We start from the raw sequence: 57,671 nt of genomic DNA on the forward strand, positions 1-57,671 counted from the left end.
TCGAACGCTTGCACCGTCAGGCCGAGTCCGCCAAGAAGTATCAGGAATTCAAAGCCGAGGAACGTCAGCTCAAGGCGCAACTGTCGGCCCTGCGCTGGCAGGATCTGAACGATCAGGTCGGCCAGCGCGAGTCGATCATCGGCACCCAGGAAGTCAGTTTCGAGGCGCTGGTCGCCGAGCAGCGCAATGCCGATGCAGCCATCGAGCGCTTGCGCGACGGGCACCATGAACTGTCCGAACGCTTCAATCTGGTGCAAGGGCGCTTCTATTCGGTCGGCGGCGACATCGCCCGGGTCGAGCAGAGCATCCAGCATGGCCAGCAACGCCTGCGCCAGTTGCAGGACGATCTGAAAGAGGCCGAGCGCGCGCGCCTGGAAACCGAATCGCACCTGGGCCACGACCGCACGCTGCTGCTGACCCTCGGCGAAGAGCTGGACATGCTCACCCCCGAGCAGGAAGTCACCAGCGCCGCCGCCGAAGAAGCCGCCGCGGCGCTGGAAGATTCCGAAAGCGTCATGCACGGCTGGCAGGAGCAGTGGGACACCTTCAACCTGACCGCCGCCGAGCCACGGCGTCAGGCCGAAGTGCAGCAGTCACGCATCCAGCAGCTGGAAACCAGCATGGAGCGCCTGGCCGACCGGCAAAAGCGGCTCGCCGAGGAGCGCGACTTGCTCTCGGCTGATCCGGAAGACGCGGCGATCATGGCGCTCAACGAACAACTCGCCGAGTCCGAAGCGACCCTTGAAGACTTGCAGACCAGCGAAGAAGCTCAGGTCGAAAAGCTTGAGCAACTGCGTCAGGAATTGCAGCAGGCGCTGACCGCGCAGCAGCAGGCGCAGGGTGATCTGCAGCGGCTCAACGGTCGCCTGGCGTCGCTGGAAGCCTTGCAGCAGGCCGCGCTTGATCCGGGCACTGGCACCGCCGAGTGGCTGCGTGAACACAACCTCGCCGAACGCCCGCGTCTGGCCGAAGGCCTGAAGGTCGAGGCGGGTTGGGAGCTCGCGGTGGAAACCGTGCTCGGCGCCGACCTGCAAGCGGTGCTGGTCGACGATTTCAGCGGCTTCGACTTGTCCGGTTTCACTCAGGGTGATCTGCGCTTGCTCAGCCCCGCCAGTGATGGCGTGCGGGTGGCAGGCAGCCTGCTGGATAAAGTCGAAGCGCCAATTGATTTGTCGCCTTGGCTGGGCCAGGTCAAACCGGTCGACAGCCTGGAGCAGGCGCTGGCCCTGCGCGGTCAGTTGACTGCCGGGCAGAGCCTGATCAGCCGCGATGGTTATTGGGTCGGTCGACACTTTTTGCGCGTGCGCCGCGCCAGTGAAGCCGAGAGCGGCATGCTCGCCCGTGGTCAGGAAATCGAGACGCTGCATGCCGAGCGCGAAGAGCGCGAAGCCACGGTCGAAGCCATGGAAACCCGTTTGCAGACCTTGCGTGCGCAGCAGCGCCAGCAGGAAAACGGCCGCGAACATTTGCGTCGCTTGCTGCAAGACGAAGCTCGTTCGCAAGGTGAACTGAAAGCCCAACTGTCCGCCGGTAAGGCCAAGGCCGAACAGTTGACCCTGCGTCGCACGCGCCTCGATGAAGAACTGGTAGAACTCGGCGAACAACGCGAGCTTGAGCACGAACAGGTCGGCGAAGCGCGCATGCAGTTGCAGGAAGCGCTGGATGCCATGGCGCTGGACACCGAGCAGCGCGAGTTGCTGCTGGCCCAGCGCGACAGCCTGCGCGAGCGCCTCGACCGCGTGCGTCAGGAAGCGCGGCAGCACAAGGATCACGCGCATCAACTGGCTGTGCGTCTCGGCTCGTTGCGCGCGCAGCACGACTCCACGCGCCAGGCGCTTGAGCGTCTGGAAATGCAGGCCGAGCGTCTCACTGAAAAACGCGAGCAGTTGAGCCTGAATCTGGAGGAGGGCGAAGCACCGCTGGAAGAGCTGCGCCTGAAACTCGAAGAGTTGCTCGACAAGCGCATGACGGTCGACGAAGAACTCAAGACCGCGCAGATCGCGCTGGAAGATGCCGACCGCGAATTGCGTGAGGCGGAAAAACGCCGGACCCAGGCCGAACAGCAATCGCAACTGATCCGCGGCCAGCTCGAACAGCAGCGCATGGAATGGCAAGCGCTGACCGTGCGCCGCAAGGCGTTGCAGGATCAATTGCTCGAAGACGGCTACGATCTCAATGGCGTGCTCGCGACATTGACCCCTGAAGCCAGTGAGCGCGCCGCAGAGGATGAGCTCGAACGGATCAATGCGCGGATTCAGCGCCTGGGCGCGATCAACCTCGCGGCCATCGACGAGTACACGCAACAATCCGAGCGTAAACGTTATCTGGATGCGCAGGACGCCGATCTGGTCGAAGCGCTGGAAACGCTGGAAAACGTCATTCGCAAGATCGACAAGGAAACCCGTAACCGTTTCAAAGATACCTTTGATCAGATCAATGGCGGTTTACAGGCACTTTTTCCAAAAGTTTTCGGTGGCGGGCGCGCGTATTTGGAACTGACGGGCGAAGATCTACTCGATACAGGGGTAACGATCATGGCGCAGCCGCCAGGGAAGAAGAACAGCACCATCCATTTGCTCTCCGGCGGGGAAAAAGCCCTGACCGCGCTGGCACTGGTTTTTGCCATCTTCAAGTTGAACCCGGCGCCGTTCTGCATGCTCGATGAAGTTGACGCGCCACTGGATGACGCTAACGTTGGACGCTACGCACGATTGGTTAAAGAGATGTCGCAGACCGTGCAGTTCATCTATATCACCCACAACAAGATCGCCATGGAAATGGCCGATCAACTGATGGGTGTGACGATGCACGAACCGGGTTGTTCGCGTCTGGTAGCCGTGGATGTCGAGGAGGCGATGGCGATGGTGGACGCCTGAGCCAGCGTGGTGTCGGAAGGGTATTGATGTTCTGTAGGACTTTTTTACCGACTTCGACTTGCTGGCCAATCGACATATTCGCGCGAGCCAATGTGACAGACGGTGTAAAGTTGTCTTTGGTCGTGCTAGTTTAATGTCAATTTTTCGTATGCGTGGGCAAAACGCCTGTCAGAACATAGAGTTGGCGCCACGTTTTAAAGCGGTTTGCACAGTGTAAACCCCTTATTTTTCAGCATTTTTTATAGAGGCACGGGATTACATGGAAATCGGTCTGCGCGAGTGGCTGATCGTCATCGGCATCATTGTGATAGCCGGTATTCTTTTCGATGGCTGGCGCCGTATGCGCGGCGGCAAGGGAAAACTGAAATTCCGTCTTGACCGAAGTCTGTCCAACCTGCCGGACGAGGACACCAGCGCTGAGCTGTTGGGCCCGGCCCGCGTATTGGACACACATAAAGAGCCGCAACTGGACGAACACGATCTGCCGTCGGTGAGCATGCCGGCCCGCGAAGCACGCGAGCCTCGCGAATCCGGCTCCAAACGTGGCAAGCGTGGCAGCAATGGTCCGGCCCAGGGCGACCTGAACCTTGACCTGGATCTGGACGGCGGCCCGAGCTTCAGCAGCCGTGACGATGATTTTGTCGAGGACATCAAGCCGTCGCCGGCGGTGGCCGACAAGGATCAACCGCAAGCTGAAGAAGTGCTGGTGATCAGCGTGATCTGCCGCGACGCCGCCGGTTTCAAAGGCCCGGCCCTGCTGCAGAACATTCTGGAAAGCGGTCTGCGTTTTGGCGAGATGGATATTTTCCACCGTCACGAAAGCATGGCCGGCAACGGTGAAGTGCTGTTCTCCATGGCCAATGCGGTCAAGCCGGGCATCTTTGATCTGGACGACATCGACCATTTCAGCACCCCGGCGGTGAGCTTCTTCCTCGGCCTGCCAGGCCCGCGTCATCCGAAGCAGGCTTTCGATGTGATGGTGGCCGCCGCTCGCAAGCTGTCGCAGGAACTGAACGGCGAGCTGAAAGATGACCAGCGCAGCGTTCTGACCGCGCAAACGATCGAGCACTACCGTCAGCGCATCGTCGAGTTCGAACGTCGCGCCCTGACCCAGAAGCGCTGATTGATAAGATTGCCTCGTGATCAGAGGCAATCGGCAATATGGATTGAGCAGCCTCGGCTGCTCTTTTGCTTTATGAGAGAACACCCATGACCGCCGCCAAAAACCGCATTCTAGAGCTGCGCGCTGAACTCGATCAGCACAACTACCGTTACCACGTCCTCGACGAGCCGAGCATTCCGGACGCGGAGTACGACCGGTTGTTCCACGAGCTCAAGGCGCTGGAAGCGGCCAACCCGGAACTGATTACCAGCGATTCGCCGACCCAGCGGGTCGGCAGCGTGGCCCTGACCGCGTTCACCCAGGTGCGTCATGAAGTGCCGATGCTCAGCCTTGGCAACGCCTTCGAAGAAACCGACATGCGCGAGTTCGATCGCCGGGTGACCGAAGGGCTGGATCTGCCGGCCGGTGATCTGTTCGGTGGCGGCGCGGCGGTGGAATACAGCTGCGAACCGAAACTCGATGGCCTGGCGGTCAGCCTGCTGTATCAGGACGGCGTGCTGGTGCGCGGCGCCACGCGTGGCGATGGCACCACCGGCGAAGACATCAGCGTCAACGTGCGCACTGTGCGCAACATCCCGCTCAAGCTGCATGGCGAAGGCTGGCCTGCGACCCTGGAAGTGCGCGGTGAAGTGTTCATGTCCAAGGCCGGTTTCGAGCGCCTCAACGCCTCGCAACTGGAAGTCGGCGGCAAGACCTTCGCCAACCCGCGCAACGCCGCGGCTGGCAGCCTGCGTCAGCTGGATTCGAAGATCACCGCCAACCGCCCACTGGAATTCTGCTGCTACGGCATTGGTCAGGTATCTCACGATATCGCCGATACGCACATCGGCAACCTCAAGCAATTGCAGGCGTGGGGCATGCCGATCAGCCATGAGCTGAAACTGGCCAAAGGCATCGGTGAATGCCTGGATTACTACCGCGACATCGGCGAGCGACGTAACGCGCTGGCCTACGAAATCGACGGCGTGGTGTTCAAGGTCAACAGCATCGCCGATCAGCGCGAGCTGGGCTTCCGCGCCCGCGAACCGCGCTGGGCGATCGCGCACAAGTTCCCGGCGATGGAAGAGCTCACCGAGCTGCTCGATGTGGAATTCCAGGTTGGCCGCACCGGCGCCGTCACCCCGGTGGCGCGTCTGAAGCCGGTCAAGGTCGCCGGCGTCACCGTGGCCAATGCCACGCTGCACAATATGGATGAAGTGGCGCGTCTGGGGCTGATGATTGGCGACACCGTGATTATCCGCCGTGCCGGTGACGTGATCCCGCAAGTGGTGCAAGTGGTCATGGATCGTCGTCCCGAGAATGCACGCGCCGTGCAGATTCCCGAGCGTTGCCCGGTCTGCGGCTCCCACGTCGAGCGCACGCAACTGGTCAAGCGCAGCAAAGGCAAGGAAACCATCAGCGAAGGCGCGGTGTATCGCTGCGTCGGCCGACTGGCCTGTGGCGCGCAGTTGAAGCAGGCGATCATCCACTTCGTCTCGCGCCGCGCCATGGACATCGAAGGTCTCGGCGACAAGAGCGTCGAGCAACTGGTTGACGAAGGTCTGGTCAGTTCGCCGGCCGATCTGTTTGCGCTGAAATTCGACGATATTGTCGATCTGGAAGGCTTCGCCGAGGTCTCCAGCAACAAGCTGCTGGCCGCGATCGAAGACAGCAAGAAGCCAGGGCTGGCGCGCTTCATCTACGCCCTCGGCATTCCCGATGTCGGCGAAGAGACGGCCAAGGTGTTGGCGCGCTCGCTGGGTTCGCTGGAGCGCGTTCAGCAAGCGTTGCCGCAAGTGCTGACCTACCTGCCGGACGTCGGGCTGGAAGTGGCTCACGAGATTCACAGCTTCTTTGAGGATGCGCACAACCAGCAGGTGATCACCGAACTGCTGGGGCACGGTCTGCAGATTCAGGATCAGGGCGAGCTGGGCGCCGAGTTTGCGGCCAGCACCACGCTGGGTGGCTTCCTCGACAAGCTGCACATTCCTTCGGTCGGCCCGGGCGGCGCGCAAAAACTGGCGGACAAGTTCGGTTCGCTGGAAGCGGTGATGGACGCCGACTGGCTGGACATGCGACAGGCGCTGCCGGAGAAGCAGGCGAATTCGGTTCGCGATTTCTTTAAGTCGAAAGACAATCAACAGCTTGCCAAAGATTCCGAAAAGCAACTGCGCGATTTCGGCATGCACTGGCAGAGCGAGAAGAAAGTCGTCGAAGGTTTGCCGCTGTCCGGCGAGACCTGGGTGCTGACCGGCAAGGTTGAGCTGATGAGCCGTGATGTGGCCAAGGAACATCTCGAAAGTCTGGGCGCGAAAGTGGCCGGCTCGGTGTCGGCGAAAACTCATTGCGTGGTCGCAGGTCCCGGTGCTGGCTCGAAACTCACCAAAGCCAATGAGCTGGGTGTGAAAGTGATGGACGAAGAAGCGTTTATCGCATTCCTCAAAACCCACGGCCTTCAGGTTTAACGCAAAACCCTGTGGCGAGGGGGCTTACCCCCTCACCACAATGATTGCCTCGTGGTACTCGTGGGAACGATGTTGTCCTGGCAATGATCTAGTCTTGGCAAGCCCCAGGGAGAGATCGCCATGTACCGCTTTTTCGAGCAGCTCAGTTCTCGCATCGTCGCGCCGTTCATGGGCGAGTCTTCACGCAACAGCAAAATCTGGCCGTGCCGCTGCGGCCAGTCACTGTTCTTTCGCAACAGCCAGTGCCTGGCCTGCAATGCGGCGCTGGGCTACCAGCCTGAAGAAAGTCGCATCACGTCATTGTCGCCCGGTGTGGAGAATGGCACCTGGACGCTGGATGCCGATCCCGATGCCGGCCTCTTTCGCCGCTGCGCCAACCTCGATACCCCCGCCGCATGCAATTGGCTGCTTCCCGCCAATGTCGATGATGCCTTGTGCGTCGCCTGCAGCCTCAACCGCACCATTCCCGATCTGTCCGCCCCGGAAAATCCCGAGCGCTGGCGCAAAGTCGAAATCGCCAAGCGGCGCCTCGTTGCGCAGTTGATCACCCTCGGCCTGCCGGTCATTGCGAAGAGCGTGGATGAAGACACCGGCCTGGCCTTCGACTTCATCGGCGTCGATCTTGAGGGCAATGCGCCAATGACCGGCCACGCCAACGGCCTGATCACCCTCGACATCAAAGAAGCCGACGACGCTCACCGCGAGCAGGTGCGGGCGGCGATGCATGAACCCTACCGCACGCTGCTCGGGCATTTCCGGCATGAAGTCGGGCATTACTATTGGGATCGGCTGATTGCCAACGGCCCGTGGCTTGAAGCCTTTCGCAACCTTTTTGGCGATGAGCGCGCCAGCTACGCCGAAGCGCTCGACCGTCACTATCAGCAGGGCGCACCGCTGGACTGGCCGCAACATTACGTCAGCGCCTACGCGACCATGCACCCGTGGGAAGACTGGGCCGAAACCTGGGCGCACTACCTGCACATGATGGACGCGGTGGACACCGCGCTGGGCTTCGGCATGAGTGCGCGGGAAATGGATTTCGACTACCAGCCGTTTCCACCCAGCACCCTGTACGACCCGCAGCACCCTGGCGGCGCGGCATTCCTCTCGTTCGTCAATGCGTGGATCGAACTGGCCGGTATGCTCAACGAGCTGTCCCGCAGCATGGGTCAGCCGGATTTCTACCCGTTCGTGCTGCCGGCGGCAGCGATTGCCAAGCTGCACTTTATTCATCTGGTGATCCAGCAGGCGGGCGGCAGGGCGGACGAGGTGCTCCAGGCGCAATAGCAAGTGCTTGAAGCCCTTCATATTTTTAATCTGAAACCAACGGTTGTAACTTCGCTTCAGATAGGTACAATGGCGCGGCTCGCCGACAGGTGAGTGTCGTTATGGTGACCCTATCGGTCCCCCCGCAACGATTACCCGTGAACCTGGTCAGAGCCGGAAGGCAGCAGCCACAGCGGGAACATTGTGTGCCGGGGTGTGGCTGGTAGGGTTACCACCTTAACGAACATCGAACGAATCAACACCGAACTGCATGGGTTTCGCCCACTGCGGTTTTTTTATGCCTGCGATTTGAGTCTTCACCCCAATCCTGGTGGCAGCGAGCCTGCTCGCGAAGGCAATATCCCCAATGCCTGTTCAGCCACTGAGGTTGAACAGTGGCATACTCCACCGTCTTGCTGCGCGCGTCGTTGACAAGTTCGCGCCCTGGCTACGAGGTTGTATGCACCCGGAACATCACGATTTATCCACCGCCGTTTACTTGCCCGTGACGGATGAAACCTGCACAAGCCTGTTGCAGCCCGAGGGCGCGAAAATCCTCGGCGAGCTGACGGATGCGCAACTGGCCGCGGTGCTGGTCATCCAGAATCTGGCCCAGGCGGCTGAAAAGGATCTCAACGCCGCAGCGGCGGAGAAGGTCCTGGCCAGGCTCATCGCATGGGCGGTCGACGGCCGGGCAGGGTTATTGTCGGAAGCGCAGCGACTGTTCGATCCGCGTCAGTTGTATTTCGGGCTGAATGCCATCCGGCGACTGAACCTGCGGTTGCTGTTGGCTGAGGAAGTGTCGGCGCAGGATTACCTGCTGCCCGACGGCAAATGGGATGACGAGTTCAAGACTCGGCATCACGCCGTGAATAATCCGTTCAGCCAACAGATGATCAGCCCGATCCATCGCGAGCGTTGGCTGAGCACGGCGCAAGACAAACTGGTCAGGACTTTCCGCGCCAATCTGGACGAAGACCTGCACGTGCAAGGCTATGCCGGGATTGGCAAGAGCCATTTGCTCGGGGCCTTGACCGAATGCCTGCCACCTCAGAAAACCCTGCTGCTGGCGCGCACGCCGGAGAAACTCGCGACGCTCTGCCAGCGCATGGGCGTGACCGTTGACCGCAAGCCCGGCATCACCTTCGAAGCCTTCGCGCGCGGGCTGATTCACGGCCGCAAACCGCAGCCGGCAGGGGCGGTTGCCAGGTTGGCGAGCAAGCAGAAGGTGGCGCAGGAGCTGAATATCCTCGGCTTTCGCGGCCATGACGGGCAACGCACCTTCAACGTTTGCCTGGAAACCCTCGAGCGCTACTGTCAGTCCCGGGACTACAGCCTGAGCGCCCAGCATCTGCCGTATTTCCAGCTGTCGTTGTCCAGTCTCGAATCCAAGGTGCTGCTGGAGTATTCCAGTCGAGTCTGGACTTACCTCGAGGCCAACCCGGCATGGGGCCGACAGACCGGCTTCGAAGCATTGTTGTTGATCAAACGCGCGAGTCTGGCCGGCTGCGTGGTGCCGCCTCGCTATACTCACGTGCTGATCGACGAGAGTCAGGACATTCCCGCCTCGCTGCTGCAGATCATCGAACGCGGCCGCCAGGTGCTGATTACCCTGGGCGATGAGTACCAGCACGCCAGCCGCGATCTGGTCAGAAGAAAGCGCGAAGTACGCCAGAGCGATATCACCTATTCGGTCCGCTCGGGGCGTAGCGTCGAGCGTCTGGTCAATCCGCTGATTTCCCGGCACTCGGAAAAGAGCAAGGTGCCTTTCGAAGGCGCGCGCGAGGCGGACGTCGGCATCGAGTTTTATCCACAGGGCTTTGTGCCGCCTGAAGGTTGCGTGGTGCTGACGGCTTCAGCGTGGGACACGATGAAGTGGGCCATGCAATTGCACGATGCCAATTGCCTGTTCAGCTTTGCCGACATGAAAGCGCAGCGCGACCTCGAACACTTCATGACCACCGCCATCGAGCTGTTCAGGGTCGACTTCTACAGTGCCGAGCACAGCGAAAAGGGGCCGCATCGGTATTTCAGCGACTTGCCCGACTGGCAGCAGGTACGCGATGCCAATCAGTTCGACGAGGCGTTTCTGTGGGTCGAGGCCGAGTTGCAAAAGGGCTTCAAGGTGGCGGATCTGACCCGCCTGAACCGGATGATCGGTGGCCCCGGCAAAAGCTGCCTGCTGATGCAGGCGCAGGAGGCGGGCGGCATGGAGTTCGACCGGGTGCTGCTGACGCCCGAGCTGCTGACCAACGTCAAGTTCAAGGACGCCTATGCGTTCGATGAGCGGATCTGCGCCGTGTACATCGCCATTTCCCGCGCCCGGCAGCAGCTGTATCTGCCGTACGACGTGGTCGAATGGATCGAGTTTCACGACTACCAGAAATTCCGCGAGTCGCACGGTTACTGAGCACCTGACAACACTCCCACAAGGGGTTATGGGGTGTTTTCAGAGGACCCGGTATACAACCGGATAATATCGTCGATCTCCCCCGACATTTTCATCCGCAGCAACGTACGCAAGATCCGCTGCACCGGCACCCGCGGATCATTCCTCACGTAATAGCCGACATGTTGTTCCTGCAGCACCGCCACCCCTTGCAGTTGCTGCTCGGGCAGCAGGCGCTGATTGAACCAGTCCAGCGTCCATTGATTGCTCACGGCGAAGTGGTAGCGGCCGGCCAGCAGTTTTTCCAGCACTTGCTCCTGATTGCGCGCATCGTCGCGTTGCAGGCGGTTGGCGTCGAACAGTGGTTGCAGGGTCGGGTAGCTGTAGCCGAGTACGGTGCCGATCGATTGGCGGGGGAGGCGGGCGGGATCGACATGGGGCGGTTGATCCCGGCGGCTGATCAGCAGGTCGCGCTGGAACAGCAGCGGAATACTCCAGATGTAATCCCCGGACTGATTCGGCAGCCACGATTGTGCGGCATAGCAGCGCACGTCGACTTCGCCGCGTTCCATGGCGTTCTGCACCCGGGTACGCGGCAGGACGTGAAATTCGGCCGGCACACCGACCTGCGTTGCCAGGCTGAGCATGATGTCGTGGAGGATGCCCTGGGTCGGCCGGCCACGTTCCAGTTGCACCATTGGCATTGCCCAGCTGTCAGCCACGACGAAACGCAACGGGGGCTCGGCCGCCGCCGCGCTCAGGCAGATTCCCAGCAACGCTCCCACGGCCCAACGCATAAACGCTCCGGTAATTCTCGATCCCGGGCCGATAAAAGCCTCTGGTCATGCAGCTTAGCCATATTAGACGAGGACACCGGATGCAATTTTGCCCTTGCTCCGCTAGCATTAGCCGCTTCAGCTTCCTTCGTTGCGACGGTTTTCGATGAGTTATCAGGTTCTTGCACGTAAATGGCGTCCGCGCTCGTTCCGCGAAATGGTCGGCCAGACCCATGTGCTCAAGGCTCTGATCAATGCCTTGGACAGCCAGCGGCTGCACCACGCGTACCTGTTCACCGGTACGCGCGGGGTCGGTAAGACCACCATTGCGCGGATCATTGCCAAATGCCTGAACTGTGAAACAGGTATCACTTCCAGCCCGTGCGGCGAGTGTTCGGTGTGCCGTGAAATCGACGAGGGCCGCTTCGTCGACCTGATCGAGATCGACGCCGCAAGCCGGACCAAGGTCGAAGACACCCGCGAACTGCTCGACAACGTGCAGTACGCCCCAAGCCGTGGGCGCTTCAAGGTCTACCTGATCGACGAAGTGCACATGCTCTCCAGCCATTCCTTCAATGCGCTGCTGAAAACCCTTGAAGAGCCGCCGCCGTACGTCAAGTTCATCCTGGCGACCACCGACCCGCAGAAACTTCCGGCAACGATTTTGTCGCGCTGCCTGCAGTTCTCCCTGAAGAACATGACGCCGGAACGCGTCGTCGAGCATTTGACCCACGTGCTGACGGCCGAAAACGTGCCGTTCGAAGACGATGCACTGTGGCTGCTCGGTCGCGCCGCTGACGGTTCGATGCGTGACGCCATGAGCCTGACCGATCAGGCCATCGCTTTCGGTGAGGGCAAGGTACTGGCCACTGACGTGCGGGCGATGCTCGGCACGCTGGATCACGGTCAGGTCTACGACGTGCTGCATGCGTTGATCGAAGGTGACGCCAAGGCGTTGCTCGAAGCCGTGCGTCACCTGGCCGAGCAAGGCCCGGACTGGAACGGCGTGCTCTCGGAAATTCTCAACGTGCTGCACCGTGTCGCCATCGCCCAGGCGTTGCCGGAAGGCGTCGACAACGGCCATGGTGACCGTGATCGTGTGTTGGCGCTGGCTCAGGCGCTGCCGGCCGAAGATGTGCAGTTCTATTACCAGATGGGCCTGATCGGCCGCCGCGACTTGCCGCTGGCGCCGGATCCCCGTGGCGGTTTCGAAATGGTCCTGCTGCGGATGCTGGCCTTCCGGCCAGCCGACACGGCGGACGCCCCGAGGCAACCGCTAAAGCCAGTGGGGATCAGCCAGGCCACAGTTGATTCCGCAAACTCAGTGGCTGTCGCGCCGAAACCTGCACCGGTAGTCGCTGCGGCGGTTGCGCCGACGCCCGTACCTGCAGCGGCTGCTGCCCCGGCGCCAGTTCCGGCGCCTGAGCCTGCGCCTGTGGTGGTCGCCGAGCCCGCGCCTGCGCCAGAACCGCAGCCAGAGCCCGAAGCGATCGTCGCCGAAGAGGTTGTCGATCTGCCGTGGAACGACCCGGTCGAGCCCGAGCCCGAACCTGCGCAACAACCCGCCGTCGAGCCCGTACTGGAAACCACCGCCGAGCAACCCGAGTTGCCGCCGATGCCACTGCCGACCCCGGACAGCGTCGTCCCGCAGGCTCCGGAATGGGCCGCTGCGCCGATTCCCGAGCCGTCGGTCGCCGACGTCGATGCCGCCACGCCGGGCATGGATCTGGACGACGAGCCGCCGCTGGACGAAGACTACATCGAGCCGGACATGGATTCGGCTTACAGCTACCTTGACGATCTGGCCAGCGAACACACCGCCGAGCCAGTCCCGGAACCTGAGCCTGAGCCTGCCGCCGCGCCGGCCACCGGTCTGGCGCTGCAATGGCTGGAGCTGTTCCCGCAACTGCCGATCTCCGGCATGACCGGCAGCATCGCAGCCAACTGCACGCTGATCGCGGTTGATGGCGACCATTGGTTGATGCACCTGGACCCGGCGCACAGTGCGCTGTTCAACGCCACGCAACAACGGCGCCTGAACGATGCGTTGAACCAGTTCCACGGTCGCCCGCTGACCCTGACCATCGAGCTGATCAAGCCCGAACAGGAAACCCCGGCGCAGGCCGCGTCCCGCCGTCGGGCCAACCGTCAGCGCGAGGCGGAGGACTCGATCCACGGTGATCCGTTCATCCAGCAGATGGTCCAGCAGTTCGGTGCGGTCGTCCGACACGATACTATTGAACCTGTCGACGCCCTGGTCACTCAGGGCTAATAACTGAAGGTGCTCGGCGAGCAATCGCCGGGCGCTGTTTTGATCCAAGTACGTTTGAGGTGATTCCCATGATGAAAGGTGGCATGGCCGGCCTGATGAAGCAGGCGCAGCAGATGCAGGAAAAAATGGCCAAGATGCAGGAAGAACTGGCCAACGCCGAAGTCATCGGCAAGGCCGGTGGCGATATGGTCACCGTGGTGATGACCGGTCGTCACGACGTGAAAAGCGTCAGCATCGACCCAAGCCTGGTTGAAGGCATGAGCGAAGACGACAAAGAGATGCTGGAAGCCGTGGTGGCTTCCGCCGTCAACGACGCCGTGCGCAAGATCGAAGCCAACAGCCAGGAAAAAATGGGCAGCATGACTGCCGGCATGAACCTGCCTGCGGGTATGAAGCTGCCATTCTGATTCGCCATTGCGCGGCAGATGAGCTACACAAAATGCCAGGCATCGCGCCTGGCATTTTTGTTTCTGCCGGATCGTCATGTGTTGGCAGGGCTGACGCCTTCGCGAGCAGGCTCGCTCCCACAGGGGAATGCATTTCAATTGTGGGAGCAGGCTCGCTCTCACAGGGGAATGCATTTCAATTGTGGGAGCGAGCCTGCTCGCGAAGGCGTCGACTCGGTTGATCTGATAAACATCGAACCCGCTACCGCCACAAAGGTCTGCTCCCTATACCCCTGAATTCCCCCATTCACAGGAGACGCTGACATGTCCGACCCTCTGACGCTCAACCAACGCTTCGTCCTCGCTTCGCGCCCGGTCGGCGCGCCGACCCCGGAAAATTTCCGACTGGAACGCGAAGCGCTGCCGGACCTCGAAGACGGCCAGGTGCTGCTGAAAACCCTGTACCTGTCGCTCGACCCTTACATGCGCGGGCGCATGAGTGACGCACCGTCCTACGCCGCGCCGGTACAAATCGGCGAAGTGATGACCGGTGGTGCTGTCAGTCGTGTCGAGGATTCGCGCCATCCGAAATTCCACCAGGGCGATCTGGTGGTCGGTCTCACCGGTTGGCAGAGTCACAGCATCAGCGACGGACGCAACATCATCCCGATCCCGTCCGGCCTGCCGAGCCCGTCGATGGCCCTCGGTGTGCTGGGCATGCCGGGGATGACCGCGTACATGGGGCTGATGGACATCGGTCAGCCCAAGGAAGGCGAAACCCTGGTGGTGGCGGCTGCGTCCGGGGCGGTCGGTTCGGTGGTCGGCCAGGTTGCGAAAATCAAGGGCCTGCGCGCCGTCGGCGTAGCCGGTGGGGCCGAAAAGTGCAGGTACGTGGTCGAGGCGCTGGGTTTTGATGCGTGCATCGATCACAAGGCGCCGGACTTTGCCGAACAACTGGCCAAGGCTTGTCCGAAAGGCATCGACATCTATTACGAGAACGTCGGCGGGCATGTGTTCGATGCCGTGGTGCCGCTGCTCAACCCCAAGGCGCGGATTCCACTGTGCGGGCTGATCGCCGGCTACAACGCCTCCGAGGCCCCGAAAGGCCCTGATCGTCTGCCAATGCTGCAACGCACGCTGCTGACCAAGCGTGTGCGTATTCAGGGCTTTATCGTGTTTGACGACTATGGCGACCGCCAGCCGGAATTCATCAGTCACATGGTGCCGTGGGTGCGCGATGGCAAGGTGAAGTTCCGTGAGGATGTGGTGGAAGGCCTGGAGCAGGCGCCCGAGGCGTTTATCGGTCTGCTGGAGGGGCGCAACTTCGGCAAACTGGTGGTGAAGGTCGCCCAGGACTGAGCATTTGACGCTGGCCGGAGGCGCGGGTATAAACCGCGTCTCGTTGTTTTGTCGGACTTTTTACCCATGAGCTTCAGCCCTTTGATTCGCCAACTGATCGACGCCCTGCGAACCTTGCCGGGCGTGGGTCAGAAAACCGCCCAGCGCATGGCGTTGCAATTGCTCGAGCGTGATCGCAGCGGCGGCACGCGCCTGGCCCAGGCCTTGAGCCAGGCCATGGAGGGGGTTGGTCACTGCCGTCAGTGCCGCACGCTGACCGAAGACGATCTGTGCCCGCAATGCGCCGATACCCGCCGCGACGACACGCTGCTGTGCGTGGTGGAAGGGCCGATGGACGTTTACGCGGTGGAGCAGACCGGTTTCCGTGGCCGCTACTTCGTGCTCAAGGGCCATCTGTCGCCGCTCGACGGTCTGGGGCCTGAGGCGATCGGGATTCCGCAGTTGATGGCGCGCATCGAAGAGGCGGGCACCTTTACCGAGGTTATCCTCGCCACCAACCCGACGGTGGAAGGTGAGGCCACGGCGCATTACATCGCTCAGCTCCTGAGTAACAAGGGTCTGATTGCCTCGCGCATTGCTCACGGTGTGCCGCTGGGTGGCGAACTGGAACTGGTGGATGGCGGGACGCTGGCGCATTCGTTTGCCGGGCGTAAACCGATCTCTCTCTGAGTTACAGGGCGTCTGAACAGACGCCTTCGCGAGCAAGCCCGCTCCCACATTGGACCGCATTCAATCTGAATGAACGTGATCGAATGTGGGAGCGAGCCTGCTCGCGAAGGGCGCACTCGGTTCATCTGATTCGCACAATTGTATTGAAAACCAAGCAAGCGCTCGGTTAACGTCGGCCAACCCTTCGATGGAGTTCGCCGATGCCTGCCTTCCAGGAATACTTCGACCCCAGCCACCAAATGGTCCGCGACAGCGTCAGGCGCTTCGTCGAGCGCGAGATTTTGCCGGACATCGATGCGTGGGAAGAAGCCGAAAGCTTTCCCCGCGAGCTGTACCTGAAGGCGGGCGCTGCGGGGATTCTTGGCATCGGTTATCCCGAAGCGCTGGGCGGCAGCCACGAAGGTGATCTGTTCGCCAAGGTCGCCGCCAGTGAAGAACTCATGCGCTGCGGTTCCGGCGGCCTGGTCGCCGGGCTGGGTTCGCTGGATATCGGGCTGCCACCGGTCGTCAAATGGGCGCGGCCCGAGGTGCGCGAGCGGGTCGTCCCGCAGGTGCTCAGCGGCGAGAGAATCAGTGCACTGGCGGTCACCGAGCCCGGCGGCGGCTCGGACGTCGCCAACCTGCAAACCCGCGCTGTGCGTGACGGCGAGTTCTATCGAGTCAGCGGCAGCAAGACCTTCATCACCAGCGGCGTCCGCGCCGACTTCTACACTGTCGCGGTGCGCACTGGTGCGCCGGGTTTCGGCGGCATCAGCCTGTTGTTGATCGAAAAGGGCACCCCAGGCTTCACCGTAGGCCGCCAGCTGAAGAAAATGGGTTGGTGGGCCTCGGACACCGCTGAACTGTTCTTCGATGATTGTCGGGTGCCTGTGGCCAATCTGATCGGTGCCGAGAACATGGGATTCGCCTGCATCATGGGCAATTTCCAGAGCGAGCGACTGGCGCTGGCACTGATGGCCAACATGACCTCACAGCTGGCGCTGGAGGAGGCTTTGAAGTGGGCGCGCGAGCGAGAGGCGTTCGGCAAACCGATCGGCAAGTTTCAGGTGATCAAGCATCGGCTGGCCGAAATGGCCACGGCGCTGGAAGTGTCGCGCGAGTTCACCTATCGGCAGGCGGCGAAGATGGCGGCGGGGCAGAGTGTGATCAAGGAAATTTCCATGGCCAAGAACGTTGCCACGGACACCTCGGACCGGATCACCCGCGAAGCGGTGCAGATACTCGGTGGGCTGGGTTACATGCGCGAGAGTCTGGTGGAACGGCTGTATCGCGATAATCGCATTCTGTCGATTGGCGGCGGGACGCGGGAAGTGATGAACGAGATCATCAGCAAGCAGATGGGGCTTTAGATTTTGCGGTGGGTCTGCAGGCCTCATCGCGGCCAGGCTCACTCCTACAGAGGAACGCGTTCCAGATTGTAGGCGTGAGCCTGCTCGCGATGGCGACCGGATGGGCGCTGCTTACTTGTCAGTCAAAGCAAACTGCGTCAGGCAGAACGTCGGAATCCCCATGTCTTCCAGACGCTGCGAGCCACCCAGCTCCGGCAGATCAATGATTGCCGCTGCCTCATGCACCCGCGCACCCATGCGGCGGATCAGGTTGGCGGCTGCGATCAGCGTGCCACCGGTGGCAATCAGGTCATCGAACATCACCACCGAGTCGCCCTCGCAAAGGCTGTCGGCGTGCACTTCCAGGAACGCTTCGCCGTACTCGGTCGCGTAACCTTCGGCCAATACGTCCGCCGGCAATTTGCCCTGCTTGCGGAACAGCACCAGCGGCTTGTTCAACTGATAAGCCAACACCGAACCGATCAGGAAACCACGCGCATCCATCGCGCCGATGTGGGTGAAGTCGGCTTCCACATAGCGGTGGGCGAAGCTGTCCATCACCAGGCGCAGGGCCTTGGGCGACTGGAACAGCGGAGTGATGTCGCGAAAGATCACGCCCGGTTTCGGGAAGTCGATCACGGGGCGGATCAGGGATTTGATGTCGAAGGAGTCGAAGGCCATCGTCGAGGTGTCCTGGCAGGGCTGCAAACGGCGCAGTATACCCGCGGCTGAAACGCTTCGCTCAACCGCGGATCGAGATCAGCCTTCGAGCGAGCCGCCGGCCAGGGCGCAGAGCTGGATCGGGTCGAGGATGTGGATCTCCTTGCCCTCGGCGGCGATCAGTTCGTTCTGCTGGAAGCGGGTGAACACCCGGGACACGGTTTCCACCGCGAGGCCCAGGTAGTTGCCGATTTCGTTACGCGACATGCTCAGGCGGAACTGGTTGGCCGAGAACCCGCGAGCGCGGAAGCGGGCCGACAGGTTGACGAGGAACGTGGCGATGCGCTCGTCGGCGGTTTTCTTCGACAACAGCAGCATCATTTGCTGGTCATCACGAATTTCGCGGCTCATCACACGCATCAACTGGCGGCGCAGTTGCGGCAGTTGCAGGGCCAGTTCGTCGAGGCGTTCGAACGGAATTTCGCAGACCGAAGTGGTTTCCAGCGCCTGAGCCGATACCGGGTGCTTTTCGGTGTCCATGCCGGACAGGCCGACCAGTTCGCTCGGCAGGTGGAACCCGGTGAGCTGCTCTTCGCCGGTATCGCTCAGGCTGAAGGTCTTGAGGGCGCCGGAGCGTACTGCATAAACGGAATCGAAGGTGTCGCCCTGGCGGAACAAGAACTCGCCCTTTTTCAGTGGGCGACCACGTTTGACGATTTCGTCCAGCGCATCCATGTCTTCCAGATTCAGAGAAAGTGGCAGGCAGAGAGGGGCCAGGCTGCAATCCTTGCAATGGGCCTGGTTGTGAGCGCGCAGTTTAACTGGCTCGGACATTTCTTGAATCCTTGTGGGAAAACACACATAAGCCGTAAGGGTAACCCACGGGAGGACATTCAGGCCAGTCCATGGCGACTTTGTCCCACGGGCGTAAAGCCGCGGGGCAAGTGGCCGATAAAGGGGTATCACCACGTATGCAAGGAACCGCTTCGATGGCCGCCATTGACACGCTGAACCCCGGTAACAGCGGCGTTGCGCCTGTGCCGAACACCGCCAGGGCTGGCGTCGGGGCTGAGCAGAATGCCGACACGTCGCTGTTGGCAACCCCGACCTTGGTCGAGGGCGTCAAAGTGTCGCTGTCCAATGCCTCCATCGAAAAAGCCTTCAGCGCCGGGGGCGAGAACAGCGACATCGAAGACAGCGGCTTGCCCGAGAACGTCCAGCAATTGCTGAAGATGATCCGCAAACTGCAAAAAGAGATCGCCGAGAAGAAAGCCCGGATGGCCGCGGTCATGGCCGACAAGCGGCTGTCCAACGAGCAAAAGGTCAACATGCTCGCCGCGCTGCGCGGTGCCATCGCCGCGTTGAACACAGGCCTGATCAGCGCCAATCTTGCCCTGTCCAAAGTCATGGACCAGTCCGGTCTTTCCGCCGAGCAAAACCTCAAGCTTGGCTCACTGCTGACAAAGAACTAGATCACCCGTGAGAAGCGCTGACGGTTCTGTTGTTCCAGATACGCGTCAAACACCATGCATACCGAACGTACCAGCAGGCGTCCGGCCGGCAGTACTTCGATCCTTTCGCGATCCAGCGTGATCAGGCCATCGTTGGCCATGCCTTGCAGTTGTGGCCACAGCGCGCCGAAATAACCCTGAAAATCGATGTTGAACGCTTGCTCGATCGCAGCGAACTCCAGGCTGAAATTGCAGATCAGCTGCTGGATCACCGCGCGGCGCAGGCGGTCGTCGGCGTTGCACACCAGGCCCCGACTGGTCGCCAGTTGCGCGGCGGCGAGGGTGTTCTGGTACTGGTTCAGGTCGCTGCTGTTCTGGCAGTACAGGTCGCCGATCTGGCTGATCGCCGACACCCCCAGGCCAATCAGGTCGCAATGCCCGTGGGTGGTGTAGCCCTGGAAATTGCGCTGCAGGGTCTGTTCTTCCTGGGCGATCGCCAGTTCATCGTCGGGCAGGGCGAAGTGATCCATGCCGATGTAGCGGTAACCGGCGGCGGTCAGTTGTTCGATGGTGCGCTGGAGCATTTCCAGTTTTTGCGCCGGGCTCGGCAGCTCGTTGCTGTTGATCCGCCGCTGCGGCATGAAGCGCTCCGGCAGGTGCGCATAGTTGAACACCGAGAGCCGGTCTGGTTGCAGGCTGATGACTTCTTCGACGGTGCGCGCGAAGTTCTCCGGCGTCTGCTTGGGCAGGCCGTAGATCAGGTCGATATTGATCGAACGAAATTGCAGGGTGCGCGCGGCGTCGATCACTGCGCGGGTTTCTTCCAGACTCTGCAGGCGATTGACCGCCCGTTGCACCGCCGGGTCAAGGTCTTGCAGGCCGATGCTGACCCGGTTGAAGCCGAGTTCGCGCAGCAGGCCCATGGTCGACCAGTCGGCCTCGCGTGGGTCGATCTCGATACCGTAGTCACCGGAATCGTCATCCAGCAGATTGAAGTGTTTGCGCAAATGCGCCATCAACTGCCGCAGCTCGTCGTGGCTGAGGAATGTCGGGGTGCCGCCACCGAAATGCAGCTGCTCGACTTTCTGCGCAGGTTCCAGGTGGCAGGCGATCAGCTGGATTTCCTGCTCCAGACGTTGCAGATAAGGTTGTGCACGACCGCGATCCTTGGTGATGACCTTGTTACAGGCGCAGTAGTAGCAAATGTTCGCGCAAAACGGTACGTGCACGTACAGCGACAAGGGACGCAGCGCCTTGCGGCTGTCGCGCAGGGCGTGGAACAGGTCGAAGGTGCCGACCTGACTGTTGAATTGCACGGCTGTCGGGTACGAGGTGTAGCGCGGCCCCGCCAGGTCGTAGCGGCGGATCAGATCAGTGTCCCAACGAATGGCGTCGAGCATGCGGGCATTCCCCGGATAGGCTGGCAGTGTGGCGAGTCTATCGGGGCGCAGCGTGGGGGCTCTTGATTTGCATCAACGGGTAGGAGGAGTGTTGGTCAGACGGGTCTCTTCGCGAGCAGGCTCGCTCACACAGGGGATGTGTGGGCTACACACGATCAGTGTGGGAGCGAGCCTGCTCGCGAAGGCCGCACCGCCAATCTAATGCCCCATCAGCCAATGCTGATGCGGCCCGGGCAAGGTCCAGACCCCGAACAGAATCACCAGCAAGCCACCGGCCATGCGCACGCTGCGCTTGCGCAGCAGCGCGGTTACACGTTCGGCGGCAAGCCCGGTGGCGAGCAGCACCGGCCATGTCCCGAGGCCGAACGCGAGCATCAACAACGCACTGTCCAGCGCATTGCCCTGACTTGCCGACCACAGCAGCGTGCTGTAAACCAGTCCGCACGGCAGCCAGCCCCACAACGCGCCAAGCAGCAGGGCGCGAGGCAGTGTCGACACCGGCAGCAAACGGTTGGCCACCGGTTGGATGTAGCGCCACAAGCCACGACCGAGGCTTTCGATACGGGTCAGGCCGCTCCACCAACCGGCCAGATACAGGCCCATGGCGATCAGCAGCAATCCGGCGAGGATACGCATGAACATCGCTGCCGGGCTGTTCGCCACCGCCCAGCCGGCCAGGCCGATCAGCAGGCCGGCAGTGGCGTAACTGAGGATGCGTCCGAGGTTGTACGCCAGCAGCAAGCGAAAACGCCGACTGCGCTGTTCCTTGGGTATCGCCAGGGTCAGCGCGCCCATCAGGCCGCCGCACATGCCCAGACAATGACCGCCGCCGAGCAGGCCGAGGATCAGTGCCGAAACCAGCAGGGGCGCCAGCTCAAGCATGGGGTGGCGCCTTGTCCTGCGGTTTGTCGGACTTGGCTTCGTCCACGGCAGCGGTGTGGTTCGGGTCCTGATCATCGAACAGGATGCTGTGGGCCGGGCCGTCGAGGTCGTCGTACTGACCGCTGTCCACCGCCCAGAAAAAGATGTACACGGCGATGGCCACGATCAGCAGGGCGGCGGGGATCATCACGTAAAGGGCTGGCATCGGTACTCCAGGCTCGCGCGGCTCAAGCCGGCAACGGGCGGGTTTCTGAGCGGGTGCCGACGACCGGCGCGCTCGGCAGGCGAGTCAGGCGCAGGGCGTTGAGCACCACGGTCAACGAACTGATCGACATGCCGACCGCGGCCCACACCGGGGTGATCCAGCCGAGGGCAGCGAACGGCAACATGAGGCCATTGTACAGCGCCGCCCACAGCAGATTCTCGATGATTACCCGGCGGGTGCGCCGTGCCAGTGTGAAGGCCTGCACCAGCGCGTCGAGGCGATTGGACAGCAGCACCGCATCGGCACTGGTTTTCGCCAGGTCGGTGGCCGAACCCATGGCCACGCTGATGTCGGCAGCGGCCAGCACCGGCACGTCATTCACGCCGTCGCCGAGCATCAGCACTTTGCGACCTTGTGCGTGCAGTTGTTGCAGCACTTGCAGTTTGTCATCCGGACGCAGACCGCCACGGGCCTCATCAATGCCCAGATCGGCGGCAACACTGGCAACCATCGGTGAGCTGTCGCCCGACAGCAGCAACGTGCGCCAACCACGCGCCTTGCACGCGGCGAGCAGGGCGGGCGCATCGTCGCGCAGGCGGTCGTCGAGTACGAACCAGGCCAACGGTCCGTGATCGTTGCCGAGCAGCAGCCATTGCCCCGGCTCATGCGGCATCGCTGGCACAGGCGCGCCGCTGAGCTCGCAGACGAATTCTGCCTGACCGATGCGCAAGCGCTGCGCGCCGACCCGTCCTTCGAGACCAAGCCCCGGTGTGCTGTGCACCTCTTCGGCGGCCAGCGGTGCGCGGCCGAAGGCGCGGGCAATCGGGTGTTCCGAGCGGTTTTCCAGCGCCGCGGCAAGGCTCAGGCATTGATCGCTGTTCAGCGTGCCCAGCGGGCGAATCGAACGCAGCACCAGGCGGCCTTCGGTCAGGGTGCCGGTCTTGTCGAAAATCACCGTGTCGATCTGGTTCAGGCCCTCCAGCACATGGCCGCGTGTCAGCAGCAGGCCGAGTTTGTGCAGGGTGCCGGTGGCGGCAGTGAGCGCGGTCGGCGTGGCGAGCGACAGTGCGCAGGGGCAGGTCGCCACCAGCATCGCCAGGACAATCCAGAACGCGCGTGACGAATCCAGCTCCCACCACAGCAGGCCAATGGCTGCCGCCGCAATCAGCGACAGCAGCAAAAACCACTGCGCGGCACGGTCGGCAATTTCCGCCAGCCGGGGTTTTTCGGCCTGGGCGCGATCGAGCAGGCGGACGATGGCCGACAGCCGTGTGTCCTGGCCCAGCGCCAGCACTTCGACGGTCAATGCGCCTTCGACATTCAGTGTGCCGGCGGTCACGGCGTCGCCCTGCGTGCGCGGTTGAGGCAGGTATTCGCCGGTGAGCAACGATTCGTCGATGCTCGACTGGCCATCGAGGATCTTGCCATCGGCCGGCAGAATCGCACCGGGCTGCACCAGTACCCGGTCGCCCAGGCGCAATTCGCTGAGCAGAATACGTTCGCTCTGGCTGTCGGCGTCGAGGCGCAGGCACGAGGCCGGCAGCAGATTGACCAGTTGCGCCGTCGCGGCGGCGGTGCGCTCGCGGGCGCGGCGTTCCAGATAGCGCCCGGCGAGCAGGAACAGCGCAAACATGCCGACCGCATCGAAATACAGCTCTCCGACCCCGGTGATCGAGGTCCAGATCCCGGCGATGTAGGCGCTGCCGATCGCCAGCGACACTGAAACGTCCATGGTCAGGTGGCGTGTGCGCAGATCGCGCATCGCGCCTTTGAAGAACGGCGCGCAGCTGTAGAACACGATCGGCGTGGTGAGGAACAGCGCGACCCAGCGCAGGATCGTGTGCAGCTCGGGGCTGAGGTCGATGTTGAATTCCGGCCAGGTGGCCATGGTCGCCATCATCGCCTGGAACCACAGCAGTCCGGCGACGCCGAGCTGGCGCAGGGCCAGACGGTTTTCGCTGGCCAGTTGTTCGCTGGCGCGGTCGGCCTGGTATGGGTGCGCGGCGTAACCGATGTGGCGCAGTTCGGCAAGGATCTGGCTCAGCGGCAATTGCGCGTCGGCCCAGCGTACATGCAGGCGATGGTTGGACAGGTTCAAGCGCGCCTCGGCCACCGCTGGCAGGGTGCGCAGGTGTTTCTCGATCAGCCAGCCGCAGGCAGCGCAGCTGATGCCTTCCATCAGCAGGGTGGTTTCGGCGAGATCGCCTTCGTGTCGCACGAACGGCTTTTGCACATCGGCGCGGTCGTACAGTGCCAGTTCATCGGTCAGTTGCACCGGCAGTGCTTCGGGGTTGGCCGAGGCTTCGCTGCGATGCTGGTAATAGCTTTCCAGACCACCGGCGACAATGGCTTCGGCCACGGCCTGGCAACCGGGACAGCAGAACTCGCGGGACTCCCCGAGCACGACGGCGGTGAAGCGACTGCCGGACGGGACGGGCAGGGCGCAGTGGTAGCAGGGGAGTGGGGTGGTCATCAGAGACATCTATGTTGTCGGCAAGGGCCTCTTCGCGAGCAGGCTCGCTCCCACATTTGATTTGCGTTGTTCACACAACCTGTGGGAGCGAGCCTGCTCGCGAATGCGCGAAGCGCAGGTTTTATTTATCCAGGTCTTCCGCGCCCTGCAGCGGTTCATCACCCAGCAGCAGATCCTTGTCATGGCTGACCTGTTCTTCTTCGAACATGCGCCATACGTGGTCATCCTGAGTGCCCAGCAGCTCGACAAAGCGGCGCCCTTCAACCTTGTCGCCCAACTGGCCGATGTAGCGGCCGGTTTCGGTTTCGCTGCGGGTCAGGACGATCTTGCGATCCTTCTCCGGCTGGGTCGGCGAGATCAGGTTCAGCTCCAGGGTTTTCGGCTGGCTGTCGCCACTGAGGCGCAGGTCGACTTCGCCGGTGACGCTATCCAGGTGCACGTTGGCGCGCATCTTCAGGTTCTGCGCCAGCAGCTCGCGATCCAGTGAGCGGTTGATGCCCTTGCCGGCTTCGTAGTAGTTGTCGTTGACCAGGTTGTCCGGATTGTTCACCGCGATAGTCACCATGGACAGCGTCAGGGTCACCGAGCAGGCCAGAATCCCGATGATGATCCACGGCCAAAGGTGCTTGTACCAAGGACTTGCGGCGTTTGCTGCGGGCATGTTCAGTTCTCTCAACGGTTTTGTGGGCCGATGAATCGGCTCTTGGCTTCAACGTGGACGCTGTCATCGTCGGCATCCTTGAGGAGGAATTTCACCTCGTTGGTGCTCGACGGCAATTGTTCCGGTGCGCTCGACAATTCCACCGGCATGCTGAAGATTTCGCCGGCCGGGACCTTGATCTCGCGTTTGCCCTGCAAGCGCAGGTCCGGCAGGCCGGTGGCTTCCAGCACGTAGGTGTGGTCGCGCTGATCCTTGTTCATGATCTTCAGGCTGTAGACGTTTTCGATTCGGCCTTCGGCATTCTCGCGGTACAGCACGCGGTCCTTGCTGACGTCGAAGCCGACCAGCGAGCGCATGAAAAATGCGGTCACCAACAGACTGATCATCGCCAGCAGCACCACCGCGTAGCCGATCAGGCGTGGCCGAAGTTTATGGGTTTTCTGGCCCGACAGGTTGTGTTCGGTGGTGTAGCTGATCAGCCCGCGCGGGTAGTCCATTTTGTCCATGATCGCGTCGCAGGCGTCGATGCACGCCGCGCAGCCGATGCACTCGATCTGCAGGCCATCACGGATGTCGATGCCGGTCGGACACACCTGAACGCACATAGTGCAGTCGATGCAGTCGCCCAGGCCCTGGGCCTTGTAGTCGACGCCTTTCTTGCGCGGGCCACGGCTTTCGCCGCGCCGCGGATCGTAGGAAACGATCAGGGTGTCCTTGTCGAACATCACGCTCTGGAAGCGTGCGTACGGGCACATGTAGATGCACACCTGTTCGCGCAGCCAGCCGGCGTTGCCGTAGGTGGCGAGGGTGAAGAAACCGACCCAGAAATACGACCAGCCATCGGCCTGGCCGGTGAAGAACTCGAACACCAGTTCGCGGATCGGCGAGAAATAGCCAACGAACGTCATGCCGGTGACGAAACCGATCAGCAGCCACAGTGAATGCTTGGCGGCTTTGCGCAGGAACTTGTTGGCGCTCATCGGCGCCTTGTCGAGTTTGATGCGCTGGTTGCGGTCGCCTTCGGTGACCTTTTCGCACCACATGAAAATCCATGTCCACACGCTTTGCGGACAGGTATAGCCGCACCAGACGCGGCCGGCGTACACGGTGATGAAGAACAGGCCGAACGCGGCGATGATCAGCAGGCCCGACAGCAGGATGAAGTCCTGCGGCCAGAAGGTTGCGCCGAAGATGAAGAATTTGCGTTCCGGCAAGTTCCACCATACCGCCTGATGGCCGCCCCAGTTCAGCCAGACCGTGCCGAAATACAACAGGAACAGGGCGGCGCCGCCCATCATCCGCAGATTGCGGAACAGGCCAGTGAAAGCGCGGGTGTAGATTTTTTCTCGAGAGGCGTAAAGGTCGACGCTGTTGTTGGCGTTCTTGCTGGGTGGTGTGACGTCGTGTACCGGAATCTGGTTGCTCATCATTGCATCCCACGGCAGTGGAAAAATGCCTCGGTCGATACGTGCCGACCGCGGTCAGAAAGAGGTGTTGCAGTGGCGCAATGATACGCCGGTCGCTCTGGCTCAAGGGTGCGACCTTTGGTCGCGTTGGGGAAAAAACGTGAATGGTGTAGCGAATGCAGCAAAGCCTGATGCAGGTCAATTGACTTGTTGAGTATGGACAGTTTTGGCGCGGTCGCTAATTCATTGTTCCCAGGGGTTGATCAGGGCAACGCCACTCGCCTGGAAATCACCGACATTGCGGGTGACCACCGTGAGTCCGTGTACCAACGCTGTGGCGGCGATCAACGCATCGCTTTGATTGGCCTGATCAGGCACATGCAGGCTGGCGCAACGCAGTGCCACGGCGGCATCGACCGGCAGGATTCGCGCTTCGAAGGCCGGCATGACGTGGCGCGTCAGCCAGCTGCGCAGCAGTTTTCCCTGAGCGGGATCGCGCCGTTCCATTCGCAGTACCCCGGTTTCCAGTTCTTTCAAGGTGATGGCGGAAATATACAGGCGAGGGGCGATGACGCTTTTGGCCCAACTGACGACATTGGCGTCTGCCTGCGGCTTGCGAAGTTCGGATATCACATTGGTGTCGAGTAAATACATCAGGACAGATCCACAGGGCGATGGGTGATGACTGCACGCTCGGTTTCGAACTCGATGTCGGCGGCCTCTGGCATGACCAGCAAATCGACGATGTTTGCGTGTGCGCCGCTCAGTTTCTGAAATTCCTCGATGCTCAACAGTACATGAGAGGCCTTGCCACGGTCGGTGATGATCACAGGACCCAGACGCGCAGCCTTTTTGGCGCTGCTGGTGTCCTGATTGAATTCACGGCTGGAGATGGTGGTGATTGCCATCAGGGTTGACCTCTTGCTATACAGATGTAGCAACGTTACTACTTTGCCTTCGGCGCGGCAATCGAGGGGGACGGGGCTCAGCCGTCCGTTAGTCGGTTCATGGCTGGTGTGAGACGAAACGGCCTCGTAAAGAGCGCAAGCCGTTTCGGGTTTATACAGACCGGGTTTCAAGATTCAAGGCAGCCTGCCGCCGCCCAGGCTGTCGAGGCTGCCGGTATTTCGGTGGGGTTTTGTGGTGTTTCTGGAGTCAGGGGATACCGGTTTGCCCAGTGGCGCGGCAACGGTTTTCACGGAGTGATCCACTGCTTCGGTCTCGTGAACGGTTTCAGTGGGTGGCTGATCAATCAGGAGTTGGGAGTTGTCATCATTCAGCATGGCGGCTTCATCCTTGAAGTTTCTCCGATGCGGATCATCGGGCTGTGAAGGACGCTACAGACCTTGCTGAATCGCGTCCATCCGGGATATGTCTCAAGGTATGAAATACAGGGATGTCGCCCATGAAAAAGCCCCCGCCAGATCACTGGCGGGGGCTTTTTCATGCATCAGACGTTGGCTTTACTGGGCCTCGGCTTCCGCTGGTTTATCACCGTGGGACAGGCTGTAAACATACGCTGCCAGCAGGTGCACCTTGTCGTTGCCTTGCAGTTGTTCCTGCGCAGGCATCTGGCCCTGACGGCCGTAACGGATGGTCTGCTGCAGTTGCGCAAAGCTCGAACCGTAGATGAACGCGGCCGGGTGGGTCAGGTTCGGTGCACCCATGGCTGGGGTGCCTTTGCCTTCCGGACCGTGGCAGGCCACGCAGTTGGCGGCGAACAGTTTCTGGCCGTTGGCAACGTCAGCCTTGGTGCCTTCCGGCAGCTTGCGGCCATCGAGGTTGCTCACCACGAACGCAGCCACGTCCGCCACGCCTTGTTCGCCGATCACGTCGGCCCAGGCCGGCATCACCGCGTGACGACCGCCCATGATGGTAGTCTTGATGGTTTCCGGTTCGCCGCCCCAGCGCCAGTCGGCGTCGGTCAGGTTCGGGAAGCCATAGGCGCCCTTGGCGTCGGAGCCGTGGCAGACCGAGCAGTTGGAGGCGAACAGGCGGCCACCCATCTTCAGTGCTTGCGGATCCTTGGCGACTTCTTCGATCGGCATGGCCGCGAACTTGGCGAAGATCGGACCGAACCTGGCGTCCGAGCGAGCCATTTCCTTTTCCCACTCGTGAACGCCGGTCCAGCCGGTCTTGCCGTTGGCGAACGCGGTCTGCTTGTCGTTATCGAGGTAGTTGTAGCCAGGCAGCAGGCCTTTCCAGTTGCCCAGGCCTGGGTACAGCACCAGATAGCCCAGCGCAAACACGATGGTGCCCACGAACAGCATGAACCACCATTTCGGCAGCGGGTTGTCGTACTCCTCGATCCCGTCGAAGGAGTGGCCCACGGTCTCTTCCGTCTGTTCACTGCGCTGGCCCTTGCGGGTCGACAGCAGCAGCCAGGTCAGGGCGAAGATCGTACCGAGACTGAGGACTGTGACGTACAGACTCCAGAATGTAGTCATTCTTTGTTACTCCTAGAAGCTTGCTCGACGTGCTTGATGGCTTCGGGATCATCCGCGAAAGGCAGCAAGGTCGCGTCTTCAAACTCCGACTTGCGCTTGGGGCTGAACACCCACAGCGCCAGACCGATGAAGGCCACCATCACGACAACGGTGCCCAGGCCACGAATCATCCCGATATCCATCTAGATCACCGTTTGCTTTTGATGATGGTGCCCAGGCCTTGCAGATAGGCCACCAGCGCGTCCATTTCGGTTTTACCCTTCACAGCGTCTTTTGCACCGGCAATGTCTTCGTCGGTGTAAGGGACGCCGAGCGTGCGCAACACTTCCATTTTCTTGGCCGTGTCTTTGCCGTCGAGCTTGTTTTCCACGAGGAACGGGTAAGCCGGCATTTTCGACTCAGGCACCACGTTGCGCGGGTTGTACAAGTGCGCACGGTGCCAGTCATCGGAGTAACGACCACCGACACGGGCCAGGTCCGGACCGGTACGCTTGGAACCCCACAGGAACGGGTGATCCCAGACGCTTTCACCGGCGACCGAGTAGTGGCCGTAGCGTTCGGTTTCAGCACGGAACGGGCGGATCATCTGCGAGTGGCAGCCGACACAGCCGTTGGCGATGTAAATGTCGCGGCCTTCCAGTTCCAGCGCCGAACGCGGCTTCATGCCTTCGACCGGCTTGTTGGTGACGTCCTGGAAAAACAGCGGAACGATCTGGGTCAGGCCGCCAATACTGACGGCGATGACCATGAAGAAGGCCAGCAGGCCAATGTTCTTCTCGACAGCTTCATGCTTCATCAGTGAGCTCCAACGACAGCGATCTGGGCGGCGGCTTCGGCTTCAGCCGGGTTCGAGGCGCGCACGGTGCGCCAGACGTTGTAAGCCATCAGGAGCATGCCGCTGGCGAAGAATGCACCGCCCAGGGCACGGACGATGTAGCCCGGGTGGCTGGCTTGCAGCGCTTCGACGAACGAGTAGGTGAGGGTGCCGTCATCGTTGATCGCACGCCACATCAGGCCCTGGGTGATGCCGTTGACCCACATCGAGGCGATGTACAGCACGGTGCCGATGGTCGCGAGCCAGAAGTGCGCGTTGATCAGGCCGACGCTGTGCATCTGCGCACGACCGAACAGTTTCGGGATCATGTGGTAGATCGCGCCGATCGAGATCATCGCTACCCAACCGAGTGCGCCGGCGTGTACGTGGCCGATGGTCCAGTCGGTGTAGTGCGACAGCGAGTTGACGGTCTTGATTGCCATCATCGGACCTTCGAAGGTCGACATGCCATAGAACGCCAGCGAGACCACGAGGAAACGCAGGATCGGGTCGGTGCGCAGCTTATGCCAGGCGCCCGACAGGGTCATCATGCCGTTGATCATGCCGCCCCAGCTTGGCGCCAGAAGGATGATCGACATCGCCATGCCCAGCGACTGCGCCCAGTCCGGCAGCGCGGTGTAGTGCAAGTGGTGCGGGCCGGCCCAGATGTACAGGGTGATCAGCGCCCAGAAGTGCACGATCGACAGGCGATAGGAGTAGATCGGACGTTCGGCCTGTTTCGGTACGAAGTAGTACATCATCCCGAGGAAGCCGGTGGTCAGGAAGAAGCCCACGGCGTTGTGGCCGTACCACCACTGGATCATCGCGTCGGTCGCACCGGCGTAAGCCGAGTAGGACTTGAAGAAGCTGACCGGCAAGGAGGCGTGGTTGACGATGTGCAGCATCGCGGTAACGACGATGAACGCGCCGTAGAACCAGTTACCGACGTAGATGTGCTTGGTTTTGCGTTTGGTGATGGTGCCGAAGAACACCAGTCCGTAGGAGACCCAGACAATCGCCAGCAGAATGGCGAGCGGCCATTCCAGTTCCGCGTATTCCTTGGTGGTGGTGTAACCCAGCGGCAAGGTAATGATCGCGCCGACGATGACTGCTTGCCAGCCCCAGAAGGTGAAGGCCGCGAGGCTGTCGGAGATCAGTCGCGTCTGGCAGGTTCGCTGCACGACATAGTAGGAAGTGGCAAACAGTGCACAGCCACCAAAGGCAAAAATCACCAGGTTTGTGTGCAACGGGCGCAGGCGTCCAAAGCTCGTCCACGGCAGACCGAAGTTCAATTCCGGCCAGACCAGTTGCGAGGCGATGAAGACACCGAGCCCCATGCCAAGGATCCCCCAGACCACCGTCATGATGGCGAACTGGCGGACTACCTTATAGTTATAAGCAGTCGGACTGATTGCTGTGCTCATTCTAAGGTTCCACGGTTTGGGTGTTTTATTAGGATTAAAATCGGCCGCAAGTATGCAGAGAGCAGGGGGTCATTGCAACGCGCCATGACCTGGGTCAATGCTTTCCAACGCTGATTCTGCGGCCTTTCCATGCGCCGCGTAAGGACAAAATTGGCCTCGGACAAAATGTCGCAGCGGACGAAAAAAGCGAGGGGTTCAGGTCAGTTGTAACGAGGTGTGTTCGAACGCAGTGATCGGGTGACGGACGGTCATTGGCGCGACAGCCGGTATCTACCGGGCTTTGCGCTGTGTCAGTCAGGCGATTTGTCGAACACATCGCTCAAGGTCGACCTGGAACCGGCACGGGCCAGTCCGCATCGAGCAAGCGTAGACCCGAATCGGGGGATCCGAAAGGAGAGGGTACGAAGGGGTGCGACAATGCGTCGCAAAGGGGCTGGGTGCTGCCGCACCGAGAATGGTGCGGCAGAGTTGTTCGCAATGCTTACTGCTTGTTGTCTTCAGTAATCAGTTTTTCTGTATTCAATCCGTGCGACAGGCTGTACACATAAGCCGCCAGCAATTGCACTTTGTCGTTGCCCAACAGCTCGTTCTGCGCCGGCATGTGGCCTTGGCGGCCATGGCGGATGGTCTGCTCGAGTTGGGTCAGGCCAGTGCCATAGATAAATCCGGCCGGGTGCGTCAGATTCGGCGCACCCATGGCTTCAGTGCCGTGGCCGGTTGCCCCATGACAGGCTACGCAAGTGGTGCTGAACGCTTGCTGTCCGGCTTGCAGGTCAGCCTTGCTGTCGGCAGGCAATGGCAGGCCGGCCAGTTCATGACGCACATACGCCGCGACGTTCTTCACCCCGGTTTCACCGAGCACTTCGCCCCAGGCCGGCATCGCCGCCATCCGACCACCCATGATGGTGGTCTTGATGGTCTCGGCATCGCCGCCCCAACGCCAGTCCTTGTCAGCCAGGTTAGGGAAGCCGAAGGCACCCTTGGCATCCGAACCGTGGCACACCGAGCAGTTGGACGCGAACAGACGGCCGCCCATTTTCAGCGCCTGCGGATCCTTCGCCACTTCTTCCACCGGCATAGCGGCGAATTTGGCGAAGATCGGCCCGAACTTGGCGTCAGCCTTGCTCATTTCCTTTTCCCACTCGTGCACGCCCGTCCAGCCGTCCTCGTAACCCGGCAGAATGCCTTTCCAGTTGCCCAGGCCCGGATAGAGGATCAGATAGCCCACGGAAAACACCAGCGTGCCGGCGAACAGCATGAACCACCACTGCGGCAGCGGGTTGTCGTACTCCTCGATGCCGTCGAAGCTGTGGCCCATGGTCTGGTCGACGCTGCCCTTGGTTTCGCCCCGGCGGGTGCCGACCAGCAGCCAGGTCAGGCCGATCAGGCTGCCGATGGTCAGTACGCAGATCCACGTACTCCAGAAGGTGGTCATGGCCGGGTACTCCTTGTTTCAGTTGCAGGGGTTGGGTCGGGTTGCGGTTCGTCGGCAAACGGCAGCAGGCGCGCTTCGGCGAATTCCGGCGTGCGCTTGCGGTTGAACACCCAGAGGGTCAGGCCGATAAAAGCTACAAATACGACCACGGTGCCTAAGCCGCGAATCAGCCCCGCGCTCATTTCGCTTATTCCAAAGAAGATCGGCATGGCTCACCTCTTGCTCTTGATCGCAGTGCCAAGCACTTGCAGGTAGGAGACGAGGGCGTCCATCTCGGTCTTGCCCTTGAGGCTGGCCACCGCGCCGCTGATGTCGTCGTCGGTGTACGGCACGCCCAGGGTACGCATGACCTTGAGCTTGGTTTCGGTGTGGCTGCTGTCGACCGCTTGTGTGACCAGCCATGGGTAGGCTGGCATCTTCGATTCCGGTACGACGTTGCGTGGGTTGTACAAATGCGCGCGGTGCCAGTCATCCGAGTAACGCGCGCCGACCCGGGCCAGGTCCGGACCGGTACGTTTCGAGCCCCAGAGGAACGGGTGATCCCAGACGCTTTCACCGGCCACCGAATAGTGTCCGTAGCGTTCGGTTTCGGCGCGGAACGGGCGGATCATCTGCGAGTGGCAACCGACGCAGCCTTCGCGGATGTAGATGTCGCGGCCTTCCAGTTGCAGCGCGGTGTAGGGCTTCATGCCTTCCACCGGTTTGTTGGTGACGTCCTGGAAGAACAGCGGGACGATCTGGGTCAGGCCGCCGATGCTCACGGCGAACACCATCAGCAGCATCAGCAGGCCGACGTTCTTTTCAATCGTTTCGTGTTTCATGGCGGACTCCTCAGGCCATCTGCGCGGCAGCAACGACGTCAGCAGGCTGCGAGGCCCGCACGGTGCGCCAGGTGTTGTAAGCCATCAGGAACATGCCGCTGAGGAAGATCGCCCCACCAATCAGCCGCACGACGAAGCCTGGGTGGCTGGCCACCAGGGTTTCGACGAAGGAATAGGTCAGCGTGCCGTCCTCGTTCACTGCGCGCCACATCAGGCCCTGGGCGATGCCGTTGACCCACATCGAAGCGATGTAGAGCACGGTGCCGATGGTCGCGAGCCAGAAGTGCGCGTTGATCAGGCCGACGCTGTGCATCTGCTCTTTGCCGAAGATTTTCGGGATCATGTGGTACAGCGCGCCGATGGAAATCATCGCCACCCAGCCGAGTGCGCCGGCGTGTACGTGGCCAATGGTCCAGTCGGTGTAGTGGGAGAGGGCGTTGACCGTCTTGATCGCCATCATCGGACCTTCGAAGGTCGACATGCCGTAGAACGCCAGGGATACCACGAGGAAGCGCAGGATCGGGTCGCTGCGCAACTTATGCCAGGCGCCCGACAGGGTCATCATGCCGTTGATCATGCCGCCCCAGCTCGGGGCCAGCAGTACCAGCGACATCACCATGCCCAGCGACTGCGCCCAGTCCGGCAGCGCGGTGTAGTGCAAGTGGTGCGGGCCGGCCCAGATGTACAGGGTGATCAGCGCCCAGAAGTGCACGATCGACAGGCGATACGAATACACCGGACGCTCGGCCTGTTTCGGCACGAAGTAGTACATCATCCCGAGGAAACCGGCGGTGAGGAAAAAGCCTACGGCGTTGTGGCCGTACCACCATTGCACCATCGCGTCGGTCGCACCGGCGTACACCGAGTACGACTTGGTGAAACTCACCGGCAACTCAAGGTTGTTGACGATGTGCAGGATCGCCACGGTGATGATGAACGCGCCGAAGAACCAGTTGCCCACATAAATGTGCTTGGTCTTGCGCTGCATGATCGTGCCGAAGAACACGATGGCGTAGGCGACCCAGACGATGGTGATCAGGATGTCGATCGGCCACTCAAGCTCCGCGTATTCCTTGGAACTGGTGTAGCCCAGCGGCAGGCTGATGGCTGCCAGCAGGATCACAAGCTGCCAGCCCCAGAAGCAGAACGCGGCGATTTTCGGCGCGAACAATTGCGTCTGGCAGGTGCGTTGCACCGAGTAGAACGAACTGGCGAACAGCGCACAGCCACCGAACGCGAAGATCACCGCGTTGGTGTGCAGCGGGCGCAGACGGCCGAAACTGGTCCAGGGCAAATTGAAGTTGAGTTCAGGCCAGACCAATTGGGCGGCGAGAAAAACCCCGAGCCCCATGCCGACGATGCCCCACACCACCGTCATAATGGCGAATTGGCGGACCACCTTGTAGTTGTAGGCGGTACTGATAGAAGTGTTCATGGTTCCCCATCCACGGTTCAGCCGAAGTGAGCGCGCGCAGAAAACGCCGCGAATCCTTCGTCTGGAGTTATAGGCAGACTAAAAGCGAGGCAAGCATGGACAAACAGCACAAGGCCAGTATTGACGGGGATCAATGGGCGCAGTGCGTGCGGGATCGTGGGTGGCTTTGGGATGCCGCTGATGATGAGGCTGAGGCGACGTTGATCCTGGCACATGGGGCAGGGGCGCCTATGGACAGTGACTGGATGAACGATATGGCTGGGCGCCTTGCCGGGCTTGGTATCAACGTGTTGCGGTTTGAGTTTCCTTATATGGCGCAGCGGCGGGTTGATGGGGTTAAACGACCGCCGAATCCTGCGGGGAAATTGCAGGAGTGCTGGCGTGAGGTTTTCGCTGAAGTGCGACGTCATGTCGCTGGAGTTTTGGCGGTTGGCGGGAAGTCGATGGGGGGGCGGATGGCCAGTCTCTTGGCCGACGAGTTGGGCGCTGATGCGTTGGTTTGTTTGGGGTATCCGTTTTATGCGGTTGGGAAACCGGAGAAGCCTCGGGTTGAGCATTTGGCTTCTTTGCGGACTCGGACATTGATTGTTCAGGGGGAGCGGGATGCTCTTGGCAATCGGGACGCTGTCGGGGCTTACGATCTATCGCCGAGTATTGAGGTGTTTTGGTTGGCCTCTGGGGATCATGATTTGAAGCCGCTCAAGGTTTCCGGGTTTACGCATGAGCAGCATTTGGCTGCCGCCGCGCAGAAGGTGGCTGCGTTTCTTCATTGAGGTTTGGGTGTTTATCCGTTGCTGCGGTTATGGCTGCTTAGGGTTTCGCCCTTACGGCGACTCACTTTTTTGACAAACGCCTCAAAAAAGTAAGCAAAAAAACGCTTGCTCCTACGTGCGGCCCGCTCGCTAAAGCTCGGGGTTCCTTCGCTCCGGGATTGATCCGGGAGCATCGCCTACGGTTTGCTGCGCTGCACCTCCTCTCGATGTGTTTGGCTTCGCCAAACGGTCGCTGCGCTCCCACCCCCGGATCAATCCCTCCACTCAGCCTTCCGACGTCGCCCGTGGATCAAGATCAAAAGCTGCAGCCGAGCTAACGCTCATCCTGTTGAGTGGGGCGGCTTTGCCGCGTGGGGGATACACAAATCAAAGCCGTAGGCCTTCGCCTGCTCGCGATGGCGGCCTACGAGCCGATCAATCTCCACCTGAATACACCCATTCCAACTGTGGGAGCTGGCCTGCCAGCGAAGGCGGCCTAAGAGCCGACCAATCGCCACCTGAATACACCCATTCCAACTGTGGGAGCTGGCCTGCCAGCGAAGGCGCCCCACGAGCTGACCAATCTCCACCTGAATACACCCATTCCAACTGTGGGAGCTGGCCTGCCAGCGAAGGCGGCCTAAGAGCCGACCAATCGCCACCTGAATACACCCATTCCAACTGTGGGAGCTGGCCTGCCAGCGAAGGCGCCCCACGAGCCGACCAATCTCCACCTGAGTCCACCCAATCCAACTGTGGGAGCGGGCTTGCTCGCGAAAGTGGCGGCCCAGTCACCGCCCAAATCGAGGACAATTTCCGGCTCTTCATGCCCCGTTTAAATTACACGAAGCGTTACGTGATAAGGGCTACAACACCTTGCGCCGTTACCTACACGTACGCCAGAATCCGCCGGCTTACGCGGCTATGAAGTGGTTGTATCGTTTCCCTGTCACTGAAAAACAGTGATCGGGTTTGGTAGCCCGATTCGGTACCGCCGTATGGCGCCACCTTGTTCAGCCTTATTTTTGCGGCTGCGTTTTATATGGTGGACATGCGTGGGGCTCATTCGTGAGCGCCGGGTTTCCGTATCGACCGGTCTACCAACCCGCGCATGGCCGCCACCCATCGTTTGGTAGCGAGGGTGATGGCTCTTATTTATTTCGATACGAGACTTCATCCATGTTCAAAATCACACCAAACCCACCGCACACAGATCCAATCCCCCACGCCCCCGCGCTTGATCCGCAAAAGGTCAAAGAGGCCACCGATCGCGCCCTCGACTATTACCTCAAACCCGAAGACCTGGGCGCTCCCCAAAACTCGTCCAGATTTCGCCCCGTCTATCTCGTCGACCCCACGCTGTATGACGAAACCCTGCTGGTCGAAGCGAGCGAGTCGCTTTCATACGCCCACGCCGTGGCCGGCAACATCGCCAACTCAATCGGCGGCCCGGAGCGCAAACCGCTGCTGGCGCTGCAACAGCTGATCATGTTGAACGAGCTGCTGGTAAATCGACTTCTGGACCGGCTGCGCTTGCCGCAGTAATCGCGGGTAACCGCGTGTAACGCCAAATCAAAAACAAAAAACCGGATAGCTCTCACTATCCGGTTTTTTGTTATCACCAACTCAATACATTTTCCGAGGAACCGGCCAGCCAGTTAATCAAAAGTCGTCGAGGTCGGAATAGATGACTTTTCCCACAACCCATGGCTCAACAATCTCGCAATGCACCGTGCGCAGAAATGAACCCCACTCACTCCGGTTATGGGCATCGGGGCCAGTGATTGTCAGCAAAAGGTATTCATCCCGGAAAGCATCGTAGGCGTAGATAAGCCAGAAGTCGTTGTCAGGATCGTCAATCAGGGCAGTTCGATAATACTGGCGGTCTATTTTCGCCCACCGCGACTGGTTCGCTTGGGTGCTGGCCAGGTGGATGTGGTGCATATCGCTGAGGTCGAGTCGTTCGTCTCGCCCGAAAAGAACGGGCAGTTCACCGCACACTTTGTAGTTATAAAAATGAGCGGCGAAGTTTTTCCAGTTGTTGATTTGTTCGAAAAGCGCAGAGATTTTGACTGCTGGCATCTATGGCTACTTTGTTATGGGTAGCTTGCCAGTGATCACATATTTATCGAACGCTTTCTGCCCATCACGCGCGGCTTGCCGGACATCAAGAAAAGTCAGTTCATCGCGAATGACTTTTTTAACCGGCTTGTCGATCTTTCTGGTGGTGGCCATCGGAGCCTCCAAAGGAGATGTATTCATACTGACCAGCTTAAGGGATTGGGTATCTACCGGCAAACGATAGAGCCCTCCCAAAAAACGCACCAGTCAGCGGATTCTGGCGTGTTTGTAGGGCATGACGCCCCAATGTGTAGTCACGCGTGAGCCACAATAAAAAAACCCGGAAGCTCTCGCTATCCGGGTTTTTCGTATCACCCATCCAATCAGCGGTTAAACCGCTCCACCAACGAATACTGCGTATTAGCCGTCTTGGTCAGCTCTTCACTCAGCAACGCCGAGTTATGCGCCTGTTCCGACGTCTGATCCGCCAGTTCCGAAATATTGCTGATGTTGCGGCTGATTTCTTCAGCCACCGCACTTTGCTCTTCCGTCGCCGCAGCAATCTGCGTGGTCATGTCGGTGATGTTGGCCACTGCTTCGCTGATGCCGACCAACGCCTGATCCGCTTCCAGCACCCGCGCCACACCTTCTTCGGCCTGACGATGCCCGGCTTCCATGGTTTGCACGGCGCTTGACGCGGTCTGCTGCAACTTCGCGATCAAGGCATGGATCTGCCCGGTCGATTCGCTGGTGCGTTGCGCCAATTGGCGGACTTCGTCGGCTACCACGGCAAAACCACGGCCCATCTCGCCGGCACGCGCTGCTTCAATCGCAGCGTTCAGAGCCAGCAGGTTGGTCTGGTCAGCGATGCCTTTGATCACGTCGACCACGCCGCCGATTTCGTCGCTGTCCTTGGCCAGTTGCGTCACGGTCAGGCCGGTTTCACCCACGACCACGGACAAACGCTGAATGGCTTCGCGGGTTTCCCCGGCGATGTCGCGGCCGCGACCGGTCAGGCGATTGGCTTCCTGAGTCGCGTCGGCGGTGCGCTGTACGTGGCTCGCCACTTCTTGCGTGGTGGCGGCCATCTGGTTGACGGCGGTGGCGACCTGTTCGGTTTCCACGCGCTGACGTTCCAGGCCGCTGGAGCTGTTGTGCGCCAGCGCGTCGGATTGCTTGGCCTGATCGGTCAGGTGTTCGGCGGTGTCCTGCAGACGGGTCAGGCAGGTTTTCAGACGCGCTTCCTGGCTGAGGATCGACATTTCCAGACGCGCCTGCGCGCCTCGGCTGTCGGTGTACATCTGTGCGATCAGCGGGTCTGAGGTGGTTTGCTCGGCCAGACGCAGCAGGCGCTTGAGCCCGCGTTGCTGCCATTGCAGGCCCATCAGGCCCAGCGGCACCGACAGACCGGCGGCGAGGGCGAAGCCCCAGTGCGAGTTCAGGGTCGCGCCGATCACGAAGCTCAGTTGGCTGACCAGAATGAACGGCAGCCAGTCCTGCAGCACCGGCAGCCATTTATCGCTGGAAGGGATCGCCGACTTGCCTTGGTTGATGCGTTGGTAGAGCGCTTCGGCTCGGCGGATCTGTTCGGCGGTGGGTTTGATCCGCACCGACTCGTAACCGACCACCTGATTGCCGTCGAACACCGGTGTTACATAGGCGTTAACCCAGTAATGGTCACCGGTCTTGCAGCGATTCTTGACAATGCCCATCCATGGCAAGCCTTGTTTCAGTGTGCCCCACATGTGCGAGAACACCGCAGCCGGGACGTCGGGGTGACGGACCAGGTTGTGCGGCGCACGGATCAGCTCTTCACGCGAAAACCCGCTGATCTCGACGAAAGCGTCGTTGCAGTAGGTGATCACGCCCTTGGCGTCGGTTGTGGAAATCAACCGCTGCTGAGCCGGGAAAGTCCGTTCGCGTTGTGTAATGGGCTGGTTATTACGCATGGTTTTTCAATCCGCAAGGCTTTGAAAGGTTGTCGGCGGTGACAGCTTTTTATTGAAATTTTTTTTCAATATTCAGCACGGCGTCGCAAAACGGCACTTGTCTCAGCCGGCGAGCATCGGATAAGTGAACAGGCCAAAATGCAGCAGATTCAGCCCAAAGTGCGTGGCGATCGCCGCACCGAGGCCGCCAAAACGGTAGGCCAGACCATAGCCAACCCCCGCCAGGCCCGCCAGCAGCACCCAGTGCCACCCGGCGCCAAAGTGCGCCAGGGCAAAGACCAGCGAAGCCAGCAGCAGGGCGAGGTTGTCGCCATGGGGCAAGTGCTTGAAGAGCCGGCTCAGGCCTCCCTGTATATAGCCGCGAAACAGTGCTTCCTCGACCAGTGTCACCAGCAGCAGATTGTTCAGCAGCCACAGCCATGCCTGATCGGGCCATTTCGGCGCCCAGGCAATCATCCCGAGCAATAGCGCGCCGCCCAGCGCGAGGATTGCGCTTAATGTCAGGGCGAAGACGCTGGCGTACGCCGTCTGACGCAGTGAGCGTGCCGCGACAATCCATGGGCAGGCCAGCAACAGCCAGAAGCCGATCAAGGGCTTGTCCAGATTCAGGTACATCACGAATGGCACGGCGTCGTCGGTGAACCGCAGCCGGGCAATGGCCCGACCGTTGTCGAACCCCGGCAACCAGTGCAGCGCCAGCGACAGGGCGAGGAAGATGAACACCGCATGCCCCAGCAGACGCGCCACCGGCACCTGCTGTTGGCGCACGGCAAAAGCGGTTATCAACAACAGACCCAGAGTAATCAGTGCGAGCCAGCCGAGGTGGCCAATACTCAGCGCCCATCCGTAACCGAGGCTGAGAAGTGCCAGATAGAGCCAAGGCAACGCCTTCATCGAAAGTCCATGTGCAGAATTGGGTGGAAGGGCTTTCTACACGGACGGAGGCGTGGGGACAAGTAAAGGTGCGGCGGGATGCGGGGACAACACACAAACCTGTGACCAGACGCAAAACTCATGGTGGGAGCGGGCTTGCTCGCGAATGCGGTGCGTCAGTCGACACATCCACTGGCTGTGACACCGCATTCGCGAGCAAGCCCGCTCCCACAGGGGGGCTGTGTGTGAATGAGGCATCAGCGCAAGTTGAGTTTCGCCGCCGCGCGCTCGGTGATTTCCGTGCGCAGTTTCAACGATGGCGCTGCGCGCAGGCAGGCTTCCTCGACGATAGCGCGCGGCGCTGTTTGCGGGCTGCCCGACTCGAATGGCGGCGCCGGTGCATATTCCAGTTGCAGTTGAATCAACTGTGCGGCCTCGGTCCCCACCAGTTCTTCGGCCAGCACCAATGCAAAGTCGATCCCCGCCGTAATCCCTCCACCGGTAAACAGATTGCCGTCGCGCACCACCCGATCCTGCACTGCAATCGCGCCGAGTTTCGGCAACAGTTCGTGATAGGCCCAGTGCGTGGTGGCGCGTTTACTTTGCAGCAGACCCGCGGCGCCCAGCACCAGCGAACCGGTGCACACCGAGGTCACATACTGTGCCTGCGCCGCCTGGCGCTTGATGAAATTCAGCGTGCGCTGGTCCTCCATCAACGCGCCGACTCCCGCGCCGCCGGGCACGCAGATCACATCCAGGTCCGGACAGTCGTCGAAGCTGATGGTCGGTTTCAGCAGCAGGCCGGTGCTCGCGGTGACCGGCACCAGATCCTTCCAGATCAGGTGCATCTTTACGTCCGGCAGCGAGGCCAGCACGTCATAAGGGCCGGTCAGGTCCAGTTGCTGCACCTGTGGAAACAACAGAAAACCGATCTGCAACGTCATGGGGTATTTCTCCATTAGGGGGTGGACGGCTTCACTGTAGGCGCGTAGGTTCTGGCGTATACGCCAATAACCCCACCAATTACGCCAAAATGCCCAAAGCCATTCATGTACTCGCGTTTGCCAACATGCAAATCCTCGACGTCACCGGGCCATTGCAAGTGTTCGCCTCCGCCAACGACATCGCCCGCCAGCGCGGTTTGCCCGTGCCGTATGCGCAGTCGGTGATTGCCCGCGAGGGCGGGGCAGTGATGTCATCGGCTGGGTTGGCGGTGCTGGCCGAGCCGTTGCCGCAAGAGGCCAGCGATACCTTGATCATTGCCGGCGGCTGGGGCATTTACCCGGCGGCCGAAGATGTGGCGCTGGTGGACTGGGTGCGCGAACACGCCGCCACCTGCCGACGCGTGGCCTCGGTGTGTACGGGCGCTTTTCTGTTGGCGGCCAGCGGCTGGCTCGACGGCCGCCGCGTGGTTACCCACTGGACCCGCTGCGAGCAACTGGCGCAGCAGCATCCGAAGCTGCAGGTCGAAGCCAATCCGATTTTCATCAACGACGGCCCGGTCTGGACCTCGGCGGGTGTCACCGCCGGCATCGATCTGGCGCTGGCGATGGTCGAACAGGACCTCGGTCGCGACATCGCCCTCGACGTCGCCCGGCATCTGGTGGTGTTCCTCAAACGCCCCGGCGGGCAGTCACAGTTCAGCGTGACCCTGGCGCTGCAAAATCAGGGCAACCGTTTTGACGAGCTGCACGCCTGGATCGCCGAAAACCTCACCTGCGACCTCGGCGTGCCGACCCTGGCCGAACAGGCCGGCATGAGCGAGCGCAGCTTCGTGCGCCACTACCGCGCCGACACCGGCCAGACCCCGGCCCGCGCCATCGAACTGATCCGCGTCGAGACGGCGCGGCGCTTGCTCAGTGACACCGGGCTGCCGGTCAAACGCATCGCCGCCAATTGCGGATTTGGCAGCGAGGAGACATTGCGCCGCAGTTTCCTGCGGGCGATTGGCGTGACGCCGCAGGCGTATCGGGAGCGGTTTTCGGTCAGTGCTGTTGCAGATCAAGCCTCGGCTTCCGCCACCTGATTGAAATATTTCGCCCGATCCGGGGTAAACGTCACCCGCATCTTCGTCCGCGAACAGGTCAGTGCGCGTTCTTCACCCAGATCAATATCCAGATCCTCGCCACGCAACCCTTGCCATTGCGCCAGATACTTCAGCGAGCCGTATTTCTCGTTTTTCTTCAGGCTGCGGCTCACGCCACCTTTCCAGCCGAGCACCGGCAGTTCGCCAGCGAGGCATTGTTGTGCGAGGTCGGGAAAGCGGGCGGCGCGCTGGCGGCCGATTTCCCAGCATTTGATCAGGCCTTTGTCGGCGGCTTCCCAGAGTTGGGTGCGGGTCAGGCCGGTGCGCAGGGGCGTGGTGATGGGACGGTGGACGTGCTGGGTCATTCTGGTTCCTTGAATTCGGGTTTTATTGGACAGCTCCGCTGTGCCCGTTGCGGTGGATGGTAGGGGGGGATGTAACCGCTGGCAACAAGGTATTTCAGGGTGTAATTGCAAGTTGCGGGGGGAGGGATTGGGTGGGATTTGTTTAATAAATGCGGGCATCCAGTCACGCCATTTGTGGCGAGGGGATTCATGTCCGAGCGCCTGCGCAGCCGTTGCAAAGCCCGGCAACGCGGTGTTTCCGGAGAAATCGGAAGGCCAGAAGCGGGGCCGCTTGGCAGCCCGACCGGGATAAATCCCCTCACTACAGGGATCTGATTCTGTTTATTTCTGTGTAGGGATTAGCCAGTTAAAGAGCCGCGATGCGGCAGATTTCCTACACACGCTGACGAAATTACGGCTGCCACTCACTCTTTTCCCCACTCAAACGCCGGTCCAGAAAGCTTGCCGCACTGATCAGCGCCAGATGCGTCAGAGCCTGCGGTGTATTGCCCAGATGCCGGCCATGGCTGTCGAACTCTTCGGCGTACAGCCCCAGTGGGTTGGCATAGCGCAGCAGTTGTTCGAACTCCAGATGGGCCTTTTCAACCTGACCGGCGCGGGCCAGGCACTCGACGTACCAGAACGAACACGCCGCAAACGCGCCCTCGGTGCCAGCCAGGCCGTCAATGTTGCTGTCATCGTTGCGGTACCGGTAAACCATGCCGTCGCGCACCAGGTGCTTTTCGATGGCTTCGAGGGTCGACAGCCAGCGCGGGTCCTTGGCGCTGACGAAACGCACCAGCGGCATCAACAGCATCGAGCCGTCGAGCGCGGTGCCGCCCTTGTACTGGACGAAATGCCCGTGCTCCTCGTTCCAGAAGTTGTCCCAGATGTCGGCGTAGATCGCCTGTCGGGTCTGGTCCCACTGGGCGAACGGTGCTGGCAGCGAGCGTTTCGAGGCCAGGCGAATAGCCCGGTCCAGCGCCACCCAGCACATCAGTCGCGAATGCAGGAAGTGATGCTGCTCACCGCGCATTTCCCAAATGCCTACGTCGGTGGTCTGCCAGGTCTCACACACTTGATCGACCACTTCACGCACGTGTTTCCAGCCCTCGTGGGAAATCGCATCGCCGTATTTGTTGACCAGATACACCGCGTCCATCAGCTCGCCGAAGATATCCAGCTGAATCTGCTCATACGCGCCGTTGCCGATGCGCACCGGTTGCGCGCCGCCGTGGCCGGACAAGTTCGAAAGCTCGGTTTCCGGCAACTCCTGGCGTCCGTCCACCGCATACAGAATGTTGAGCTTCATCGGCTGGCCACGGCAATCGCTGACCCGCCCGCGCAACCAGGTCATGTAGGCGTTGGCCTCACCGACAAAGCCCAGGCGCATGAACGCATAGACGGTAAACGAGGCGTCGCGGATCCAGGTATAGCGGTAGTCCCAATTGCGTTCGCCGCCGGGGGTTTCCGGCAAGCCGAAGGTGGCGGCGGCGAGGATTGCGCCGTGCTTGCGTGAGGTCAGCAGCTTCAGCGCCAGCGCCGAGCGATTGACCATTTCCCGCCAGCGCCCGCGATAGTTGGATTGGCCGATCCAGTCGCGCCAGAACTTCAGCGTGCGCTCCAGACACAGTTTGGCGGTGTCATTGCGAAAGCGTGGGTCATCGGCTCCACCGAGCATGAATTCGGCGGTTTGGTTCTGCTTCAAGCTGAACGAGGCGACGGCTGCTGCGTCATCGATGTGCAGCGCCTGATCCGCTACCAGACGCAGCGACGGCTGGCCTTGGGCGCTGAAAATCACCGCTTGCTGGTCCATCTGCGCAGTGGTACTGGCGCGTGCGTAGTCATGGCGCACCGCGCAGCGCATGTGAAAGGTCGCTTCGCCGCTGACCACTCGCACCCGACGCATGAGCATCGGCAGGTCATCCTCGCTGTCGCCCACCGGCAGCAGGTCGGTGATTTCCACCACGGCGTATTCGCTGAGCCAGCGGGTCTGCAGAACATTGGTGTCCGGCAGGTAGATCTGCTCGCGGCGGGCATCGGGCAGGTCCGGTGCGAGCTGGAATATCCCCGCGTCAGGCGTGTCCAGCAGCGAACAGAAAATCGACGGGCTGTCGAACTCCGGCCAGCAGAAAAAATCCACGCTGCCCTTGTCGTTGACCAGTGCCGCACTGCGCATGTCGCCGATGATGCCGTGGGCGTCGATCGGGCTTTGTCGTTCGAGATGATGCTCAGCCATTGCCGCGAAACTCCGGATAAAGACTCATGCCGCCGTCGATGAACAGGGTGGTGCCGACGATGTAGTCGGCGGCGTCGGAGGCAAGGAACACCACCGCGTTGGCCACGTCCTCGACATCGCCGATACGCCCATAGGGGATTAGCTCCAGCAGCTTTTCACCTGCCGCGCCTTCAGTGGCCTCTTTATTGATTGCTGTGCGAATCGCTCCCGGCGCGATGCCGTTGATGCGAATGCGCTGATGACTGACTTCTTGGGCCAGGGTCTGCATCAACTGATCGACACCGCCCTTGGACGCGGCATAGTTGACGTGTCCGGCCCACGGGATGCGTTGATGCACCGAGCTCATGTGAATGATCTTGCCGGCCGCCCGGGAAACGCCTTCGCGCACCCCTTGCCGATTGAAAATCCGCAGCGCGGCGCGGGCGCAGAGGAACTGGCCGGTGAGGTTGACGCCAATCACCGTGTTCCAGTCTTCCAGTGTCATGTCCACCGCTGCGGCGTCCTTTTGCAGACCGGAATTGGCCACCAGAATGTCCAGCGAACCAAAGGCTTCGAGGGTCTGGGCGAACAGCCGTTCGACCTCGTCTTCCTTCGACACATCCGCGCCAATCGCGAGGGCCTGACCACCGTCGGCAACGATCTGTCGAGCCAGCGCTTCGGCCGGTTCGGCCTGACGGTTGTAATTGATGACGACTGCGGCGCCGGCTGCGGCCAGTGCTTTGGCGGCGGCGTGACCGATGCCGGAGCTGGCACCGGTGATCAGGGCCACTTGTCGGGCGAGGGATATTTGCATGCTCGAAGTGCCTGGGGTAAGGGCTTAGTCAGCTGACCCATGGCGAGCTGCGAGAGTTCATCCGCATGCATGAAAAGATCGACACGTTCAGACGTGATAGCGGCCGCTGTGCCGGTGCCATTCAAGACTGCCGGCGACCCAGCTTTTTATGCCGGTCAGAAAACGCTGCAGCAGCGGTGATGCATCCGGCAGCACCGCTTGTTCCGCCGCTTCATACAGGTGCACGATTTCGTCATGAACGTGCGCGCACTTGATCATCGCTTGTCGGGGCGAGCAATTGTGTTCACGAGCCAGTAACAGCGGCAGATTGAAATCGCCGATGGCGGCCTGATTTTCCTTGTGTGCCGAATACAGATCGTTGGCGATGATCGTGGCGCTGGCGGCCAGCGTGGTCACGCGCCGCACGGCAGGGGCGCTGTAGAGGTGTGCGGGCAGTTCGTATCCGCCGATCACGTCGATCAATGACATGCAGGGTAGAAAACTGTTGGTCTGGCGTTGCGCGAGGTATTCCCAGATGGCTGGGGTCAGTCCTTCCAGACGCCAGGCCGCTTCGGCAGTCATGGTGACAAACATGGCGATGATTTCGTGGCGTACCCTGGCTACTTGTGCCGAAGATGCGAATGCCTGAACGCGGTTCATGTAGGCGCGAAGCGCAACCAGTACCGGGTCACTGTTCAGTGCCTGGTCAAGGGCGCAGCGAAACCGAGAGGGCAGGTGCGCCGGTTCCAGTGCGGCCAGTGCCAGCGAGAGTCGGGGACCTACCAGGCGCGGTTCGGAGCCGGTTCGTTCGTCATCGCAATAGTAGTCATCCACGGCAAACAGGGCGGCGATGCATTGTGCCGAAAGCAGCAGGCGATCGGGATCGTGAGTGTCGGTATGGCAAAGCATGGCGAAGCGACCGAATCCCATGGCGCGGACCTTTTCCAGTTGTCCCGGAAATATCCCGACCTCCTCGATCCATGGCATAAGCCGTTCATCGACAGCCTCGGCCAGCGCCCCATCGACTCGAAACGGCGCCGGACAATACAGCGGCGGGACGGCCCAAGGTGATCTTGCCCTTTTTTCAGAAGCATCAGGCATTGATCGTGCCGCTGACGCGTCGCGGGCGGCCTCGAACCATTGCCTTACACCGCCTATCCCGAACTGCTCGAACATCCGGCGAAACCAGATCGTGAACTGGTCGGGTGCCTGTTCGATCCGTTGGGTGATCTCCTCTGGCGACAGCCACTCCCAACTTTCGACTTCCTCGGGATTGGCTACCGGATCGAGCTGGCTGAGGCCCGCAAACACGTGGTCAAATTCATGTTCTATCAGTTGATTGGACACTTGCTCGTAATAGAGCATCGAGGCGACCTTCTGCAGTTTGCACGTCGTGCCCATTTCCTCCTGCAGTCGACGGAGGGCAGCGGCGGCCGTGCGTTCGCCGGGGCGAGGATGCCCACAGCACGTGTTGGTCCACAATCCGCCGGAATGATATTTGCCCAACGCGCGTTGCTGCATCAGCAACCGACCTTGGGAGTCAAAGAGCAGGATCGAGAATGCGCGATGGCGCAGTCCCTGGTGATGCACTTTCAGCTTTGGGGCTACACCGGTCTGGCGATCCTTGGGTGATACCAGAATAAGCTGTTCTTCCATGGCAAGGCTCCTTGGCGCATGCGCCACGGGATAGTGCTCAAGAGCAGGTGCTCGTTCATTGATGAGCTGTACGCCATTGAGCAAGGACTCATGAGAACCGCAATCGCACAAAAAGGCACCTGTAAAACCTGACAGGTTTGCGCGAATTTCGACTGTCGGTCATGTGATTCCAGAAGTGGGCGGCAATGCCATTGGTCTTGGGGAGTGATCCTCAGCGAGTACCTGGAATCGCAAGGTGTCGAGTTTCGCGCCTTCACATTCCACCAACAATTGCGCGCTTCCCCGCCACCCGACCCTATGGCAACTTGGCGGCCCTTGATGAGGCTGCAACCCATGGCAAATCCCTACCGCGAACTGTTCACCGCCCCCGGTGCGCGAAATTTTGTACTGGCCGGGATGATCGCGCGCATGCCGATTTCCATGACCGGCATCGGCGTGATCACCATGCTCTCGCAACTCAAGGGCGGCTACGCACTGGCGGGTGCGGTGGCGGCGACGTTTGCCCTGGCCACGGCGTTTTGCGCGCCGCAGGTGTCGCGTCTGGTCGACCGCTTCGGTCAGGGCAAGGTGCTGCCGCTGTCGGCGTTGATTGGTGGCGGGGCGCTGCTGATGTTGTTGCTGTGCACGCGCTTGCAGGCACCGACCTGGACGCTGTTCATCTTCGCCGCACTGGCCGGCTGCATGCCGAGCATGTCGGCGATGGTGCGGGCGCGCTGGACTGAAATCTATCGCGGTCAGCCGCAATTGCAGACCGCCTATGCGCTGGAGTCGGTGCTTGATGAAGTCTGTTTCATTGTTGGCCCGCCGCTGTCGGTGGGGTTGTGCGTGGTGGCATTTCCCGAGGCCGGGCCATTGGCGGCGCTAATGGCGCTGGCGGTCGGGGTGACGGCGTTTGTCGCCCAGCGCAGTACCGAACCGGCGATACACCCGCAGGCGTTGCAGCATCAAGGTTCGATTATTGGTTCGACCGATATTCAATGGCTGTTGGCGTTAATGATCGCCATGGGCGTCATTGTCGGCGTGATTGATGTGGTCAGCGTCGCGTTCGCCCAGCAACAGGGGCAGCCGGCGGCGGCGAGTATTGTCCTGTCGGTGTACGCCATTGGCTCCTGCCTGGCCGGTATCGCCTTTGGTGCGATGCGCTCGAAACTGCCGTTGCCGCGTCTGTTTCTGTATGGCGGCATCGCGACCGCCGTGACCACGCTGCCGCTGTTGCTGGCGAGCAATATTTTCGGGTTGTCGCTGGCGGTGTTCGTCGCGGGGCTGTTCTTTTCGCCGACGCTGATTGTCGCCATGGCGCTGGTCGAACGTATCGTGCCACCGGCCAAACTCACCGAAGGGCTGACCTGGCTGGTGACCGGTCTGAGTATCGGTGTGGCGCTGGGAGCGGCGGGCGCCGGCGCACTGGTGGATGCTTTTGATGCGCGCAGCGGGTTCTGGCTGGCGATTGTCGCCGGTGCGGTGGTGCTGGGCGCGGCGGTGCAGAGTTTCCGCCATCTGAAATGAGTCATGCCGAGGCGCAGGGCTAATTTGCGCCAGGTTGTCTTCGTTCTTCTATACAGACAACTTTTCGAGGTAACCCGGGTGACTCAGCTGACCTTGCTGTGCCTTCCTTATTCGGGCGCCAGTGCCATGGTCTACAGCCGCTGGCGGCGCAAACTGCCACAGTGGCTGACTCTGCAACCGGTGGAGTTGCCGGGGCGCGGCGCGCGGTTCAGCGAACCGCTGCAAACCGACATGCGCGGCCTGGCCCGGCAACTGGCCGCCGAGTTGCAACCGGCCTTGCGTGCACCGTACGCGATTTTTGGCCACAGCCTGGGCGCCTTGCTGGCCTGTGAGCTGGCGCATGCGTTGCGCGCGCTGGGCCTGCCGGAGCCGGTGGCGCTGTTCGCCTCGGGCACTGCGGCGCCAACGATGCGCAGCGACTATGACCGGGGTTTCGCCGAGCCGAAAACCGATGCAGAACTGATCGAACAATTGCGCACCCTCAACGGCACCAGCGAAGAGGTGCTGGCCAGCGCCGAGCTGATGAGCCTGACGCTGCCGATCCTGCGCGCCGATTTTCTGTTATGCGGGACCTTCCGCCCGGTCCAGCGTGCGCTGCTCAAATGCCCGGTGCATGTGTTGGGCGGCACCACCGACCGCGCGACCACCGAACAGTTGATCGGCTGGAGCAAGGAAACCCTTGGCAGCTTCTCCGTGGACATGCTCGCCGGCGGGCACTTTTTCATTCATGAGCATGAAGCCAAGGTGCTGAAGGTGATCAAGGATCAGCTGGATGTGCACCATCGCCGGCACAGTCAGATTGCCGCAACCGCCTGACTCCCTGCCAAACCTGTGGGAGTGGGCTTGCTCGCGAAAGCGGAGGGTCAGTCACTATCTCCGTCGACTGACACTACCTCTTCGCGAGCAAGCCCACTCCCACAAGGGTTTGTGCGAGTTCGCACGCTTCATTTTCTCCCCCGCCTGATAGTTGTTCTCATTCGCTAATTTTTCCGGTCTGCATTCGTTTTATAGGGACGACGTGCCTTTGTGCTTCCTGCCTACTGATCCGGATGCTGAGAAATGAATGCTGAAGACTCCTTGAAACTTGCTCGCCGGTTTATCGGGTTGCCCCTGGAAAAGCGCCAGATGTTCCTCGCGGCCTTGCACAAGGAGGGCGTGGATTTCGCCCGCTTTCCGATCCCGCAGGGGGTCGAGGCCGATGACCGGCAGGCGCTGTCCTACGCACAGCAGCGCATGTGGTTTCTCTGGCAGCTCGACCCGCACAGCGGCGCCTACAACCTGCCGGGCGCGGTGCGCCTGACCGGGCACTTGAACCTGACGGCACTGGAGCAGGCCTTCGCCCATCTGGTCGAGCGTCACGAAACCCTGCGCACGGTGTTCCAGCGCCAGGCCGACGACAGCCTGCTGCAAGTGCCGGCGACGGCACCACTGCTGATCGAACAGGTGGATTTCACCGGCTTGACCCCGGCCGAACGTGAGCTTGCGGTCGCCGACGCTGCCCAGCAGCAGTCACTGCTGCCGTTCGATCTGGGCGAGGGCCCGCTGCTGCGGATCAAGCTGCTCAAGCTCGACGCGCAGGAACATGTGCTGCTGTTGACCCTGCACCACATCGTTTCCGACGGTTGGTCGATGAACGTGCTGATCGACGAATTCATTCGTTGCTACGACGCGTTCGATGCTGGCCAGCCGGTGCAACTGGCGCCGCTCCCGATCCAGTACAGCGACTACGCCCTGTGGCAGCGCCGCTGGCTGGAAGCCGGCGAACAGGCGCGGCAGCTCGATTACTGGCAGGCGCAACTGGGTGCTGAGCATCCGGTACTGGAATTGCCCACCGATCACCCGCGCCCGGCGATGCCGAGCTATCGCGGCACGCGCTACGAATTCGCCATCGATGGCGCGTTGGCCGAACAACTGCGCGGCACCGCCCAGCAGCACGGCATCACCTTGTTCATGCTGTTGCTCGGCGCATTTAACGTGCTGCTGCATCGCTACACCGGGCAGGCCGATATCCGCGTCGGCGTGCCGATTGCCAACCGTAATCGTGGCGAAATCGAAGGCCTGATCGGCTTCTTCGTCAACACTCAGGTGCTGCGCACCGAGCTGGATGGCCAGACTCGCGTCGACGAGCTGCTGCGTGCGATCAAGGAAACCGCGCTCGGTGCCCAGGCCCATCAGGACCTGCCGTTCGAGCGTCTGGTCGAAGCGCTGAAACTGGAACGCAGCCTCAGCCACACGCCGCTGTTCCAGGTGATGTACAACCATCAGCCGCAAGTCGCTGACATCAGCACCGTCAGCACCGCCTCCGGGCTGGAGCTGGGCGTGATCGAATGGCAGGGCCGCACCACCCAGTTCGACCTGACCCTGGACACCTATGAGAAGGCCGGCAAGCTGCACGCCGCGCTGACCTACGCCAACGATCTGTTCGACCCGCAGACCATCGAACGCATGGCGCAACACTGGCTCAACCTGTTGCGCGGCATGGTCGAGGACAGCCGCCAGCGCATCAGTGATCTGCCGCTGCTGGAGAGTGCCGAGTATCAACGGATCGTCCACGACTGGAACCTGGCGAATACCGAATCTGCCGCAGCGTCGTGCATCCATCGGTTGATCGAGCAACAGGTCGCCAGCCAGCCGCAGGCGCTGGCAGTGACGTTCGGTGAGCAGGCATTCAGCTACGCCGACATCGACGCTCGGGCCAATCGCCTGGCGCACAAACTGATCGAGTGCGGGGTCGGTCCGGAGGTGCGGGTCGGCGTCGCCATGCAGCGTTCCGACACCCTGCTGGTGGCTTTGCTCGCCGTGCTCAAGGCCGGGGGTGCCTACGTGCCGCTGGACCCGGACTACCCGGCCGATCGCGTGGCCTACATGCTTGAAGACAGCCGCGCGCGCGTGCTGCTGACCGAGCACGCCATCGCGCAAACGCTAGCGGTGGGCGCTGACACGCAAGTGTTGCTGCTCGACGTGATCGAAGCCGAGCTGGCGACGTACCCAGGCCATGCCCCGGTCAGCGCCGTGTCGCCGGATAACCTGGCCTACGTGATCTACACCTCCGGCTCGACCGGCAAACCGAAAGGCGTGGCCATCGCACACCGCAACGTGCAGGCGCTGATCGAGTGGTCGCGCAGCGTCTACAGCCGTGATGACATTCAGGGTGTGCTGGCCTCGACTTCAGTGTGCTTCGACCTGTCGGTGTGGGAGCTGTTTGTCACCCTCGCCAACGGTGGCTCGCTGATCATCGCGCGCAACGCCCTTGAGTTGCCGCAACTGCCGGCGCGCGATCAGGTGCGCCTGATCAACACCGTGCCGTCGGCCATCAATGCCTTGCTGCGCGACGGCGCCATCGCTTCGAGCGTGCGCATCATCAACCTCGCGGGCGAGCCGTTGAAGCAGAGTCTGGTCGAGGCGTTGTATCAGCAGAGCGCGGTCGAGCAGGTGTTTGATCTGTACGGGCCTTCGGAAGACACCACGTACTCGACCTGGACGCGCCGCGAGGCGGGAGGTGCGGCGAACATCGGTCGGCCGTTGACCGGCACCGCCAGCTACCTGCTGGACGCCGATCTGCAACCGGTGCCGCAGGGTGTGGCCGCTGAACTGTATCTGGCCGGCGCCGGCATCACCCGGGGTTATCTGGGGCGTGCGGCAATGACCGCTGAAAAGTACGTGCCGAACCCGTTTTCCGCGACCGGCGAGCGGCTGTACCGCACTGGCGACCTGACCCGTTATCAGGCGGATGGCGCGCTGCAATACGTCGGGCGAATCGACCATCAGGTGAAGGTGCGCGGTTTCCGTATCGAACTCGGTGAAATCGAAGCGCGGCTGTTGCAGCAGGACACCGTGCGCGAACTGGCGGTACTGGCACAGGACGGCGCCAATGGTCAGCAACTGGTGGCGTACATCGTGCCGACCGACGCCTCGGTGCTGGCAGCAGATGCCGATGCACAGGCGAGCCTGCGCGAAACCCTGAAAGCGGCGCTGCGTCAGCACCTGCCGGATTACATGGTGCCGGCGTACCTGCTGTTCCTCGAACAGTTGCCGCTGACCCCTAACGGCAAACTCGACCGCAAGGCCTTGCCGGCGGTCGACGGACGCCAGCAGCAGCGTGAACACGTGGCACCGCGCAGCGTCATGGAGAAAGCCCTGGCGGCGATCTGGCAGGACGTACTGTCGCTGGATAACGTCGGTCTGGAAGACAACTTCTTCGAACTGGGCGGCGACTCGATCGTGTCGATGCAAGTGGTCAGCCGGGCACGGCAGGCCGGGATCGTCCTCAGCCCCAAAGAGCTGTTCCAGTACCAGACCATCCGCAGCCTGGCGCAAGTTGCGCGGCACGGTGAACAGCGCTCGATCGATCAGGGGCCTGTCGTGGGTGCGGTCGCACTGGCGCCGGTTCAGCGCTGGTTCTTCGAGCAGGACATCGCCCAGCGCCAGCACTGGAACCAGTCGCTGTTGCTGGTGCCACAACAGACGATGAACGCCGAGGCGCTGGATCGTGCGCTCAAGCAACTGGTCAATCATCACGACGGCTTGCGCCTGCGCTACACCTTGAATGCCGGCGGCTGGCAACAGGCCTATGCGGTGCCGTCCGACGAGTCGGTGCTGTGGCAACGCAACGCCGCCTCTACGCAAGACCTCAAGACGCTGTGCGACGAAGCTCAGCGCAGCCTTGATCTGAGTCGCGGGCCGTTGCTGCGCGCGCTGTTGGTGGACTTCGCCGACGGCAGTCAGCGCTTGCTGCTGGTGGCCCATCACCTGGTGATCGACGGTGTTTCGTGGCGGGTGCTGCTGGAGGATTTGCAGCAAGCCTATGCCCAGGCGTTGAACGGCACGGCCATCGCCTTCCCGGGCAAGACCAGCGCCTATCAGCACTGGGTCGCACGCCTGCAAGGCCACTTGCCGAACTTCGCGCAGAGCTTCGATTACTGGCAGACGCAACTGCGAGAAGCGGCGCAGGACGACTTGCCGTGCGAGCGGCCGCAGGGCTCACTGGAAAACCGCCACGAGCAGAAAATCGAGCTGACCTTCAGCGCCGAGCAAACCCGCAAGTTGCTGCAACAGGCTCCGGCGGCCTATCGCACTCAGGTCAACGATCTGCTGCTGACCGCGTTGGCCCGGGTGGTCTGCCGCTGGAGCGGTCACACCGCCAGCCTGATTCAACTGGAGGGCCATGGCCGCGAAGACCTGTTCGACGACATCGACCTGACCCGCACCCTCGGCTGGTTCACCAGCCTGTTCCCGGTCAATCTGGTGCCGGCGGACACCCTCGGCGCCTCGATCAAAACCATCAAGGAACAGTTGCGCGCAGTGCCGGACAAAGGCCTGAGCTACGGCGCGCTGCGTTATCTGGGCGATGAGCAGACGGCGGCGACGCTGGCCGCTCAGGCCAAGCCGCGCATCACCTTCAACTACCTCGGGCAATTCGACCGTCAGTTCGACGAGGCGGCGCTGTTCGTGCCGTCCAGCGAAGGCGGCGGGGTCGCTCAGGATCCGTCGGCGCCGCTGGCCAACTGGCTGACCGTCGAAGGTCAGGTGTACGGCGGCGAGCTGTCGATGAACTGGGGCTTCAGCAGCCAGATGTTCGACCGCGCCACCGTGCAGCGCCTGGCCGATGAGTACGCCAGCGAGTTGAACGCGCTGATCGAGCACTGCTGTGCCCTCGACGCGCCGCAGGCGACGCCGTCGGACTTCCCGCTGGCTCGCGTGACGCAGGCGCAACTGGATGCGCTGCCGCTATCGGCCGGGCAACTCGAGGATCTGTATCCGCTGTCACCGATGCAGCAAGGCATGCTCTTTCACACCCTGTACGAGCCGCAAGTCGGCGCCTACATCAGCCAGTTGCGCCTGGACATTCACGGCCTCGATCCACAGCGTTTTGCCCAGTCGTGGCAGGCGGCGCTGGAGCGTCATCAGATTCTGCGCAGCAGCTTCCACTGGCATGGCCTCGACGCGGCGCATCAGGCGATCGAGCGTGACGTGGTGTTGCCGTTGGAAGTGCTTGAACTGACCGACACCGACGCATTGGCCGATGCCGAACGCGCGCAGGGTTTCGCTCTGGAGTGCGCGCCGCTGTTGCGATTGAAGCTGGTGCGCAGCGGCACGGCTGACTGGCACCTGATCTACACCAGCCACCACATTCTGATGGACGGCTGGAGCAATGCACAGTTGCTCGCCGAAGTGATCGAGCACTACAGCGCCGGTCAGGCGTTGCCGGCCCCGCTCGGGCAATACCGCGATTATCTGGCGTGGCTGCAAGCGCAGTCGGCCAGCGCTGGCGAGCAGTTCTGGAAGACCACACTGGCACCGCTGCAAGCGCCGACGTTGCTCGCCGACGCCTTGCGTGCGCCGGTGACAGGCGAGGGCAGTGCGGAGCATCGCGTGGTCCTCGATAGCCACGCGACCCTGCGCCTTGGTGAGTTCGCCCGCCAGCAGAAAGTCACCCTCAACACGGTGCTGCAAGGCGCCTGGGGCCTGTTGCTGCAACGCTATACTGGCCACGCTTGCGTGGCGTTCGGCGCCACGGTGGCTGGGCGTTCGGCACCGTTGGTGGGGATCGAGCAACAGCTCGGCCTGTTCATCAACACCTTGCCGCTGGTGTGCGCGCCCAATCCACAACAGTCCGTCAGCCAATGGCTCGGCGACCTGCAGGGCCTGAACCTGGCCATGCGCGATTTCGAGCACGTGCCGCTGTATGACATCCAAGGCTGGGCCGGTCAGCAGGGTGGTGCGCTGTTCGACAGCCTGCTGGTGTTCGAAAACTTCCCGGTGGCCGAGGCGCTGAAACAGGGCGCACCGGCGGGGCTGTCGTTCAGCAATCTGCACAACCATGAACGCACCCACTATCCACTGACGCTGGGTGTCGAAATCGGTGCGACCCTGACCCTGGACTTCAGCTACGACAGCGCGCGTTTCAGTGCCGATCAAGTGGCGACGTTGTCGGCCAATCTGCAGCACCTGCTGAATCAGTTGGTCAGCAGTGCCGATGTCGCCCTGGGTTCGCTGGCGCTGCTCGATGCCGAGGGCCAGGCGCCGTTGCTGGCGGTCAGCCGAGCGCCCGTGGTGGCGTTGCAGGACTCGCGTCTGGCCCACGAACAGATCGCCGCCCGCGCCGCGGCCACCCCTCAGGCACTGGCATTGCTGGTCGACGGCCAGACCCTGAGCTACGGCCAGCTCAACGCGCAGGCCAATCGTCTGGCCCATCGTCTGATCGCTCATGGTGCCGGCCCCGGCACCCGCGTGGGACTGGCGTTGAACCGCGGCCCGCAGTTGATCGTCAGCCTGCTGGCGGTGCTCAAGAGCGGCGCAGCGTATGTGCCGCTGGACCCCAAATACCCGGGCGAGCGCCTGCGCTACATGATCGACGACAGCCGCCTCGACGTGCTGCTGTGCGAGTCGGGCCTGCTGGAGGATCTGTCGTTGCCGTCGGTGGTGCGTCTGGTGCTGGATGACAGCGCCGGTTTTGCCGACAACGACCCGCTCACACAGGCTGACGCGCAGGATCTGGCCTATGTGATTTACACCTCCGGCTCCACCGGTCAACCAAAAGGCGTGGCGATTGCCCAGGGCGCGCTGCGAGAGTTCTGCCAGAGTGCTGCCGAGTATTCGCGGCTGTCGTCGGCGGACCGCGTGTTGCAGTTCGCCACGTTCAGTTTCGACGGTTTCGTTGAACAGTGCTTCCCGGCGTTGTGCGTCGGCGCCGCGTTGATCATGCGCGGCGACGCGCTGTGGGATGCCGGGCAACTGGCCAGCGAAATCGTGCGCCACGGCGTCACCGTGGCCGACTTGCCGGCCGCCTACTGGTACTTGCTGGCCCGCGAGTGCGCGAGCGGCGCGATCAGCACCCTGGGCGAGTTGCGCCAGGTGCACGTCGGCGGTGAGGCGATGTCCGTCGAGGGCCTGCGCCTCTGGCATCAGGCCGGCCAGGGCCATGTGCGTTTGCTCAACACCTACGGCCCGACCGAGGCCACCGTGGTGTCCAGCGTGCAGGATTGCCGTCTGGAAGACGCCAGCGACAGCTTCGGTGTGCCGATCGGCCGCGCCATCCCCGGGCGTGCTCTGTATGTGCTGGACAGCGCCGGGCAATTGCTGCCGGCCGGCGGCATCGGCGAGTTGTGCATCGGCGCGCCGGCCTGTCTGGCGCAAAGCTATTTCGACCGTCCGGCGCTGACCGCCGAACGCTTCCTGCCGGACCCGTTTGCCATTGAGCCGGGCGCACGTCTATACCGCAGCGGCGACCTGGCGCGCTACAACGCCAACGCCGATCTGGAGTACGTCGGGCGTATCGACCACCAAGTGAAGATTCGCGGTTTGCGCATCGAAATGGGTGAGATCGAAGCCTGCCTGCAAGCACGTGCCGATGTGCGGGATGCAGCGGTCATCGCTCAGGACGGTGCGCAGCTGGTGGCCTATATCGTGGCCAGCGGCGTGCTGGCCGATGAGGCGCAGTACCGAGAAACCCTTGACGCGGCCCTGCGCCAGTCGTTGCCGGATTACATGGTGCCGAGCCATCTGGTGCTGATGACCGCGCTGCCGCTCAACAACAACGGCAAACTCGATCGCAGCGCCCTGCCACGAGTTTGCGCCGGCACCGCTCAGCGCGAGTTTGTGGCCCCGGCCCAAGGGCTGGAAACGCAGCTGGCGCAGATCTGGCAGGAGGTATTGCAGGTCGAGCGCGTGGGTCGTGAGGACAACTTCTTCGCGCTCGGCGGCCATTCGCTGCTGGTGCTGCAAGTGATCTCGCGAGTGCGCCAGCAACTGCACCTGGAGTTGCCGGTCAACAGCCTGTTCTCGGCGGCCAGCCTGGCCGAATTTACCGAGCGCGCCGCGCTGGCCAGCGGCAGCGCGCAACCGGTGTTGCAGCCTGCGGCCAGTGACCGGCCGGCGGTGCTGTCCTACGCCCAGCAGCGGCAGTGGATTGTCTGGCAGCTGGATCCGCAGAGCCCGGCGTATAACATTCCTGCCGCTTTGCGCCTCAAGGGCCGCCTGGATCAAGCAGCGTTGCGTCTGGCGTTCGAGCAATTGCAGGCACGCCACGCCAGCTTGCGCACCACCTTCGAACAGGACGGGCAGCAGGCGCAGCCACGGCTGCATGCGCAGT

At 61.6% G+C, this 57,671-nt stretch carries 46 protein-coding genes and 1 other RNA gene (2 of these 47 cut by a window edge); 19 read left to right on the forward strand and 28 right to left on the reverse strand.

What is annotated here, in order from left to right; all coding sequences use genetic code 11:
• The 6 genes from smc to U862_RS0110410 form a co-directional block, all read left to right on the forward strand.
• Positions 1–2,876: the 3' portion of a chromosome segregation protein SMC gene (smc, locus tag U862_RS0110390; protein ID WP_025110344.1), read on the forward strand. It extends 613 nt beyond the left edge of the window; 2,876 of the gene's 3,489 nt are visible here — the last part of the coding sequence; the start codon falls outside the window, past its left edge; the stop codon is at positions 2,874–2,876.
• 259 nt (positions 2,877–3,135) lie between these two features.
• Entirely contained in the window at positions 3,136–3,999 is an 864-nt protein-coding gene (gene zipA / locus U862_RS0110395) for a cell division protein ZipA (RefSeq protein ID WP_025110345.1), read from the forward strand.
• A gap of 86 nt (positions 4,000–4,085) precedes the next feature.
• Positions 4,086–6,443: an NAD-dependent DNA ligase LigA gene (gene ligA, locus U862_RS0110400; protein ID WP_025110346.1), complete on the forward strand. Its 2,358-nt coding sequence runs from the start codon at positions 4,086–4,088 to the stop codon at positions 6,441–6,443.
• 120 nt (positions 6,444–6,563) lie between these two features.
• Complete coding sequence (locus tag U862_RS0110405) at positions 6,564–7,730, forward strand: putative zinc-binding metallopeptidase (RefSeq protein ID WP_025110347.1); 1,167 nt, start codon at positions 6,564–6,566, stop codon at positions 7,728–7,730.
• Positions 7,731–7,841: 111 nt separating this feature from the next.
• Positions 7,842–7,938, forward strand: an RNA gene (ffs, locus tag U862_RS29515) — signal recognition particle sRNA small type.
• A 231-nt stretch (positions 7,939–8,169) separates the two neighbouring features.
• Complete coding sequence (locus tag U862_RS0110410) at positions 8,170–10,119, forward strand: hypothetical protein (RefSeq protein WP_025110348.1); 1,950 nt, start codon at positions 8,170–8,172, stop codon at positions 10,117–10,119.
• A gap of 26 nt (positions 10,120–10,145) precedes the next feature.
• On the opposite strand, the gene U862_RS0110415 is transcribed toward U862_RS0110410, so the two are convergent.
• A complete protein-coding gene (locus U862_RS0110415; protein ID WP_025110349.1) occupies positions 10,146–10,895 on the reverse strand; it encodes an ABC transporter substrate-binding protein in 750 nt (249 codons plus the stop codon).
• 145 nt (positions 10,896–11,040) lie between these two features.
• On the opposite strand from U862_RS0110415, the gene dnaX reads away from it, so the two are divergent.
• The 5 genes from dnaX to U862_RS0110440 all read left to right on the forward strand — a co-directional run bounded on the left by dnaX (position 11,041) and on the right by U862_RS0110440 (position 16,909).
• Positions 11,041–13,146 (forward strand): DNA polymerase III subunit gamma/tau, encoded by a 2,106-nt coding sequence (dnaX, locus tag U862_RS0110420; protein ID WP_025110350.1) that lies wholly within the window; start codon positions 11,041–11,043, stop codon positions 13,144–13,146.
• Between the two features lie 68 nt (positions 13,147–13,214).
• Entirely contained in the window at positions 13,215–13,553 is a 339-nt protein-coding gene (locus U862_RS0110425) for a YbaB/EbfC family nucleoid-associated protein (protein WP_025110351.1), read from the forward strand.
• Between the two features lie 303 nt (positions 13,554–13,856).
• Positions 13,857–14,891 carry an NADP-dependent oxidoreductase gene (locus U862_RS0110430; protein WP_025110352.1) on the forward strand — a complete coding sequence of 345 codons (1,035 nt, stop codon included), beginning with the start codon at positions 13,857–13,859 and terminating at the stop codon, positions 14,889–14,891.
• A 66-nt stretch (positions 14,892–14,957) separates the two neighbouring features.
• Positions 14,958–15,560 (forward strand): recombination mediator RecR, encoded by a 603-nt coding sequence (recR, locus tag U862_RS0110435; RefSeq protein ID WP_003223341.1) that lies wholly within the window; start codon positions 14,958–14,960, stop codon positions 15,558–15,560.
• Positions 15,561–15,760: 200 nt separating this feature from the next.
• The gene (locus U862_RS0110440) at positions 15,761–16,909 is read left to right on the forward strand and encodes an acyl-CoA dehydrogenase family protein (RefSeq protein ID WP_025110353.1); all 1,149 of its coding nucleotides are present in this window, start codon (positions 15,761–15,763) and stop codon (positions 16,907–16,909) included.
• Between the two features lie 111 nt (positions 16,910–17,020).
• On the opposite strand, the gene U862_RS0110445 is transcribed toward U862_RS0110440, so the two are convergent.
• On the reverse strand, positions 17,021–17,569 hold the full coding sequence (locus tag U862_RS0110445) for an adenine phosphoribosyltransferase (RefSeq protein WP_025110354.1): 549 nt from the start codon (positions 17,567–17,569) through the stop codon (positions 17,021–17,023).
• A gap of 78 nt (positions 17,570–17,647) precedes the next feature.
• Positions 17,648–18,382, reverse strand: a complete 735-nt coding sequence (gene fnr / locus U862_RS0110450) for a fumarate/nitrate reduction transcriptional regulator Fnr (RefSeq protein WP_025110355.1) — start codon at positions 18,380–18,382, stop codon at positions 17,648–17,650.
• Between the two features lie 155 nt (positions 18,383–18,537).
• Here fnr and U862_RS0110455 point away from each other — a divergent pair, with 155 nt between their 5' ends.
• A complete protein-coding gene (locus U862_RS0110455) occupies positions 18,538–19,020 on the forward strand; it encodes a hypothetical protein (RefSeq protein ID WP_025110356.1) in 483 nt (160 codons plus the stop codon).
• On the opposite strand, the gene hemN is transcribed toward U862_RS0110455, so the two are convergent.
• From hemN to U862_RS0110495, 8 genes are all read right to left on the reverse strand, one after another.
• Positions 19,017–20,399, reverse strand: a complete 1,383-nt coding sequence (hemN, locus tag U862_RS0110460; RefSeq protein ID WP_025110357.1) for an oxygen-independent coproporphyrinogen III oxidase — start codon at positions 20,397–20,399, stop codon at positions 19,017–19,019. The two genes, U862_RS0110455 and hemN, sit on opposite strands and share 4 nt — an antisense overlap.
• Positions 20,400–20,597: 198 nt before the next feature.
• The gene (locus U862_RS0110465; protein WP_025110358.1) at positions 20,598–21,281 is read right to left on the reverse strand and encodes a sulfite exporter TauE/SafE family protein; all 684 of its coding nucleotides are present in this window, start codon (positions 21,279–21,281) and stop codon (positions 20,598–20,600) included.
• The gene (ccoS, locus tag U862_RS0110470; RefSeq protein WP_025110359.1) at positions 21,274–21,486 is read right to left on the reverse strand and encodes a cbb3-type cytochrome oxidase assembly protein CcoS; all 213 of its coding nucleotides are present in this window, start codon (positions 21,484–21,486) and stop codon (positions 21,274–21,276) included. The genes U862_RS0110465 and ccoS overlap by 8 nt, the downstream gene beginning before the upstream one ends.
• 22 nt (positions 21,487–21,508) lie before the next feature.
• The gene (locus tag U862_RS0110475; protein ID WP_025110360.1) at positions 21,509–23,959 is read right to left on the reverse strand and encodes a heavy metal translocating P-type ATPase; all 2,451 of its coding nucleotides are present in this window, start codon (positions 23,957–23,959) and stop codon (positions 21,509–21,511) included.
• A gap of 121 nt (positions 23,960–24,080) precedes the next feature.
• The gene (locus U862_RS0110480) at positions 24,081–24,620 is read right to left on the reverse strand and encodes a FixH family protein (protein WP_025110361.1); all 540 of its coding nucleotides are present in this window, start codon (positions 24,618–24,620) and stop codon (positions 24,081–24,083) included.
• 11 nt (positions 24,621–24,631) lie between these two features.
• Positions 24,632–26,047 carry a cytochrome c oxidase accessory protein CcoG gene (gene ccoG, locus U862_RS0110485; RefSeq protein WP_025110362.1) on the reverse strand — a complete coding sequence of 472 codons (1,416 nt, stop codon included), beginning with the start codon at positions 26,045–26,047 and terminating at the stop codon, positions 24,632–24,634.
• Positions 26,048–26,269: 222 nt separating this feature from the next.
• The gene (locus tag U862_RS0110490; protein WP_025110363.1) at positions 26,270–26,680 is read right to left on the reverse strand and encodes a type II toxin-antitoxin system VapC family toxin; all 411 of its coding nucleotides are present in this window, start codon (positions 26,678–26,680) and stop codon (positions 26,270–26,272) included.
• Positions 26,680–26,934 carry a type II toxin-antitoxin system Phd/YefM family antitoxin gene (locus U862_RS0110495; RefSeq protein WP_025110364.1) on the reverse strand — a complete coding sequence of 85 codons (255 nt, stop codon included), beginning with the start codon at positions 26,932–26,934 and terminating at the stop codon, positions 26,680–26,682. The genes U862_RS0110490 and U862_RS0110495 overlap by 1 nt, the downstream gene beginning before the upstream one ends.
• Positions 26,935–27,033: 99 nt before the next feature.
• On the opposite strand from U862_RS0110495, the gene U862_RS30860 reads away from it, so the two are divergent.
• Positions 27,034–27,357, forward strand: a complete 324-nt coding sequence (locus U862_RS30860) for a hypothetical protein (protein WP_025110365.1) — start codon at positions 27,034–27,036, stop codon at positions 27,355–27,357.
• 132 nt (positions 27,358–27,489) lie between these two features.
• Here U862_RS30860 and ccoP (U862_RS0110505) read toward each other — a convergent pair whose 3' ends face one another.
• From ccoP (U862_RS0110505) to ccoN (U862_RS0110540), 8 genes are all read right to left on the reverse strand, one after another.
• A complete protein-coding gene (gene ccoP, locus U862_RS0110505; protein ID WP_025110366.1) occupies positions 27,490–28,473 on the reverse strand; it encodes a cytochrome-c oxidase, cbb3-type subunit III in 984 nt (327 codons plus the stop codon).
• Positions 28,470–28,655 (reverse strand): CcoQ/FixQ family Cbb3-type cytochrome c oxidase assembly chaperone, encoded by a 186-nt coding sequence (locus tag U862_RS0110510; protein ID WP_003175465.1) that lies wholly within the window; start codon positions 28,653–28,655, stop codon positions 28,470–28,472. The genes ccoP (U862_RS0110505) and U862_RS0110510 overlap by 4 nt, the downstream gene beginning before the upstream one ends.
• A gap of 5 nt (positions 28,656–28,660) precedes the next feature.
• Positions 28,661–29,269: a cytochrome-c oxidase, cbb3-type subunit II gene (gene ccoO / locus U862_RS0110515; protein ID WP_025110367.1), complete on the reverse strand. Its 609-nt coding sequence runs from the start codon at positions 29,267–29,269 to the stop codon at positions 28,661–28,663.
• Entirely contained in the window at positions 29,269–30,711 is a 1,443-nt protein-coding gene (gene ccoN / locus U862_RS0110520) for a cytochrome-c oxidase, cbb3-type subunit I (protein ID WP_003223381.1), read from the reverse strand. Before ccoN (U862_RS0110520) ends, ccoO (U862_RS0110515) begins: the two co-directional genes overlap by 1 nt.
• A 481-nt stretch (positions 30,712–31,192) precedes the next feature.
• Positions 31,193–32,146: a cytochrome-c oxidase, cbb3-type subunit III gene (gene ccoP, locus U862_RS0110525; protein ID WP_025110368.1), complete on the reverse strand. Its 954-nt coding sequence runs from the start codon at positions 32,144–32,146 to the stop codon at positions 31,193–31,195.
• Positions 32,143–32,355 carry a CcoQ/FixQ family Cbb3-type cytochrome c oxidase assembly chaperone gene (locus U862_RS0110530; RefSeq protein ID WP_029977586.1) on the reverse strand — a complete coding sequence of 71 codons (213 nt, stop codon included), beginning with the start codon at positions 32,353–32,355 and terminating at the stop codon, positions 32,143–32,145. Before U862_RS0110530 ends, ccoP (U862_RS0110525) begins: the two co-directional genes overlap by 4 nt.
• Positions 32,356–32,358: 3 nt before the next feature.
• A complete protein-coding gene (ccoO, locus tag U862_RS0110535; protein WP_008082031.1) occupies positions 32,359–32,967 on the reverse strand; it encodes a cytochrome-c oxidase, cbb3-type subunit II in 609 nt (202 codons plus the stop codon).
• Between the two features lie 10 nt (positions 32,968–32,977).
• Positions 32,978–34,402 carry a cytochrome-c oxidase, cbb3-type subunit I gene (gene ccoN / locus U862_RS0110540; RefSeq protein WP_025110370.1) on the reverse strand — a complete coding sequence of 475 codons (1,425 nt, stop codon included), beginning with the start codon at positions 34,400–34,402 and terminating at the stop codon, positions 32,978–32,980.
• A 95-nt stretch (positions 34,403–34,497) separates the two neighbouring features.
• Between ccoN (U862_RS0110540) and U862_RS0110545 the strand changes: the two genes are divergently transcribed.
• On the forward strand, positions 34,498–35,175 hold the full coding sequence (locus tag U862_RS0110545; protein WP_025110371.1) for an alpha/beta family hydrolase: 678 nt from the start codon (positions 34,498–34,500) through the stop codon (positions 35,173–35,175).
• A 1,158-nt stretch (positions 35,176–36,333) separates the two neighbouring features.
• Positions 36,334–36,699 carry a DUF6124 family protein gene (locus U862_RS0110550; RefSeq protein ID WP_025110372.1) on the forward strand — a complete coding sequence of 122 codons (366 nt, stop codon included), beginning with the start codon at positions 36,334–36,336 and terminating at the stop codon, positions 36,697–36,699.
• Positions 36,700–36,816: 117 nt separating this feature from the next.
• Here U862_RS0110550 and U862_RS0110555 read toward each other — a convergent pair whose 3' ends face one another.
• From U862_RS0110555 to inhA, 5 genes are all read right to left on the reverse strand, one after another.
• Complete coding sequence (locus U862_RS0110555; RefSeq protein ID WP_025110373.1) at positions 36,817–37,236, reverse strand: type II toxin-antitoxin system YafO family toxin; 420 nt, start codon at positions 37,234–37,236, stop codon at positions 36,817–36,819.
• Positions 37,237–37,242: 6 nt separating this feature from the next.
• Positions 37,243–37,389: a hypothetical protein gene (locus U862_RS30865; protein WP_165369536.1), complete on the reverse strand. Its 147-nt coding sequence runs from the start codon at positions 37,387–37,389 to the stop codon at positions 37,243–37,245.
• Between the two features lie 209 nt (positions 37,390–37,598).
• Entirely contained in the window at positions 37,599–39,164 is a 1,566-nt protein-coding gene (locus tag U862_RS0110565; protein WP_025110374.1) for a PAS domain-containing methyl-accepting chemotaxis protein, read from the reverse strand.
• Between the two features lie 102 nt (positions 39,165–39,266).
• On the reverse strand, positions 39,267–40,058 hold the full coding sequence (locus tag U862_RS0110570) for a CPBP family intramembrane glutamic endopeptidase (RefSeq protein WP_025110375.1): 792 nt from the start codon (positions 40,056–40,058) through the stop codon (positions 39,267–39,269).
• 236 nt (positions 40,059–40,294) lie between these two features.
• Positions 40,295–40,981: an isonitrile hydratase gene (gene inhA, locus U862_RS0110575; RefSeq protein WP_025110376.1), complete on the reverse strand. Its 687-nt coding sequence runs from the start codon at positions 40,979–40,981 to the stop codon at positions 40,295–40,297.
• Between the two features lie 89 nt (positions 40,982–41,070).
• Here inhA and U862_RS0110580 point away from each other — a divergent pair, with 89 nt between their 5' ends.
• The gene (locus U862_RS0110580) at positions 41,071–42,063 is read left to right on the forward strand and encodes a GlxA family transcriptional regulator (RefSeq protein WP_025110377.1); all 993 of its coding nucleotides are present in this window, start codon (positions 41,071–41,073) and stop codon (positions 42,061–42,063) included.
• Here the strand turns inward: U862_RS0110580 and U862_RS0110585 are convergent.
• The 4 genes from U862_RS0110585 to U862_RS29170 form a co-directional block, all read right to left on the reverse strand.
• The gene (locus tag U862_RS0110585; protein WP_025110378.1) at positions 42,039–42,428 is read right to left on the reverse strand and encodes a hypothetical protein; all 390 of its coding nucleotides are present in this window, start codon (positions 42,426–42,428) and stop codon (positions 42,039–42,041) included. The two genes, U862_RS0110580 and U862_RS0110585, sit on opposite strands and share 25 nt — an antisense overlap.
• 391 nt (positions 42,429–42,819) lie before the next feature.
• Complete coding sequence (locus tag U862_RS0110590; protein WP_025110379.1) at positions 42,820–44,646, reverse strand: glycoside hydrolase family 15 protein; 1,827 nt, start codon at positions 44,644–44,646, stop codon at positions 42,820–42,822.
• Positions 44,639–45,439 carry a glucose 1-dehydrogenase gene (locus tag U862_RS0110595; RefSeq protein WP_025110380.1) on the reverse strand — a complete coding sequence of 267 codons (801 nt, stop codon included), beginning with the start codon at positions 45,437–45,439 and terminating at the stop codon, positions 44,639–44,641. Before U862_RS0110595 ends, U862_RS0110590 begins: the two co-directional genes overlap by 8 nt.
• Positions 45,440–45,526: 87 nt before the next feature.
• Positions 45,527–47,074, reverse strand: a complete 1,548-nt coding sequence (locus U862_RS29170; RefSeq protein ID WP_025110381.1) for a family 2 encapsulin nanocompartment cargo protein terpene cyclase — start codon at positions 47,072–47,074, stop codon at positions 45,527–45,529.
• Positions 47,075–47,407: 333 nt separating this feature from the next.
• Here U862_RS29170 and U862_RS0110605 point away from each other — a divergent pair, with 333 nt between their 5' ends.
• The 3 genes from U862_RS0110605 to U862_RS0110615 all read left to right on the forward strand — a co-directional run.
• Entirely contained in the window at positions 47,408–48,580 is a 1,173-nt protein-coding gene (locus U862_RS0110605; protein ID WP_025110382.1) for an MFS transporter, read from the forward strand.
• A 78-nt stretch (positions 48,581–48,658) separates the two neighbouring features.
• Positions 48,659–49,396, forward strand: coding sequence for a thioesterase II family protein (locus U862_RS0110610; RefSeq protein ID WP_025110383.1), 738 nt, complete (start codon positions 48,659–48,661; stop codon positions 49,394–49,396).
• 243 nt (positions 49,397–49,639) lie between these two features.
• Positions 49,640–57,671 carry the 5' portion of a non-ribosomal peptide synthetase gene (locus U862_RS0110615; RefSeq protein WP_025110384.1) on the forward strand. The gene runs 2,975 nt beyond the window's last position, so only the first 8,032 of its 11,007 coding nucleotides appear in the window; it begins with the start codon at positions 49,640–49,642; its stop codon lies beyond the right edge, outside the window.

Origin of the sequence: Pseudomonas sp. H1h, assembly GCF_000633255.1 — a bacterium.
In the GTDB taxonomy this organism is placed as follows: Bacteria; Pseudomonadota; Gammaproteobacteria; order Pseudomonadales; family Pseudomonadaceae; genus Aquipseudomonas.

Coding starts and splice junctions, on each gene's coding strand:
- zipA (WP_025110345.1), top strand. CDS start 3,136: ATGGAAATCGGTCTGCGCGAGTGGCTGATCGTCATCGGCATCATTGTG.
- ligA (WP_025110346.1), top strand. CDS start 4,086: ATGACCGCCGCCAAAAACCGCATTCTAGAGCTGCGCGCTGAACTCGAT.
- U862_RS0110405 (WP_025110347.1), top strand. CDS start 6,564: ATGTACCGCTTTTTCGAGCAGCTCAGTTCTCGCATCGTCGCGCCGTTC.
- U862_RS0110410 (WP_025110348.1), top strand. CDS start 8,170: ATGCACCCGGAACATCACGATTTATCCACCGCCGTTTACTTGCCCGTG.
- U862_RS0110415 (WP_025110349.1), bottom strand. CDS start 10,895: ATGCGTTGGGCCGTGGGAGCGTTGCTGGGAATCTGCCTGAGCGCGGCG.
- dnaX (WP_025110350.1), top strand. CDS start 11,041: ATGAGTTATCAGGTTCTTGCACGTAAATGGCGTCCGCGCTCGTTCCGC.
- U862_RS0110425 (WP_025110351.1), top strand. CDS start 13,215: ATGATGAAAGGTGGCATGGCCGGCCTGATGAAGCAGGCGCAGCAGATG.
- U862_RS0110430 (WP_025110352.1), top strand. CDS start 13,857: ATGTCCGACCCTCTGACGCTCAACCAACGCTTCGTCCTCGCTTCGCGC.
- recR (WP_003223341.1), top strand. CDS start 14,958: ATGAGCTTCAGCCCTTTGATTCGCCAACTGATCGACGCCCTGCGAACC.
- U862_RS0110440 (WP_025110353.1), top strand. CDS start 15,761: ATGCCTGCCTTCCAGGAATACTTCGACCCCAGCCACCAAATGGTCCGC.
- U862_RS0110445 (WP_025110354.1), bottom strand. CDS start 17,569: ATGGCCTTCGACTCCTTCGACATCAAATCCCTGATCCGCCCCGTGATC.
- fnr (WP_025110355.1), bottom strand. CDS start 18,382: ATGTCCGAGCCAGTTAAACTGCGCGCTCACAACCAGGCCCATTGCAAG.
- U862_RS0110455 (WP_025110356.1), top strand. CDS start 18,538: ATGGCCGCCATTGACACGCTGAACCCCGGTAACAGCGGCGTTGCGCCT.
- hemN (WP_025110357.1), bottom strand. CDS start 20,399: ATGCTCGACGCCATTCGTTGGGACACTGATCTGATCCGCCGCTACGAC.
- U862_RS0110465 (WP_025110358.1), bottom strand. CDS start 21,281: ATGCTTGAGCTGGCGCCCCTGCTGGTTTCGGCACTGATCCTCGGCCTG.
- ccoS (WP_025110359.1), bottom strand. CDS start 21,486: ATGCCAGCCCTTTACGTGATGATCCCCGCCGCCCTGCTGATCGTGGCC.
- U862_RS0110475 (WP_025110360.1), bottom strand. CDS start 23,959: ATGACCACCCCACTCCCCTGCTACCACTGCGCCCTGCCCGTCCCGTCC.
- U862_RS0110480 (WP_025110361.1), bottom strand. CDS start 24,620: ATGCCCGCAGCAAACGCCGCAAGTCCTTGGTACAAGCACCTTTGGCCG.
- ccoG (WP_025110362.1), bottom strand. CDS start 26,047: ATGAGCAACCAGATTCCGGTACACGACGTCACACCACCCAGCAAGAAC.
- U862_RS0110490 (WP_025110363.1), bottom strand. CDS start 26,680: ATGTATTTACTCGACACCAATGTGATATCCGAACTTCGCAAGCCGCAG.
- U862_RS0110495 (WP_025110364.1), bottom strand. CDS start 26,934: ATGGCAATCACCACCATCTCCAGCCGTGAATTCAATCAGGACACCAGC.
- U862_RS30860 (WP_025110365.1), top strand. CDS start 27,034: ATGGCTGGTGTGAGACGAAACGGCCTCGTAAAGAGCGCAAGCCGTTTC.
- ccoP (WP_025110366.1), bottom strand. CDS start 28,473: ATGACTACATTCTGGAGTCTGTACGTCACAGTCCTCAGTCTCGGTACG.
- U862_RS0110510 (WP_003175465.1), bottom strand. CDS start 28,655: ATGGATATCGGGATGATTCGTGGCCTGGGCACCGTTGTCGTGATGGTG.
- ccoO (WP_025110367.1), bottom strand. CDS start 29,269: ATGAAGCATGAAGCTGTCGAGAAGAACATTGGCCTGCTGGCCTTCTTC.
- ccoN (WP_003223381.1), bottom strand. CDS start 30,711: ATGAGCACAGCAATCAGTCCGACTGCTTATAACTATAAGGTAGTCCGC.
- ccoP (WP_025110368.1), bottom strand. CDS start 32,146: ATGACCACCTTCTGGAGTACGTGGATCTGCGTACTGACCATCGGCAGC.
- U862_RS0110530 (WP_029977586.1), bottom strand. CDS start 32,355: ATGCCGATCTTCTTTGGAATAAGCGAAATGAGCGCGGGGCTGATTCGC.
- ccoO (WP_008082031.1), bottom strand. CDS start 32,967: ATGAAACACGAAACGATTGAAAAGAACGTCGGCCTGCTGATGCTGCTG.
- ccoN (WP_025110370.1), bottom strand. CDS start 34,402: ATGAACACTTCTATCAGTACCGCCTACAACTACAAGGTGGTCCGCCAA.
- U862_RS0110545 (WP_025110371.1), top strand. CDS start 34,498: ATGGACAAACAGCACAAGGCCAGTATTGACGGGGATCAATGGGCGCAG.
- U862_RS0110550 (WP_025110372.1), top strand. CDS start 36,334: ATGTTCAAAATCACACCAAACCCACCGCACACAGATCCAATCCCCCAC.
- U862_RS0110555 (WP_025110373.1), bottom strand. CDS start 37,236: ATGCCAGCAGTCAAAATCTCTGCGCTTTTCGAACAAATCAACAACTGG.
- U862_RS30865 (WP_165369536.1), bottom strand. CDS start 37,389: ATGGCCACCACCAGAAAGATCGACAAGCCGGTTAAAAAAGTCATTCGC.
- U862_RS0110565 (WP_025110374.1), bottom strand. CDS start 39,164: ATGCGTAATAACCAGCCCATTACACAACGCGAACGGACTTTCCCGGCT.
- U862_RS0110570 (WP_025110375.1), bottom strand. CDS start 40,058: ATGAAGGCGTTGCCTTGGCTCTATCTGGCACTTCTCAGCCTCGGTTAC.
- inhA (WP_025110376.1), bottom strand. CDS start 40,981: ATGACGTTGCAGATCGGTTTTCTGTTGTTTCCACAGGTGCAGCAACTG.
- U862_RS0110580 (WP_025110377.1), top strand. CDS start 41,071: ATGCCCAAAGCCATTCATGTACTCGCGTTTGCCAACATGCAAATCCTC.
- U862_RS0110585 (WP_025110378.1), bottom strand. CDS start 42,428: ATGACCCAGCACGTCCACCGTCCCATCACCACGCCCCTGCGCACCGGC.
- U862_RS0110590 (WP_025110379.1), bottom strand. CDS start 44,646: ATGGCTGAGCATCATCTCGAACGACAAAGCCCGATCGACGCCCACGGC.
- U862_RS0110595 (WP_025110380.1), bottom strand. CDS start 45,439: ATGCAAATATCCCTCGCCCGACAAGTGGCCCTGATCACCGGTGCCAGC.
- U862_RS29170 (WP_025110381.1), bottom strand. CDS start 47,074: ATGGAAGAACAGCTTATTCTGGTATCACCCAAGGATCGCCAGACCGGT.
- U862_RS0110605 (WP_025110382.1), top strand. CDS start 47,408: ATGGCAAATCCCTACCGCGAACTGTTCACCGCCCCCGGTGCGCGAAAT.